The 56,254-nt window shown below is 69.6% G+C and carries 50 protein-coding genes, 1 pseudogene and 1 riboswitch (2 of these 52 running past the window's edge); of the genes and pseudogenes, 24 read left to right on the forward strand and 27 right to left on the reverse strand.

Features of this window, described 5'->3' with window-relative positions:
* The 8 genes from ACQ86G_RS10050 to ACQ86G_RS10085 form a co-directional block, all read right to left on the reverse strand.
* Positions 1-6 carry the 5' portion of a nucleotidyltransferase domain-containing protein gene (locus tag ACQ86G_RS10050; RefSeq protein WP_431260435.1) on the reverse strand. The gene continues 819 nt to the left of window position 1, outside the view, so only the first 6 of its 825 coding nucleotides appear in the window; its start codon is at positions 4-6; its stop codon lies off the left edge, out of view.
* Between the two features lie 78 nt (positions 7-84).
* Complete coding sequence (locus tag ACQ86G_RS10055; RefSeq protein ID WP_431260436.1) at positions 85-609, reverse strand: hypothetical protein; 525 nt, start codon at positions 607-609, stop codon at positions 85-87.
* A gap of 139 nt (positions 610-748) precedes the next feature.
* Complete coding sequence (locus tag ACQ86G_RS10060; protein WP_431260437.1) at positions 749-1,375, reverse strand: LysE family translocator; 627 nt, start codon at positions 1,373-1,375, stop codon at positions 749-751.
* A gap of 121 nt (positions 1,376-1,496) precedes the next feature.
* The gene (gene hslU / locus ACQ86G_RS10065; protein WP_431260438.1) at positions 1,497-2,846 is read right to left on the reverse strand and encodes an ATP-dependent protease ATPase subunit HslU; all 1,350 of its coding nucleotides are present in this window, start codon (positions 2,844-2,846) and stop codon (positions 1,497-1,499) included.
* A 19-nt stretch (positions 2,847-2,865) separates the two neighbouring features.
* Positions 2,866-3,402, reverse strand: coding sequence for an ATP-dependent protease subunit HslV (gene hslV, locus ACQ86G_RS10070; protein WP_331614707.1), 537 nt, complete (start codon positions 3,400-3,402; stop codon positions 2,866-2,868).
* 264 nt (positions 3,403-3,666) lie between these two features.
* The gene (locus tag ACQ86G_RS10075) at positions 3,667-5,421 is read right to left on the reverse strand and encodes a hypothetical protein (protein ID WP_431260439.1); all 1,755 of its coding nucleotides are present in this window, start codon (positions 5,419-5,421) and stop codon (positions 3,667-3,669) included.
* Between the two features lie 88 nt (positions 5,422-5,509).
* Positions 5,510-6,154 carry an RNA polymerase-binding protein DksA gene (gene dksA / locus ACQ86G_RS10080; protein ID WP_431260440.1) on the reverse strand — a complete coding sequence of 215 codons (645 nt, stop codon included), beginning with the start codon at positions 6,152-6,154 and terminating at the stop codon, positions 5,510-5,512.
* Positions 6,155-6,304: 150 nt separating this feature from the next.
* A complete protein-coding gene (locus ACQ86G_RS10085; RefSeq protein ID WP_431260441.1) occupies positions 6,305-7,438 on the reverse strand; it encodes a CobW family GTP-binding protein in 1,134 nt (377 codons plus the stop codon).
* Positions 7,439-7,560: 122 nt separating this feature from the next.
* Between ACQ86G_RS10085 and ACQ86G_RS10090 the strand changes: the two genes are divergently transcribed.
* From ACQ86G_RS10090 to ACQ86G_RS10120, 7 genes are all read left to right on the forward strand, one after another.
* Complete coding sequence (locus ACQ86G_RS10090; RefSeq protein ID WP_431260442.1) at positions 7,561-8,445, forward strand: HlyC/CorC family transporter; 885 nt, start codon at positions 7,561-7,563, stop codon at positions 8,443-8,445.
* Positions 8,445-9,995: an apolipoprotein N-acyltransferase gene (lnt, locus tag ACQ86G_RS10095; protein WP_431260443.1), complete on the forward strand. Its 1,551-nt coding sequence runs from the start codon at positions 8,445-8,447 to the stop codon at positions 9,993-9,995. Before ACQ86G_RS10090 ends, lnt begins: the two co-directional genes overlap by 1 nt.
* 113 nt (positions 9,996-10,108) lie before the next feature.
* Positions 10,109-11,086: a glycine--tRNA ligase subunit alpha gene (gene glyQ / locus ACQ86G_RS10100; protein ID WP_431260444.1), complete on the forward strand. Its 978-nt coding sequence runs from the start codon at positions 10,109-10,111 to the stop codon at positions 11,084-11,086.
* Between the two features lie 21 nt (positions 11,087-11,107).
* Positions 11,108-13,249 (forward strand): glycine--tRNA ligase subunit beta, encoded by a 2,142-nt coding sequence (glyS, locus tag ACQ86G_RS10105; protein ID WP_431260445.1) that lies wholly within the window; start codon positions 11,108-11,110, stop codon positions 13,247-13,249.
* A gap of 54 nt (positions 13,250-13,303) precedes the next feature.
* Complete coding sequence (gene gmhB, locus ACQ86G_RS10110; protein ID WP_431260446.1) at positions 13,304-13,954, forward strand: D-glycero-beta-D-manno-heptose 1,7-bisphosphate 7-phosphatase; 651 nt, start codon at positions 13,304-13,306, stop codon at positions 13,952-13,954.
* Positions 13,955-13,959: 5 nt separating this feature from the next.
* Entirely contained in the window at positions 13,960-14,835 is an 876-nt protein-coding gene (locus tag ACQ86G_RS10115; RefSeq protein WP_431260447.1) for a lysophospholipid acyltransferase family protein, read from the forward strand.
* A complete protein-coding gene (locus ACQ86G_RS10120) occupies positions 14,796-15,704 on the forward strand; it encodes a M48 family metallopeptidase (protein ID WP_431260448.1) in 909 nt (302 codons plus the stop codon). Before ACQ86G_RS10115 ends, ACQ86G_RS10120 begins: the two co-directional genes overlap by 40 nt.
* Positions 15,705-16,051: 347 nt before the next feature.
* Here ACQ86G_RS10120 and ACQ86G_RS10125 read toward each other — a convergent pair whose 3' ends face one another.
* Positions 16,052-17,119 (reverse strand): MBL fold metallo-hydrolase, encoded by a 1,068-nt coding sequence (locus tag ACQ86G_RS10125; protein WP_431260449.1) that lies wholly within the window; start codon positions 17,117-17,119, stop codon positions 16,052-16,054.
* A gap of 45 nt (positions 17,120-17,164) precedes the next feature.
* Between ACQ86G_RS10125 and ACQ86G_RS10130 the strand changes: the two genes are divergently transcribed.
* The 4 genes from ACQ86G_RS10130 to ACQ86G_RS10145 are packed head-to-tail and all read left to right on the forward strand — an operon-like array spanning position 17,165 to position 20,551.
* A complete protein-coding gene (locus ACQ86G_RS10130) occupies positions 17,165-17,635 on the forward strand; it encodes a MerR family transcriptional regulator (protein WP_431260450.1) in 471 nt (156 codons plus the stop codon).
* A gap of 44 nt (positions 17,636-17,679) precedes the next feature.
* On the forward strand, positions 17,680-18,069 hold the full coding sequence (gene speD, locus ACQ86G_RS10135; RefSeq protein ID WP_431260451.1) for an adenosylmethionine decarboxylase: 390 nt from the start codon (positions 17,680-17,682) through the stop codon (positions 18,067-18,069).
* 42 nt (positions 18,070-18,111) lie between these two features.
* On the forward strand, positions 18,112-19,434 hold the full coding sequence (locus ACQ86G_RS10140) for a YjgN family protein (RefSeq protein WP_431260452.1): 1,323 nt from the start codon (positions 18,112-18,114) through the stop codon (positions 19,432-19,434).
* A 16-nt stretch (positions 19,435-19,450) separates the two neighbouring features.
* Complete coding sequence (locus tag ACQ86G_RS10145; protein WP_431260453.1) at positions 19,451-20,551, forward strand: M48 family metallopeptidase; 1,101 nt, start codon at positions 19,451-19,453, stop codon at positions 20,549-20,551.
* A 169-nt stretch (positions 20,552-20,720) separates the two neighbouring features.
* On the opposite strand, the gene ACQ86G_RS10150 is transcribed toward ACQ86G_RS10145, so the two are convergent.
* Entirely contained in the window at positions 20,721-23,963 is a 3,243-nt protein-coding gene (locus ACQ86G_RS10150; protein WP_431260454.1) for a prolyl oligopeptidase family serine peptidase, read from the reverse strand.
* A 49-nt stretch (positions 23,964-24,012) separates the two neighbouring features.
* Complete coding sequence (locus ACQ86G_RS10155) at positions 24,013-24,717, reverse strand: alpha/beta hydrolase (RefSeq protein ID WP_431260455.1); 705 nt, start codon at positions 24,715-24,717, stop codon at positions 24,013-24,015.
* 184 nt (positions 24,718-24,901) lie between these two features.
* Between ACQ86G_RS10155 and ACQ86G_RS10160 the strand changes: the two genes are divergently transcribed.
* Entirely contained in the window at positions 24,902-25,267 is a 366-nt protein-coding gene (locus ACQ86G_RS10160) for a PspC domain-containing protein (protein ID WP_431260456.1), read from the forward strand.
* A gap of 143 nt (positions 25,268-25,410) precedes the next feature.
* Here the strand turns inward: ACQ86G_RS10160 and ACQ86G_RS10165 are convergent, their stop codons facing one another.
* Positions 25,411-26,061 carry a class I SAM-dependent methyltransferase gene (locus ACQ86G_RS10165; RefSeq protein ID WP_431260457.1) on the reverse strand — a complete coding sequence of 217 codons (651 nt, stop codon included), beginning with the start codon at positions 26,059-26,061 and terminating at the stop codon, positions 25,411-25,413.
* Between the two features lie 134 nt (positions 26,062-26,195).
* Between ACQ86G_RS10165 and ACQ86G_RS10170 the strand changes: the two genes are divergently transcribed.
* Entirely contained in the window at positions 26,196-26,744 is a 549-nt protein-coding gene (locus ACQ86G_RS10170) for a hypothetical protein (RefSeq protein WP_431260458.1), read from the forward strand.
* 77 nt (positions 26,745-26,821) lie between these two features.
* Positions 26,822-28,870, forward strand: a complete 2,049-nt coding sequence (locus ACQ86G_RS10175; protein WP_431260459.1) for an alkaline phosphatase — start codon at positions 26,822-26,824, stop codon at positions 28,868-28,870.
* 102 nt (positions 28,871-28,972) lie between these two features.
* Here ACQ86G_RS10175 and ACQ86G_RS10180 read toward each other — a convergent pair whose 3' ends face one another.
* The 5 genes from ACQ86G_RS10180 to thiC all read right to left on the reverse strand — a co-directional run bounded on the left by ACQ86G_RS10180 (position 28,973) and on the right by thiC (position 34,751).
* Positions 28,973-30,589 carry a bifunctional hydroxymethylpyrimidine kinase/phosphomethylpyrimidine kinase gene (locus ACQ86G_RS10180; protein WP_431260460.1) on the reverse strand — a complete coding sequence of 539 codons (1,617 nt, stop codon included), beginning with the start codon at positions 30,587-30,589 and terminating at the stop codon, positions 28,973-28,975.
* A 128-nt stretch (positions 30,590-30,717) separates the two neighbouring features.
* Positions 30,718-31,539 carry a thiazole synthase gene (locus ACQ86G_RS10185; protein ID WP_431260461.1) on the reverse strand — a complete coding sequence of 274 codons (822 nt, stop codon included), beginning with the start codon at positions 31,537-31,539 and terminating at the stop codon, positions 30,718-30,720.
* 1 nt (position 31,540) lies between these two features.
* Entirely contained in the window at positions 31,541-31,759 is a 219-nt protein-coding gene (gene thiS, locus ACQ86G_RS10190) for a sulfur carrier protein ThiS (protein ID WP_431260462.1), read from the reverse strand.
* Positions 31,756-32,832 (reverse strand): FAD-dependent oxidoreductase, encoded by a 1,077-nt coding sequence (locus tag ACQ86G_RS10195; RefSeq protein ID WP_431260463.1) that lies wholly within the window; start codon positions 32,830-32,832, stop codon positions 31,756-31,758. The genes thiS and ACQ86G_RS10195 overlap by 4 nt, the downstream gene beginning before the upstream one ends.
* A gap of 5 nt (positions 32,833-32,837) precedes the next feature.
* Positions 32,838-34,751 carry a phosphomethylpyrimidine synthase ThiC gene (thiC, locus tag ACQ86G_RS10200; protein ID WP_431260464.1) on the reverse strand — a complete coding sequence of 638 codons (1,914 nt, stop codon included), beginning with the start codon at positions 34,749-34,751 and terminating at the stop codon, positions 32,838-32,840.
* Positions 34,752-34,900: 149 nt separating this feature from the next.
* Positions 34,901-35,037, reverse strand: a riboswitch (TPP riboswitch).
* 247 nt (positions 35,038-35,284) lie between these two features.
* Here thiC and ACQ86G_RS10205 point away from each other — a divergent pair.
* The gene (locus ACQ86G_RS10205; protein ID WP_431260465.1) at positions 35,285-36,112 is read left to right on the forward strand and encodes an energy transducer TonB; all 828 of its coding nucleotides are present in this window, start codon (positions 35,285-35,287) and stop codon (positions 36,110-36,112) included.
* 25 nt (positions 36,113-36,137) lie between these two features.
* On the opposite strand, the gene ACQ86G_RS10210 is transcribed toward ACQ86G_RS10205, so the two are convergent.
* Entirely contained in the window at positions 36,138-37,079 is a 942-nt protein-coding gene (locus ACQ86G_RS10210; RefSeq protein WP_431260466.1) for a LysR family transcriptional regulator, read from the reverse strand.
* Between the two features lie 136 nt (positions 37,080-37,215).
* On the opposite strand from ACQ86G_RS10210, the gene ACQ86G_RS10215 reads away from it, so the two are divergent.
* A complete protein-coding gene (locus ACQ86G_RS10215; protein WP_431260467.1) occupies positions 37,216-37,842 on the forward strand; it encodes an FMN-dependent NADH-azoreductase in 627 nt (208 codons plus the stop codon).
* A gap of 167 nt (positions 37,843-38,009) precedes the next feature.
* Positions 38,010-38,882: a pirin family protein gene (locus ACQ86G_RS10220; RefSeq protein WP_431260468.1), complete on the forward strand. Its 873-nt coding sequence runs from the start codon at positions 38,010-38,012 to the stop codon at positions 38,880-38,882.
* A gap of 115 nt (positions 38,883-38,997) precedes the next feature.
* Here the strand turns inward: ACQ86G_RS10220 and ACQ86G_RS10225 are convergent, their stop codons facing one another.
* From ACQ86G_RS10225 to ACQ86G_RS10235, 3 genes and pseudogenes are all read right to left on the reverse strand, one after another.
* Positions 38,998-39,834, reverse strand: a complete 837-nt coding sequence (locus ACQ86G_RS10225; protein ID WP_431260469.1) for a pirin family protein — start codon at positions 39,832-39,834, stop codon at positions 38,998-39,000.
* Between the two features lie 121 nt (positions 39,835-39,955).
* On the reverse strand, positions 39,956-40,366 hold the full coding sequence (gene cueR / locus ACQ86G_RS10230; protein WP_431260470.1) for a Cu(I)-responsive transcriptional regulator: 411 nt from the start codon (positions 40,364-40,366) through the stop codon (positions 39,956-39,958).
* A pseudogene (locus ACQ86G_RS10235) lies at positions 40,363-42,533 on the reverse strand (heavy metal translocating P-type ATPase). The gene cueR and the pseudogene ACQ86G_RS10235 overlap by 4 nt, the downstream one beginning before the upstream one ends.
* A gap of 221 nt (positions 42,534-42,754) precedes the next feature.
* Between ACQ86G_RS10235 and ACQ86G_RS10240 the strand changes: the two are divergent.
* On the forward strand, positions 42,755-42,949 hold the full coding sequence (locus tag ACQ86G_RS10240) for a heavy-metal-associated domain-containing protein (protein WP_431260471.1): 195 nt from the start codon (positions 42,755-42,757) through the stop codon (positions 42,947-42,949).
* Between the two features lie 15 nt (positions 42,950-42,964).
* Here ACQ86G_RS10240 and ACQ86G_RS10245 read toward each other — a convergent pair whose 3' ends face one another.
* Both ACQ86G_RS10245 and ACQ86G_RS10250 read right to left on the reverse strand, forming a co-directional pair.
* Entirely contained in the window at positions 42,965-45,190 is a 2,226-nt protein-coding gene (locus ACQ86G_RS10245) for a molybdopterin cofactor-binding domain-containing protein (RefSeq protein WP_431260472.1), read from the reverse strand.
* A gap of 2 nt (positions 45,191-45,192) precedes the next feature.
* Entirely contained in the window at positions 45,193-45,663 is a 471-nt protein-coding gene (locus tag ACQ86G_RS10250) for a (2Fe-2S)-binding protein (protein WP_431260473.1), read from the reverse strand.
* Between the two features lie 573 nt (positions 45,664-46,236).
* On the opposite strand from ACQ86G_RS10250, the gene ACQ86G_RS10255 reads away from it, so the two are divergent.
* Together ACQ86G_RS10255 and ACQ86G_RS10260 are read left to right on the forward strand one after the other, a co-directional pair.
* Positions 46,237-48,423 (forward strand): TonB-dependent receptor plug domain-containing protein, encoded by a 2,187-nt coding sequence (locus ACQ86G_RS10255; RefSeq protein WP_431260474.1) that lies wholly within the window; start codon positions 46,237-46,239, stop codon positions 48,421-48,423.
* Positions 48,410-48,994: a TonB-dependent receptor domain-containing protein gene (locus ACQ86G_RS10260; RefSeq protein ID WP_431260475.1), complete on the forward strand. Its 585-nt coding sequence runs from the start codon at positions 48,410-48,412 to the stop codon at positions 48,992-48,994. Before ACQ86G_RS10255 ends, ACQ86G_RS10260 begins: the two co-directional genes overlap by 14 nt.
* A gap of 141 nt (positions 48,995-49,135) precedes the next feature.
* Here the strand turns inward: ACQ86G_RS10260 and ACQ86G_RS10265 are convergent, their stop codons facing one another.
* Positions 49,136-49,960 carry a LysR substrate-binding domain-containing protein gene (locus ACQ86G_RS10265; RefSeq protein ID WP_431260476.1) on the reverse strand — a complete coding sequence of 275 codons (825 nt, stop codon included), beginning with the start codon at positions 49,958-49,960 and terminating at the stop codon, positions 49,136-49,138.
* Positions 49,921-50,094, reverse strand: a complete 174-nt coding sequence (locus tag ACQ86G_RS10270; protein WP_431260477.1) for a helix-turn-helix domain-containing protein — start codon at positions 50,092-50,094, stop codon at positions 49,921-49,923. Before ACQ86G_RS10270 ends, ACQ86G_RS10265 begins: the two co-directional genes overlap by 40 nt.
* Before the next feature lie 193 nt (positions 50,095-50,287).
* Between ACQ86G_RS10270 and ACQ86G_RS10275 the strand changes: the two genes are divergently transcribed.
* Positions 50,288-51,454 carry an MFS transporter gene (locus ACQ86G_RS10275; protein ID WP_431261367.1) on the forward strand — a complete coding sequence of 389 codons (1,167 nt, stop codon included), beginning with the start codon at positions 50,288-50,290 and terminating at the stop codon, positions 51,452-51,454.
* 69 nt (positions 51,455-51,523) lie between these two features.
* On the opposite strand, the gene ACQ86G_RS10280 is transcribed toward ACQ86G_RS10275, so the two are convergent.
* Together ACQ86G_RS10280 and ACQ86G_RS10285 are read right to left on the reverse strand one after the other, a co-directional pair.
* Entirely contained in the window at positions 51,524-51,949 is a 426-nt protein-coding gene (locus ACQ86G_RS10280) for a type II toxin-antitoxin system RelE/ParE family toxin (protein WP_431260478.1), read from the reverse strand.
* A gap of 520 nt (positions 51,950-52,469) precedes the next feature.
* Positions 52,470-53,264, reverse strand: coding sequence for a TetR/AcrR family transcriptional regulator (locus ACQ86G_RS10285; protein ID WP_431260479.1), 795 nt, complete (start codon positions 53,262-53,264; stop codon positions 52,470-52,472).
* Between the two features lie 197 nt (positions 53,265-53,461).
* Between ACQ86G_RS10285 and ACQ86G_RS10290 the strand changes: the two genes are divergently transcribed.
* The 3 genes in view from ACQ86G_RS10290 to ACQ86G_RS10300 are tightly spaced (at most 27 nt apart) and all read left to right on the forward strand, a layout consistent with a single transcriptional unit that may run on beyond the window.
* Positions 53,462-55,069: a carboxyl transferase domain-containing protein gene (locus tag ACQ86G_RS10290; protein ID WP_431260480.1), complete on the forward strand. Its 1,608-nt coding sequence runs from the start codon at positions 53,462-53,464 to the stop codon at positions 55,067-55,069.
* Positions 55,070-55,096: 27 nt separating this feature from the next.
* Complete coding sequence (locus tag ACQ86G_RS10295) at positions 55,097-55,654, forward strand: GNAT family N-acetyltransferase (RefSeq protein ID WP_431260481.1); 558 nt, start codon at positions 55,097-55,099, stop codon at positions 55,652-55,654.
* Positions 55,651-56,254, forward strand: the 5' end (the start) of a protein-coding gene (locus tag ACQ86G_RS10300) for an alpha/beta hydrolase family protein (RefSeq protein WP_431260482.1). The gene runs 653 nt beyond the window's last position; 604 of the gene's 1,257 nt are visible here — the first part of the coding sequence; its start codon is at positions 55,651-55,653; the stop codon falls past the right edge of the window. Before ACQ86G_RS10295 ends, ACQ86G_RS10300 begins: the two co-directional genes overlap by 4 nt.

The raw sequence follows: 56,254 nt of genomic DNA on the forward strand, positions 1-56,254 counted from the left end.
GCTCATGGCGCCATTCTCAGCCCTTCGTGCGACGGCGATGCGCCGGCCGCGGCGCGTTCCTCCATCCGGGGTGGCCCGACCGGCTCAGCGCGCCGAGGTCTTCGCGGGACGCGGCGCCGGCGGCGGCACGGGGGCGCCGGACAGGCTGGTCTTCGCGCCGATCTCCTTCATGACCACATGCTCGTCGAAGAGTCGGAACGGACGCGTTGTGCAGTGGTCCCGGAGATCGGCCTGGCGGCCGTTGATGACGTCGACCGCGGCGTTGAACGCGTCACCCTTCTCGTTGGTGGCCAGCACGCGCTCGTCATGCGCCTTGGCCCTGGCGTTGAACTCGTTCACCGCCGTCTCATCGGTCTTGTCGACCTTCCGCATCTCGGCGCCGAGCGCCCTGGCTTCGGCGAGGAGCTGGGCCTGTTCCTGCCGGAAGGCCTCCTCCTTCGCCAAGTGGGCCTCCCTGTCGCGCTCCAGCGCATCGCGCTCCCGGAAGCAGGCGCGGATCTCGTCGCGCGACATCATCTTTGGCAGGGGCACGGGCTTCGCGGCCGTGCCGGCTGCCTCGGCGTGGGTCGGGGCGAGGGCGCCGACTGCGGAGACGGCGAGGGCGAGCAAGGTGGCGCGAGCGGCAGGCATGAGGCGGCTTCAGGGTCGGGAACAGGACGGGGCCGGAGGCTACCAGCCGGCGTCCTTGGCCGCTTCGGGATCTGCCCGGAAGGTGTGCGAACCGTGACGGCGGTGCGACGCGACGCCGTCAGCGCTGCTGCACCGCGACCTTGAGCCCGAGCGAGACGAAGATCGTCCCGATGATCTTGCCCTGCCAGCGGTTGAGCCACGCCACCCGCTTGAGCAGGCGACCCAGCGGCTTGATCGACAGCGCGACGGCCGTCGTGTAGAGGCTGCTCATGACGACGAAGATCGCGCCCAGGACGGCGAACTGCACGAAGCTCGAGCCCTTCTCGGGATGCACGAACTGCGGCATGAACGCCAGGAAGAACAGCGCCGTCTTGGGATTGAGGACCTCGGCCGGGATCGCTTCCAGATAGGCGCGCAACGGACTGATCGGCGCCAGGGTCGGCAGCGACGGGTCGGACGGCTTCGACAGGAAGGCCCGGACGCCGAGATAGACCAGGTAGGCCGCGCCGACGTACTTCACCACGTTGAACGCCAGCGCCGAGGTCATCAGCAAGGCGGAGAGTCCGACCGCGGCGAACAGCGTGTGGACGAAGTCGCCGGTGGCCACGCCGAGGCCGGTCATCACGCCCACTTTCCGGCCACCCTGCACGGTGCGGCTCAGGACCAGCAGCACGGCGGGTCCGGGGATCAGGAAGAGGCCGAGGACGATGACGACGAAGGTCGCCAGGGTGGTGACGTCGAACATGGAACTCCTTGAGGCCGCGGCACTGCGGATCGGCGGAGTCTACGGAATTCCCGCCGGTCCTGCAGTGCGCGGACTTCCACGTCCTGGCCCATGCCCTCGTCGCGCGACGAGGGGGTCTCCCTCAGAGGATGAACCGGCTCAGGTCCTCGTCCTGCGCCAGCGCGCCGAGCTTCTCGTCGACCTGCGCGCCGTTGATCGTCACCGTCTTGCCGGCATGCTTGTGCGCGTCGAAGCTGATGTCGTCCAGCAGCCGCTCCAGCACCGTCGCCAGCCGGCGCGCGCCGATGTTCTCGGTGCGCTCGTTGACCTCGTAGGCGATCTGCGCGAGCCGGCGGATGCCGTCGGCGCTGAGCTCCAGCGTCAGGCCTTCCGTCGCCAGCAGGGCCTGGTACTGCTTCACCAGGCTCGCATGGGTGCTCGACAGGATGGCCTCGAAGTCGCCCACCGACAGCGACTTCAGCTCCACCCGGATGGGGAAGCGACCCTGGAGCTCGGGGATCAGGTCGCTGGGCTTGCTCAGGTGGAAGGCGCCCGAGGCGATGAACAGGATGTGGTCGGTCTTCACCATCCCGTACTTCGTGTTCACCGTCGTGCCCTCGACCAGCGGTAGCAGGTCGCGCTGCACGCCCTGGCGCGACACGTCCGCGCCGCCGCTGTGCTCGTTGCGGGTCGCGACCTTGTCGATCTCGTCGATGAAGACGATGCCGTTGTCCTGCGCCAGCGCCAGCGCCGCCGTCTTGATCTCTTCCTCGTTGACCAGCTTGCCGGCCTCTTCCTCGACGAGCAGCTTGCGGGCCTCGGCGATCTTGACCTTGCGCGTGGTCTTCTTCTCCTGCCCCATCTGCGAGAACAGGCCCTTGAGCTGCTCGGCCATCTCCTCCATGCCCTGCGGCCCGAGGATCTCCATCGAGGGCTTGGCCTCGGTCAGCGCGATCTCGATCTCCTTGTCGTCCATCGAGCCTTCACGCAGGCGCTTGCGCATGACCTGGCGCGCGGTGTTGTCCGCACCGCCAGTCTCCGTCGCCGCCGGCGCGAAGCCGGTCGAAGAGCGTGCCGGCGGCACCAGCACGTCGAGGATGCGCTCCTCGGCCGCGTCCTCGGCCCGCGCGCGCTGGAAGCGCATCTGGCGCTCGCGCTCCTGCTTGACGGCGATGTCGACCAGATCGCGCACGATGCTGTCCACGTCCTTGCCGACGTAGCCGACCTCGGTGAACTTCGTCGCCTCGACCTTGATGAAGGGCGCATCGGCCAGCTTGGCCAGGCGGCGCGCGATCTCGGTCTTGCCGACGCCCGTCGGGCCGATCATCAGGATGTTCTTCGGCGTGATCTCGCCGCGCAGCTTCTCGTCGACCTGCTGGCGCCGCCAGCGGTTGCGCAACGCGATCGCGACGGCGCGTTTCGCGTCGGCCTGGCCGACGATGTGCCGGTCGAGCTCGGAGACGATTTCCTGCGGGGTCATGCTGCTGCTCATTCGTGTGCTCCGCGCCGGATCAGTCCAGCGTCTCGATCGTGTGGTTGCCGTTGGTGTAGATGCAGATCTCGCCGGCGATGACCAGCGACTGCTTGACGATGTCGGCCGCGCTCAGCTCGCTGTGGTTGAGCAGCGCCTTCGCCGCCGCTTGCGCGTAGGCGCCGCCGCTGCCGATGGCGACGATGCCCTGCTCGGGCTCCAGCACGTCGCCGTTGCCGGTGATGATCAGCGAGGCGGTGCGATCGGCCACCGCCAGCATCGCCTCCAGCCGGCGCAGCACGCGGTCGGTCCGCCAGTCCCGCGTCAGCTCGACGGCGGCGCGCACGAGGTTGCCCTCGTACTTCTCCAGCTTGGCCTCGAAGCGCTCGAACAGCGTGAAGGCATCCGCCGTCGCGCCGGCGAAGCCCGCCAGCACCTGGTTCTTGTGGAGCTTGCGCACCTTGCGGGCCGTCGACTTCACGACGATGGTGCCCAGGGTGACCTGGCCGTCGCCGCCGATCGCGACCTGGTTGCCGCGGCGCACGCTGACGATGGTGGTGCCGTGGTACGGCGGCAGCGGTGAGGAGTGGTCTTGAGACATGGGGGGATCCGACCTCTGGAACTCGTTGGACGTCTTGGGCGACGTCATGACACTCTCACGTGGGTTCCCTCGCGGGAATCACAAGGTGGGAGGACGGTGAGGAAAAGGCTGCGGCCTCGCGTGTGCGCATGCCGCTTGACGATGCCGATGATCGGACATCCGAATGAGGAACGGGGCCAGAGGCCCCGTCGTCGCGTCGGTTGAATCCGGAGGTCCGGACGGCCGGAACGGCCGTCGGACTCACACGTGTCGGATCTTGACCCGGGCGTGCTCGTTGATGCCCATCGCGCCGAAGAACAGCGCCACCAGGCGGTGCGCATCGCTGAACTGCACCGCGCGGTTCTCGCTGCGCCGGGCCAGGACCCAGTTCAGCAGGTCGCCCGCGGCCATGAAGTCCAGGCGGATCAGCTTCGGGCAGGCGATCGTCACCAGCGAGGCGCCGCCCAGCTGCTCGGTCATCAACGCCAGCGTCTCGCTGATGTCGCCGCTGAGCTGGCCGGACAGTTCCATCAGCGCCGCCGTGTTGACCGCGTCGGTCATCGTCGACTCGAGGAAGGCGATGCCGGTGTCCATCGCCGCCGGCTGGATGGACGACGGGGAACTCGTCGACAGCGCGTTGCCGCTGATGCGCACGTGGCACAGTGCCTTTTCCCAGCTCGGCGGCGAGACCTCGTAGGTCACGCAGTAGTCGATCGCGACCTCGTCGAACTGGTCCGGGCGGTTGGCCAGGCGCAGCGCCTCCAGGCGCAGCATCCAGAGGATGGGGTCGGCGTCGCGGCTGCCCACCGGGGCCTGCTCGCGCAGCACATTGAAGAAATGGTCGCCGGACAGCCAGCGCAGGTCCAGCGCCTGCTGCGCCCAGGCGCGGAACAGGTCGCGCAGCTTGGCGCAGGCCTCGATGTCGATCTGGCGCAGCGGCGCCCAATCGATCACCCATGGCATCGGCAGGTTCTCGCAGCGCGTGCGCATCTGCGTCACGGCCTCGACGTCCAGGTACTCCGGCGTGGTCCACGACACGCTGCTGGCGCGGCCGCGCGGCGCGCGCTCCGCCTGCACCGCCTCGGCCACCAGCTTGGGCAGCGAGAACCATTGCGGCGACGACAGCCCGAACTGCTGCGCGTAGTCGTTGGCCAGATGCTCGAACTTGCCCTGCTGGCCGGTCGCCCGGTACAGGTCGAACAGCACCAGCCAGGTCTCGGCGTGCTCGTGGCGCGCACCGCCCAGGCGGGTCAGGTCGATCAGGCTGCGTTCGCAGTGCTCGTAGTCGGCGTTGGCGAAGGCGATGACCGCCTCGTCCAGTTCGGCGTCGTGGACGACCTCGCTGACCTCGACCTGCGGATCCGCGACGTGGAAGCTCAGCGTCGGGATCTCCTTCTTCAGCTCGGGGATGGCCGCCGGCGCTCCGGCCGGGGAGGGCGGTGCGATGCCGCCGCCCATCGAGGCCGCGGCCGGCGCGGGCGACAGGTCCAGGCGTTCGATCTCGGCCGGCGCCGCATGGTCGGAGACGCGTGCGCCGACCTGGTCCGCCGGCTGCGTCGCCGCGAAGTTGACCGGCCGGGTGCTCGTGTCGAAGAAGCCGGGCGGGTGCTGGCTCTGGACCTGCGTCGGGACGAAGCCCTCGCCGACCATCTGTTGCTCGATCTGGTCGATCTTGGCCTTCACCGTGCCGTCGTCGCGTCGCACGCCCTGGATCTCGCTGATGCGGCCCAGCTCGTCGATGCCCGAGGTCGCGTGGCCGCCCAGGGCGGCCAGCTGTTCGGGGGTCAGGCCTTCACGGCGGATCTTGCGCAGCATGTCGAGCTCGCGCTTGCGCACGAAGTCGTTGCGGCGCTTGCGCTCCACCATCGCCCGCAGCTCGGCCTTGGCGGCGTCGGCCTCGGGGTCGTCCTGGCGCGAGTTGATCTCCGCCCAGTCGGTCGTCGGATTGGCGACGAAACGCGCCACCTTGCGGAAGAAGCTCTCGCCTTCTTTGGTGCCGTCTTTGGGGTCGGACATGCTCACGCGGACCTTGCTTTTCGCAGTAGTGGCGGTGGAACGGGCGGTACTGGGGCGGTACTTCCTGATGCTGGCGGATGCGGGCGACTCAGTCGCCGAACATCTTCTGCTTCAGCTCGCGGCGCTGCTGCGCCTCGAGCGACAGCGTCGCCGTCGGACGGGCGATCAGACGGCCCAGGCCGATCGGCTCGCCGGTCTCGTCGCAGTAGCCGTACTCGCCGCTGTCTAGGCGCGTCAGGGACTGCATGATCTTCTTCAGCAGCTTGCGCTCGCGGTCGCGGGTGCGCAGCTCCAGCGCATGCTCTTCCTCGATCGTGGCGCGGTCGGCCGGATCGGGGACGATGGAGGTGTCCTCGCGCAGGTGCTCGGTCGTCTCGCCGGCGTTCGACAGGATGTCTTCCTTGAGCTGCGTCAGCTTGGCGCGGAAGAACTCGACCTGCTTGTCGTTCATGTATTCGGTGTCGGGCATCGCGAGCACTTCGGCATCGGACAGTTCGGCACCGGCCTTGTTTTTCCAGGCGGAGGAGAGTTTGGGATCGGCTTTCACGGCAGGTCGGCTGTTCTGGTTCGTTGATGTCGGGGTCGAGGGCCGGACGGGGCTGTCCAGCAGTGAGACCGTGCTGTCGGGCGCGTCCGCGTCGGCGGACTTGCCCTCCGCGGCAGCCTTGGACGCCTTCGCAGAGGCTGCGGGCGCCTTGGTCGCTGCGGTCTTGGAGGCCGGGGTCTTGCTCACGTTCACTCTCCTAGCGGCTCTTTATACCTGCTCGACATGAGAAGCCGGGGCTTCCCGCCGTTGGCGCAGGGGCCTGGTTCGGGCGCGGCGGATTGTATCCACCTCCGCCGCCGCACCGGCGATGGCCTTGAACCATGGATCAGTGTGGCACTAAGCCAGGCACCCTTCCAGCCCCTGCATGAGGATGTCCTTCGGCAGATCGATGCCGATGAACACCATCTTGCTGATCTTCTTTTCTTCCGGCAGCCACTTGGGGCCCAGATCCGAGCCCATCAGCTGGTGCACGCCCTGGAAGATGACCTTCTTGTCGGTGCCGTTCATGTTCAGCACGCCCTTGTAACGCAGCATCTTCGGGCCGTACACCTGCACGATCGCGCCCAGGAAGTCCTCCAGCTTGGCCGGATTGAACGGCCGCTCCGAGCGGAAGACGAAGGACTTGACGTCGTCGTCGTGGTGATGGTGGTGCGGATGATCGCAGGCTTCGCCGGGGGCGTGGTCGTGGCCTTCATGGCCGTGGTCGTGCCCGTGATCATGGCCATGGTCGTGTCCGTGCGCATGGTCGTCCACGGCCAGGAACTCCGGATCGATCTCCAGCTTGGCGTTCAGGTTGAAGCCGCGCAGGTCGAAGACGTCCTTGATCGGCACCTCGCCGAAATGGACCTTGGACTGCGGCGCGCGCGGGTTCATGTGCTTGAGGCGGTGCGACAGCGCGTCGACCGAGGCGGCGTCGACCAGGTCGGTCTTGCTCAGGAAGATCTGGTCGGCGAAGCCCACCTGGCGGCGCGCTTCCTGGCGCGTGTCGAGCTGGTCGTTGGCGTGCTTGGCGTCGACCAGGGTCAGGATGGAGTCGAGCAGGAAGGTCTCCGCGATCTCGTCGTCCATGAAGAAGGTCTGCGCGACCGGGCCGGGGTCGGCCAAGCCGGTGGTCTCGATGACGACGCGCTCGAAATCGAGCTCGCCCTTGCGCCGTTTGGCGGCCAGGTCGGCCAGCGTGGTGCGCAGATCCTCGCGGATGGTGCAGCAGACGCAGCCGTTGCTCAGCTGGATGATCTGCTCCTGGGTCTCGCTGACGAGGATGTCGTTGTCGATGTTCTCCTCGCCGAACTCGTTCTCGATGACCGCGATCTTCTGGCCGTGCGCCTCGGTCAGCACGCGCTTGAGCAGCGTGGTCTTGCCCGAGCCCAGGAAGCCCGTGAGGATGGTGGCGGGGATCAGACCCGTGGCGGCAGTGGCGGCGGAGGCCTGCGCGGAGGTCGGTGCGGCGGTATCAGGGACGGACGACATGGTGAAGACCAATCTGTAAGGGAAGCCTGGGCCCGCTAACTGAGGGCGGATGACTGTGTTTCAAGCGAATGTCAATGTCAATCGGTTATTCTGGCGCCTCCTCAACGACGGCACACACCTCAGTGTCTGAACCCCAGCCTAGTCGGCCCGCCAAACACGGCGGGCGTGGCAACGACCCACGCGGTCTCATCGATCGCGTGCTCGAATTCCTGCACCCCGGCCCCGACTCGACCAGCGAACTGATCGAGAACTTCGCCGAAGCGGAGGAGCGCGATCTGATCGCGCCCGAATCGCGCCAGATGCTCGAGGGCGTCCTGCGGATGGCCGAACTCAGCGCCGGCGACGTGATGGTCGCCGCGCCGCGGATGGACCTGCTGGACATCCAGTGGGCCCCCGACGACCTGCTGGCCAACGTCATCGACACCGGTCACTCGCGCTTCCCGGTCTACGACGGCCAGCGCGACAACATCATCGGCATCCTGCTCGCCAAGGACCTGCTCAAGCTCCAGCGCGCGCCGGAACTGAACCTGCGCGCCCTGCTGCGCCCGGCAGTTTTCGTGCCCGAGAGCAAGGGCCTGAACGAGCTGCTGCGCGATTTCCGCTCCAACCGCAATCACCTGGCCATCGTCATCGACGAATTCGGCAACACGGCGGGCCTGATCACCATCGAGGACGTGCTCGAGGAGATCGTGGGCGAGATCGAGGATGAATTCGACGTCGGCGACGGCGACGCCGGCATCTACACGCTGGCCGACGGCAGCTACCGCGTCGCTGGCGACGCCGACGTGGCCGCGGTCAACGAGTCCTTCGGGCTGTCGCTGTCGGTGGCGGACTTCGACACCATCGGCGGCCTGGTCGCGCACGAGCACGGCCGCGTGCCGCGCCGTGGCGAGACCGTCGAGGTGGCGGGCCTGCGCTTCTCGGTGATGATCAACCGCGGCGGCGCCGTGCGCTGGTTCAAGGTGACCCGCGCGCCGGCCTCCGAGGCCGACGACCACAGCGGCTGATGCGCCGCGGCGTGTCGTTCGACGGGCCTGACCGGTCCGGCAGTCCGGGCCGGGCGGTCCGCCAGGGATGGCGGGCCGGGCTCGGCCACCCGGCGCTGGCGCTCGTCGCGGGCGTTCTCCAGACGGCTTCGTTCTCGCCCAGCCCCGCCTGGTGGCTGCAGCCGCTCGCGCTCGCCTGGCTGATCTGGGCCTGTGACGGCCTGCGGCCGCGACGCGCCGCACTGACCGGCGCGCTGTTCGGCGTCGGCTGGCTGGCCTCCGGACTATGGTGGCTCTACATCAGCATGCACGACTTCGGGCATCTGCCCGCAGTCGTGTCCGCGCTCGCGGTGCTGGCGCTGGCGCTGTTCCTGTCCCTTTACTACGCCGCCGGCATGGGGCTGGCCGCGCGCTGGTCCGCCAGCGCCGCGCCGTGGCGACGGGCGCTGGCCTTCGCCGGGCTGTGGCTGGCAGCGGAACTCGCCCGCGCCACCATCCTGACCGGCTTCCCCTGGATCGCCAGCGGCTACGCGCATGCGCAGGGCCCGCTGGCCGCGTTCGCGCCCTACGTCGGCGTCTACGGCATCACCGCGCTGGCGGCGCTCGTGGCGGCGGCGCTGGCGCTGCGGCGCTGGGCGATGCTCGCCGTGCTCGTCGCCGGCGTCGTTGCGGGGCAGTTCCTGCCGCAGGACTTCACCCGGTCCAGCGGCACCCTGACGATGTCGCTGGTGCAGCCCAACATCCCTCAGGACCAGAAGTTCGACCGCGAGCGCTTCGACCAGAACCTCGACCAGCTGATCGCGCTGATCCGCTCCGCGCGGGGTCAGGTCGTGATCACGCCGGAGTCGGTGCTGCCGGTGCCGCTGGCCTTCCTCGACGAGGACCACGTCGAGCGCCTGCGCCGCGATGCCGAGACCCGGCCGCTGCTGCTGGGCACCTTCCTGGGCAATTCGACCGACGGCTTCGTCAACTCGCTGGTGGGCATCGGCTTCGCGCAGCGCTACGACTACGGCAAGCGCCACCTGCTGCCCTTCGGCGAGTACATCCCGCCGGGCTTCCACTGGTTCGTCAAGGCGATGAACATCCCGCTCGACGATCAGGCCAGCGGCACGCACGAGGGCGCGCTGCCCTTCGCAGGCCAGCGGCTGCGGCCGCTGATCTGCTACGAGGATCTGTTCGGCGAGGACATCGCCGCCAGCGCGCTCGACGGCGGCGAGCCCGCCGCGACGGTGTTCGTCAACGTCAGCAACCTGGCGTGGTTCGGACCGCGCATGGTGCAGGACCAGCACCTGCAGTTCTCGCAGATGCGGGCGCTGGAGTTCCAGCGGCCGATCGTGCGCGCGACCAACACCGGCGCGACCGCGCATGTCGACCACCGCGGTCGGGTGCGCGAGCGGCTGCCGGCGGAGCAGGCCGGCGTGCTGGAAGTGAGCGTCGACGGCCGCAGCGGCGTCACGCCGTACGCGCGCTGGCTGGCGATGCTCGGCCTGTGGCCCTTGTGGGTGTTGGCCGCGCTCGGCGTGCTGCCGGTGCTGGCGCCTCGCCGTCCGGCCCGCTCGCTTCCGGGCTGAAGCGCTTCGGCTGAACGGGCGCGACCTCGCGACGCGACACCTGTGCGCGGCCCGGGGCGCACATAGAATCGGTCGGTTTTCCCCAACGCGCCCGCCGACGGCCCGACGTCCCTATGCTGACTTTCCAGCAACTGATCCTCCGCCTGCAGGAGTACTGGTCCCAGCAGGGCTGTGCCCTGCTGCAGCCCTACGACATGGAAGTCGGCGCGGGCACCAGCCACACCGCGACCTTCCTGCGCGCGCTCGGTCCCGAGCCCTGGAAGGCCGCCTACGTCCAGCCCAGCCGCCGCCCCAAGGACGGCCGCTACGGCGAGAACCCGAACCGCCTGCAGCACTATTACCAGTTCCAGGTCGTGCTCAAGCCAGCGCCGGCCAACATCCTGGAGCTGTACCTCGGCTCGCTGGAGGCGCTGGGCTTCGACCTGAAGAAGAACGACGTCCGCTTCGTCGAGGACGACTGGGAGAACCCCACGCTCGGCTGCTGGGGCCTGGGCTGGGAGGTCTGGCTCAACGGCATGGAGGTGACGCAGTTCACCTACTTCCAGCAGGTCGGCGGCATCGACTGCAAGCCGATCACCGGCGAGATCACCTACGGCCTCGAGCGGCTGGCGATGTACCTGCAGGGCAAGGAATCGGTGTACGACCTGGTCTACACCGACGGCCTGACCTACGGCGACGTGTTCCATCAGAACGAGGTCGAGCAGTCGACCTACAACTTCGAGCACAGCGACGTCGACTTCCTGCTGAACGCCTTCGGTGCCTACGAGCGCAAGTCCAAGGACCTGATGGACGCGCACTTGGCGCTGCCCGCGTACGAGCAGCTGCTCAAGGCCGGCCACACCTTCAACCTGCTGGATGCGCGCGGCGCGATCAGCGTGACCGAGCGCGCCGCCTACATCGGCCGCATCCGCAACCTCGCGCGCGCCGTGGCGCAGAGCTATCTGGACAGCCGCGCGCGGCTCGGCTTCCCCATGGCGCCCAAGGACTGGGCGGACGAGGTGATCGCGCAGATCGAGAAGAAGAGCGCCGAGGCGGCCGCCAAGTCTGAAAAGGCTGCCGACAAGGCTTCGGACAAGAAGACCGCCGCCTGAGACGACGAGGAACACCCCAGCATGACCACGAAGAACCTGCTCGTCGAACTGTTTGTCGAGGAACTCCCGCCCAAGGCGTTGAAGAAGCTGGGCGAGGCGTTCTCGTCCGTCCTGGCCGACTCGCTGAAGGCGCAGGGCCTCGCGGACGCCAGTGCCGCGGTGACCGCCTTCGCCACGCCGCGCCGCCTGGCCGTGCACCTGACCGGTGTCGGCGCCAAGGCTGCGGACCGCGCCGTGCAGCAGAAGCTGATGCCGGTCGCCGTCGCGCTGGACGCGTCGGGCAATGCGACCCCCGCGCTGCTCAAGAAACTGGCCTCGGTCGGCGCCGACGCGTCGGTCGTCCCCAGTCTCAAGCGCGCGCCGGACGGCAAGGCCGAGGCGCTGTTCCTGGACACCGTCGTCGCCGGCGTCACGCTGAAGGACGGCCTGCAGAAGGCGCTGGACGAAGCGCTGGCCAAGCTGCCGATCCCCAAGGTCATGACCTATCAGCTGGCCGACGGCTGGAGCGACGTCAAGTTCGTCCGCCCGGCCCACGGCCTGATCGCGCTGCATGGCGATGAGCTGGTCGAAGTCGCCGCGCTGGGCCTGAGCTCCGGCCGCACGACGCGCGGCCATCGCTTCGAGACGACCGTCGCCTCGATCGAGATCAGGAACGCCGACACCTATGAGCAGCAGCTGCGCGAGGAAGGCCGCGTGATCGCGTCCTTCGAGCAGCGCCGCAACGACATCGTGCGCCAGCTGCAGGCACAGGCCGAGCCGCTCGGCCTGACGCCGATCGACGCGCCCGAGCTGCTGGACGAGGTGACCGCGCTGGTCGAGCTGCCCAACGTGCTCTCGTGCCAGTTCGAGCCCGAGTTCCTGGCCGTGCCGCAGGAGTGCCTCATCCTGACGATGAAGGCCAACCAGAAGTACTTCCCGCTGCTGGACGGCCACGGCAAGCTGACGCACCGCTTCCTGGTCGTCAGCAACGTGCATCCGGACGACGCCTCCAAGGTCGTCGAGGGCAACGAGCGCGTCGTGCGCCCGCGCCTGGCCGATGCGAAGTTCTTCTTCGACCAGGACCGCAAGAAGACGCTGGCCTCCCGCGTCGAGGGCCTGGGCAAGGTGGTGTACCACGGCAAGCTCGGCAGCCAGGGCGACCGCGCCGAACGCGTCCGCGCGATCGCGCACGCCATCGTCAACCAGCTGCGCATGGCCCAGCACCCGTACACGGCGGAAGCCAAGGACGAGTTCGACATGCTCGACAGCAAGGTCAAGGAAGCCGCGCTGCTGGCCAAGACCGACCTGCTGACCGACATGGTCGGCGAGTTCCCCGAGCTGCAGGGCATCATGGGCGGCTACTACGCCCGCCATGAAGGCCTGCGCGACGGCGTCGCCAAGGCCATCGAGGACCACTACAAGCCGCGCTTCGCCGGCGATGCGCTGCCGCGCAACCACACCGGCACCGTCGTCGCGCTGGCCGACAAGCTGGAGACGCTGGTCGGCCTGTTCGGCATCGGCCAGTTGCCCACCGGCGACAAGGACCCGTTCGCGTTGCGCCGCCATGCGCTGGGCGTGATCCGCATCCTGGTCGAGAACCACATGCACCTGTCGCTGCCGGAACTGATCGAGGGCGCGCTGCCCGCGTTCGGCGAGCTGATCCAGGACCCGAGCGAGCCGCTGCTCAGCTTCTTCGCCGACCGCCTGGCGGTCAGCCTGCGCGACCAGGGCTACAGCGCCCAGGAAGTCGACGCCGTGCTGGCGCTGAACCCGGCCCGCCTGGGTGACGTGCCCAAGCGCCTGGGCGCGGTGCGCGCCTTCGCGGCGCTGCCGGAATCGGCCTCGCTGGCCGCGGCCAACAAGCGCGTGGGCAACATCCTCAAGAAGGTCGAGGGCGAACTGCCGACCGAAGTGAAGCCCGCGCTGCTGACCGAGGCCGCCGAGAAGGCCCTGGCCGACGCGCTGGCCGGCGTGAAGCCGCAGGCCGACGCGCTGTTCGAGCAGCACGACTACGCCGGTTCGCTGAAGGCGCTGGCCGCGCTGAAGGCGCCGGTCGACGCGTTCTTCGACGACGTGATGGTCAACGCCGAGGACCCCGCGCTGCGCGCCAATCGCCAGGCGCTGCTCAAGCAGCTGCACGAGGCGATGAACCGCGTGGCCGACCTGTCGCGCCTGGCCGTCTGAGCGTCGGCTGATCGTTCCCCGTCGTCGTTCAAGCGCAGTCCACTGGAGATCACTATGCCTAACCGGTCCGACCATCCGCACGGCATGAAGCTGGTGATCCTGGGCCGCGACGGCACGATCAACCGCTACCGCGACGACCACGTGAAGTCGCCCGAGGAACTCGAGCCGCTGCCCGGCGCGCTCGAGGCCGTCGCGCGGCTCAACCACGCCGGCTGGCACACCGTCATGGCCACGAACCAGCCCGGCATCGGCCGCGGGCTGATCGACATGGCCTCGCTGAACGCCGTCCACCTGCGGCTCAACCAGCTGCTGGCGGAGAAGGGCGGCCGGCTCGACGCCGCCTTCTTCTGCCCGCACGCGCCGGAAGACAACTGCAACTGCCGCAAGCCGCTGCCGGGTCTGATCGAACAGATCGGCGAACGCTTCGGCGTGGACCTCAAGAACGTGCACATGGTCGGTGCCAGCGTGCGCGACCTGCAGACCGCGCACAACGCCGGCTGCATGCCGCACCTGGTGCGCGGCGACCGGCTCGCCGGCGTCGACGAGGCGCAGCTGCAGGAGCAGATCGCGCTCGTGCCCGGCTCGCGCGTGCACCAGGACCTGACGGCCTTCGCCGAAACCCTCATCCACGCGGAACGCCGCGCCCGCGCCGAAGCGCGAGGCGAATCCGCCGAACCCGATACCGCCCCTGGAGAACTGGGCTGATGCCGATGCTCATCACTGTGCTGCGTTCCATCGTTTTCGTCCTCTACCTGATCGTCACCGTCATCCCCTGGGGCAGCGCGGTGGTGCTCTGCTCGCTGTTCCTGAACAGCACCCAGCTCTACTGGATGTGCGCCACCTGGCTGCGCGTCGCGATCTGGGGCGCCAAGCTCATCTGCGGCGTGCACTGGCGCGTGCGCGGCATGGAGCACCTGCCCACCGATCCGAAGCAGTCGGTCATCCTGCTGTCCAAGCACCAGTCGACCTGGGAGACCTTCGCCTACCCGATGCTGATGCCGCGGCCGCTGGCCTACGTGTTCAAGCGCGAGCTGATCTACATCCCGTTCTTCGGCTGGTCGATGGCGCGTCTGGACATGATCCACATCGACCGCAGCAAGCGCAGCGAGGCCTGGAACAAGGTGGCCGCGCAGGGCAAGCGGATCGCGGCGCTGGGCAACTGGATCATCATGTTCCCGGAAGGCACGCGCGTGGCGCGCGGCAAGGCCGGCGACTACAAGACCGGCGGCTCGCGTCTGGCGGTCGAGACCGGCGTGCCGGTGGTGCCGATCGCGATGAACTCCGCGACCTGCTGGCCGCGCAAGAGCTTCCTGTTGAAACCTGGCACGATCGACGTGTCCATCGGCCCGATGATCCCCAGCACCGGTCGCGCGCCGGCCGAGCTGATGAAGGAAGTGCAGGCCTGGATCGAGGCCGAGATGCGGGTGCTCGACCCCGCGGCCTACCCGGCCGTCGCGTCGGGCGAGGTGTCCCAGGTCCCGCCCGCGCCGCCGGCTCCCCCGCGCCGCCGCCCGCGCCGGCCGCCGCCTGATTACACTCGCAGCCCATGCTGCCTTCCAAGCTGCGGGGACTGGGCGCACTGCTGAACAACTTCACGCAGTTGTCGCTGTTCGACACCGAGCCCCAGCCCGCGCCCCCGAGTCCTGTTCCGGATCCTGCCGTCGCTCCGACGCCGCGCCCGCGCGTCGAAGCCGGCGCGACCGCGCGTCAGGTCTTGCTGCAGGGGCAGTCCATCCCGTATGAACTGAAACGTGCGCGGCGCCGCAGCATCGGCTTCACCGTGAGCGAGGACGGCCTGCGCGTGTCGGCGCCGAAGTGGGTGCCGCTGGGCGACATCGACAAGGCGCTGCAGCAGAAGGGCGAGTGGATCCTGCGCAAGCTCGTCGAGCAGCGCGAGCGCGCGCGGCGCACGCAGGCGGCGCGTGTCCACTGGGGCGACGGCTGCAGCCTGCCTTACCTGGGCGAACCGCTGATCGTCGTGCTGGATCCGTCGCTGACGGGGGCCCGGCTCGACGAAGGACAGTCCGATCCGCAACCGACGCTGGCCACCGTGCCGCGCCGCATGCTCTACCTGGGCCTGCCGCAGGACGCGACGCCCGACCAGATCCGCGACACGGTCCAGGCCTGGCTGCAGCGACAGGCGCGACAGCGCTTCGAACAGCGCTGCCGGCACTTCGCGGGGCCGCTCGGCGTCACGATGACGGGGCTGAGACTGTCCTCCGCGCAGACGCGGTGGGGCAGCGCGAGCGCGGACGGCATGATCCGGCTGAACTGGCGGCTGATCCACTTCTCGCCGGCGCTCATCGACTACGTCGTCGCGCATGAACTCGCGCATCTCAAGGAGATGAACCACAGTCCGCGTTTCTGGGCGGTGGTGAGGTCCGTCTTCCCCGATTACGAACTCGCGCGCGATCGCCTCAAGCAGGCGGTGTTGCCGCTGATGGATGAGGCTTAGGGCCTGGGGACTGCCAGCGAGAGCGGTGAGCCAAAACGGCGTGGTACCGCTACGTTTCAGAGTGTTCCCCCTTCAGGGGGCTTGTAGCTGATTTGAGTGGCGTTGCACACTGAGGTTTGCTGTCATCACTCGCATCTGAGTCAGAACTTCCTCCCGCGTTCCGCTCCCGGCGGCGCTTTGGGTTCCCCAGCCACCCGGCTGCGCCAGGACAACCCGCGCTCAGAGCCGACAAGCTGATGCAAAAAAGGCGCAGCGCCGCCGTCCCGTGACCGGGGCGGCGGCGACTGTCTTTCTGGGGTCAGGTGATGTGCCTGCTCGCGCCGGGATGGCGCTGCGATCTCAAGCCCTCAAGCCGAGAAGCGGTGGATCCCGTCGTCGTCCAGCGTGCGTCGCAGCAGTCCACCCAGCCACAGGCGGTTCAGATGCGCCACCGCCTCGCCCATCGCGAAGGTCGTCTGGTGCAGGTCCAGGGGCCGGCGGAACATCATCGGCAGCAGCTCGGCCGCGTGGCAGGGCTTCGCGGTGCAGGCCTCGAGCACTTCCGCCAGACGTTCCCGATGGTGCTCCTGCAACTGGTCGATGCGCGCATGCAGACCGCGGAACGGCTTGCCATGCGCGGGCAGCACCAGCGTGTCGGCGGGCAGCGCGGTCAGCCGCGCGATCGAGTCCAGGTAGAGCTGCAGCGGATCGGCTTCAGGCTCCACGTCGAGCACCGAGATGTTGGTCGAGATCCTCGGCAGCATCATGTCGCCGGAGATCATCACGCCTTGCCCGTCCGCCTGCGTTTCGCTGAACAGGCTGATGTGCTCGGGCGCATGGCCGTAGCCGACGAGGCAGCGCCAGTCGTGATCGCCGATGCGCACCGTCATGCCGTCCATGAGGCGGCGGAACGCCGCCGGGATCGCGGGCACCATGCTCGGGTAGTAGCTGGCGCGGCCGCGGATCTTGTCGAGCGCTGCGGGGTCGCTCAGGCCATGGCTGCCGAAGAACGCCGCCGCCGCTTCGCCGCCCAGGCCGACCGTCGACGCGGAGGCCACCCTCGCCAGCTGGTAGTCGGTCGCGCTGATCCACAGCCGGCATTGCCACTTCTCGGTCAGCCAGTGCCCCAGCCCCAGGTGGTCGGGATGGAAATGGGTGACGATCACGCGCAGCACCGGCAGACCGTCCAGGCGCTCGGCGAAGACGCGTTCCCAGTTCGCCTTCGTCGTGTCGTTGTGGATGCCGCAGTCGACGATGGTCCAGCCCTCGCGGCCGTCCTGGACGTCCCGCAGCAGCCAGAGGTTGATGTGGTCCAGCGCGAAGGGCAGTCCCATCCGCACCCAGCGCACGCCGGGCAGCAGGTCCAGTGCCTCGCCGGGGCCTGGCAGCGTGTCGCCCAGGGGGTAGGAGAGTTCCGATTCGCGAGGGTTGGCCATGGCTTTAGACTTACGTTTACGTCAACGTCATTTGCCAGTGTAGCCATGAGCCCCTCTTCCCGCCCGACCCCGGCCGATGACCTGCCCGAGGACGCGCTGCCCGAGGCCGGCGACGACGCGGGGCCGCTGTTCACGATCACCGAGCTGGCGGCGGAGTTCGACATCACCCCGCGCGCGATCCGCTTCTACGAGGACATGGGTCTGCTGACGCCGGCTCGCGCCGGTCGCAACCGCGTCTACACGCAGCGCGACCGCACGCGGCTGAAGCTGACGCTGCGCGGCAAGCGGCTGGGCCTGTCGCTGCAGGAGATCAAGCAGCTGGTCGACATGTACGACAACCAGTCGGACACGGTGCCGCAGGCGCGAGCGTTCCTCGGCGTCCTTGAGCAGCACCGCCGCCAGCTCCAGCAGCAGTTGAACGACATCGAGATCACGCTCGAAGAGATCACCTTGCACGAGGAGCGTTGCCACGCGCTCCTCTCCGAGGCCGGCGCCGAACAACATCCGTCCGCCTGACCCGGTCCCAAGCCGCCGAAGTACTGCCTCTACACTGCCCGCCGATGAACGGCCTGCATCTCACCGCCGACCTGGCCGGCTGCGCCAATGACGCCCTGCTGACGGACGGGTCAGGTCTTGCCCGTGCGGTCCGTGCCGCCGCCGAAGCGGCGGGCCTGTCCGTCGTCGGCGAACACTGGCACCGCTTCCCGGATGCGCCGGATGGCCAGCCGGGCGGCATCACCGGCATGCTGCTGCTGGCCGAATCGCACGTGGCGCTGCACACCTGGCCGGAGATCGCGTCCGTGACGCTGGACGTCTACGTCTGCAACTACGAGGGCGACAACTCGGACAAGGCGCGTGCGCTGATGGCGGCGCTGGCGGCGCTGTTCGAACCGGCTGACGCCCGGCATCACGCGCTCGTCCGGGGACAGCTGGGCGCCGGGGCGCTTTAGTAGACTCTCGCCCGGGCCGCAAGAGCCCAGGAGTCCGAGGGATTGATCGAGAGCAACACCGAGCTGACGCGGGTGCCGAAGGCGCCGTCGCCTGCGCCTGCGCGCGGGCCCGCATCGGTGCGCGCGGCGGCGGCGGCGCGGCCGGCCGGCGCCATGGTCGCCTCCTCGCCCGCTCCCGCACCCTCTCCGGCCTTGCCTGCCGGGTCCACGGCCGGATCGCCGGCGGCGACTCCCGCGCGTGACACGCCCGTCACCAGGCGGCATGCGTGGCGCCTCGAGTTCACCGGCACTGGCGCCGACTACTTCCGCATCTGGATCGTCAACACGCTGCTGACCCTCGCGACACTGGGCGTCTATTCCGCCTGGGCGAAGCGCCGCAAGGCGCGCTGGTTCGCGCGGCACACGCTGCTGGCCGGCGAGCCGTTCGACTTCCATGGCGACCCGCGTCGCATCCTCGTCGGCCGCGTGCTGGCGCTCGCGCTGCTGCTCGCCTGCGTGCACGCGTTCGACTGGTCCCTCGCCGCCGGCGTGGCCGCGCTCGCGGCGCTCTACGTGCTCGGACCGATGCTGTTCGCAGGCGCCCAGCGCTTCAAGCTGGGCAACCTCAGCTGGCGCGGCCTGCGCTTCGGCTTCCAGCCGGTGGCCGTGCCGACCTATGCCTCCTGCCTGCCGCTGCTCGTGGCGTGGACGCTGGTCGCGTTCGTCGTCAGCCTGGGCCCGGACCTGGGACCGTGGGTGAGCGGTCTGATCGGCCTCACGGCCGCGCTGCTGCTTCCGATCGCCCATGGGCGACTCCGGCAGTTCCAGCATCGGCATGCGCGCTACGGCGCGCTCGCCTTCCATTTCCATCTGCCGGTGGAGGCCTTCTACGGCCTCTACCTGCGGGTGGGCGGCGCGCTGATCGTCGCCGGCGCGGTGACGGCACTGATCGGGGCCGGCGTGTCGCTGGGCTGGAAGCTCGCCGGGGGCGCGCCGCCCGAGGGTCTGCGTACCGCGCTGCCGCTGGTGGCGGTGGCCGTGGCCTGGGCCTGTGCCTGGCCGATCTACATCGCGCGGCAGCAGCAGGTGGTCTGGAACAACACCCGGCTGGCGGGTGGCATCGAGTTCGCGTCCGACGTCTCCGTGGTGGCGCTCCTCAAGACCGTGCTCGGCCAGGGATTGCTGACCGTGCTGACGCTGGGTCTGTACTGGCCGTTCCTGGCCGTGCGCATCGCCAAGCTGCGCATCGAGGGCCTGAGCGTGATGACGGACGCGCCGATCGGCGGCATCGTCGTGCAGGCGCCGCCGCGGCGTGGCCCCGGGCCCGCCCGCGGTCCGGCCGTCGACGGCGCTGGCGACACCTTCGGCCTGGATGTCGGGTGGTGAGCCCGCGGGACGTCGCATGAGGCCGAAGATCCATACCGCCACCGCCCGCTGGTTCGACGGCGTCGACAACCGGCCGCAGGACGTGCGTGTCCGTCTGAGCGGCAACCACTTCGAGTTCATGCCGTGGCCGCCCCGGCCGCAATCCTCGTCGTCGATGCCGTCGGAAGCCGAGCTGGCCGCGTCGCGACCGTCGATGCCCGGCCTGCGCCGCTACGCGCGCAAGGCGCTGCAGGTCGGCGAATGGTGGCGCGACCGTCCGACGCCGGTCGGCCTGCCCGACGGGGGCACGGTCTGGCTTCCGGCGGACAGTGCGATGGGACGGGTGCTAGGCGGGCAATCGCTGCTCTCGCAGATCATCGGCAGCTGGAGCCTGGCCATGTGCGCCCTGGTGGCGTTGGTGGCGCTGGTGGTGTGGTTCGACCGGCAGGGCGTCGGCCTGCTGGCGCGTGCCACGCTGCCGCTGATTCCCAAGCAGCTCGACGCGGCCGTCGGCCTGCAGGTGGAAGAGCGGCTCGCGGCGACCTGGCTGAGGCCGTCGCAGCTGCCGATGGAACGCCGGCAGGCGATCCGCGCCCGCTTCGCCGATGTTGCGGGCCGCGTGTTCCCGGGCATGAGGTTCGACGTGCGCTTTGCGCGCCAGGGCGACCACAAGGGCTCGCAGGCGATGGCGCTGCCCAACGGCACGATCTTCGTCTTCGACGGTCTCGCGGAATTGCTGAGCGACGACGAACTGGTCGCCGTGCTGGGTCATGAGGCCGGACACGTGAAGCACCGCCATGCGATGCGACAGCTGGTGCAGGGCGCGGGACTGCTGTCGGTCACGGGCCTGGTGATGGGAGACTTCCCGTCGGTGGCGGGGACCCTGCTGGCCTCGACGCAGACGATGCGCTACACCGCGGACGCGGAGGGCGACGCCGATGCCGAGGCGCAACGCCTGATCCTGCGCGAACATCTGCCCAATGAGACCCTGGTCGGGGCCTGGGTCAAGGTGCTGGGGGAGATGCGGCGCGAAGGGCGCATCGACAGCCTGAGCGGCCTGCTCGCGACGCATCCGTCGATCGGGGAGCGCATCGAGAGCGCCCGGCGCGCGGCCCAGGAGGCGGAGCCTTTGCGCTGAGGCTCCGAGACGTTGAGACGTTGAGGCGTTGAGCGGGACCGCCCACCTGCCACCTTCAGGGCGCGGACCCTCCCAGGGCATGGGGCCTCGCGTCCGCGAACCCCACGCCCTGTGCGTGTCCCGGTGACCGTCGTTCTTGCGACGGCTTGGGGCTCGTTGTGGACGACGATTACCTGGCGTTGGTGGTGGTCGTCGATTCCTGGCCCTTGGCGACGGCGGTCTCGGGCGTCGGCGTCGCCGGCTTGAACTGTCCCATCACGTCGCGCTTGCCGCGTTCCAGGTAGGGCACCGGCTGGTCCATCCAGGTCGGGCGCGGGCTGCCGAGCAGGTAGTGATCGAAGAACTCGGCCATGTGCACGGTGTAGTGCTTCATGTTGTCGCGCTCGCGCAGGCCGTGCTTCTCGCCGTTGTAGTTGAACCAGTAGGCCTCCTTGCCGAGGCGGCGCAACGCGGTGAAGAACTCGATGCCCTGGTACCAGGGCACGGCATCGTCCTCGTCGTTGTGGATCGTCAGGTAGGGCGTGGTGACCTTGTCGACACGGAAGATCGGCGAGTTCTCCAGGTACAGGTCCGGACGCTCCCACGGCGTGGCGCCGATGCGGCTCTGGCCGTGCTCGTACTGGAACGCGCGGCTGATGCCCGCGCCCCAGCGGATGCCGCCGTAGCCGCTGACCATGTTGGCCATCGACGCCCCGGCCTCCGCCGCGCGGAACTGATGGGTGTGCGTGATCAGGTAGTTGATCTGGTACGCGCCCCAGCTGTGTCCCTGGATGCCGACCCGCTTCGGGTCGACGTAGCCCTTGGCGATCTGCTGGCGGATCGCCGGCAGCACCGTGTTCATCGCGCTCTTGCCCGGCTGGCCGGTCGTGTAGACGATGTCCGGCCGCAGCACCAGGTAGCCGTTGCTGACGTAGCGGGAGACGTTGATGTTCTGCGACGGCGCCGGCGGGATGTAGCGGTACCGGTTGTCGGTCATCTTCTCGTAGATGTAGACCATCATCGGGTACTGCTTCTTCGGGTCGAAGCCGGGCGGCTTGGCCAGCAGCGCGCGCAGCTTCCTGCCGTCGGCGGCGGTGTACTCGATCAGCTCCTGCGTGCCCCACGCATAACGCGACTGCTGCGGGTTGGCGTCGCTGATCTGCTGCGGCCGCTGGAACGCGAGCGTCGAGGTCCACAGGTCCGGGAACTGGGTGAAGGTCTGCTGCGTGAAGGCGATGCGGTCCGCGTCCTTGGCCTTGATCAGGCCGCCGATCATGCGGTCGTCCTGGATCAGCGCCTTGGGTACGCCGCCGGTCCCGTCGACGCGGTAGTAGCCGCTGGCGCGCGTGACGTCGTGCGTGCCGGCCAGCGTGAGCGCGTCGGCGGGCAGCGGCTTCTTGTCGGCGTCCTCGGGATCGAGCGGGACGACGCGCAGCTGCAGCTGCTGCTGGCGACCCCAGCCCTGCGTGAGGTTGCGGGCCTGGCCGGTGGCCGGTTGCACGGCCCAGAGGTCGAACTTGTCGTAGACGACGACGCTGTCGTCGTCGGCGGTCCAGCCGGCGCTGCCGTAAGGCGAGGGCAGGTCGGGCACATCGCGGTCATCGTTGTCGAAGCGCGACTTGATCTTGCCGGTCAGGTCGATGGCGGCGGCGGTGTCGGTGCGCCAGGCCATCCAGCGGGCGGCCGGCGCGTCGAAGCCCAGCACGTAGCGGCCGGCGGGCGACAGCGTCGGCGCGTGGCGCAGCTTGCGCGCGAGCGGCTTGGCCGCGCCGGTGTTCAGGTCGACGGCGTAGGCGTCCATGTACGCGCCTTCCCACGACATCAGCTGGCGGTACGGCAGCTCGCTCAGGCCGAGCGCGACGGTGGCGTTCTCGTTGACCTGGATCGTGGGCAGGTCCTTCGTCGCGAGTTGCACGAAGCGCGCCGCGTCGACGTCGTTGCCCAGGTGAACGACCGCGCGGTAGCTGCGCGCGCGTTCGCGTTCGGCCTTGGCCTTCTGCGCCGACTGCAGCTCCGGATCCTTCCAGTGCCAGAGGTCGACCTTCATCGGCTCGGGCGCGTCCTTCGGTTCGGGCGCGGGGAGTTCGGCGGTGCCGAGGAACAGGCGCTGCCCGTCCTTGCTGAAGGCGAGCGCGGCGTGCTCGCTCGGCGTCCAGCCGGCGGGCATGCCGGCGGTTTCGCCGCTGACCAGCACCGAAGCGCGCTCCTGGCCGGCCTTCCACAGGAAGAGCTTGAACGGGGTCGGATCGGGCTTGTCGGCCTTCTCGTCCTTCTTCTCTTCCTTCCTGTCGTCGGCTTTCTTCGCCTTCTCCGCCTTCTCGACGGCCCTGGTCTCGGCGACGTGGTCGCGGCTGCTGACGAAGGCCAGGCGGCGGCCGGCCTCGTCGAAGCGCAGCTGCTTGTAGCTGCCGGCGCCGGACATCACCGCGCGGGCCTGTGTCGGCGCGGCCGGGTCGATGACGTAGACGCCTTCGCGGGCGGTCTCGTCGGCGACGGACTTCGCGTCGGCCGCGACCGCGGGCGGGGCGTCCGCGACGGCGGAAGCGCCGGACGCACCGGAAGCGGAGGAAGAAGCCGGGGCGGGCGTCGACGGAGTCGCCGGCGCGGCCGGCTTGGCCGCGTCCTTCTTCGCCGGCTCCTTGACGGAGACCACGTAGGCCAGCAGCGTGCCGGCATTGTTCCAGGCGAAGTCCGACGCATCCTTGAAGGTGTTGCGCTGCTTCGTCTCGGCGTCGATCAGGAGCAGATCGTTGCCGGGCGCCTTCTTCGCGGAGGGACCACCGCCTTCGGGCGGCGCCTCCTGATCGGAGGGACTGTCGGCATCGACGAGATCGCTGTCGGCATCGGCCTTCGCGGTCGACCCCTTCGTGTCCTTGGCGTCCTTCTTGACCGCCGCCTCCAGCAGCAGTGCCAGATGCTGGCCGCCGTCCCTGCCCCAGCCGAAGCGCTTCACGCGCTCGACGGACTCGACCTTGCCGGTCGACAGATCCATCCATGCGGCGCCGGCCTTGGGCGCGTCGTCGCCCTTCTTCTTGTCCTTCTTGGCCTTGTCGAGGTCGACCCGCGTCGGCTGCACGGCGAAGGCGACGAAGCGTCCGTCGGCGCTGAACTGCGGCGAGGTGCCGCGCGGCGCGCGGTATTCGCGGCCGTCGGCGATGCGGCGGACGACCAGCTCGCCATCGGCCTCCTGTGCGACGAGCGCATACGCGATCCACTGGCCGTCGCGGCTCAGCTGGGTGTGCTGGATGCTGCGCCAGGTGGCGTAGATGTCATGCGTGATCGGCAGCTTGACGGCGGCGGGCTGACCGACGGCGGCCGCCGCGGTGGCGACGGGCGTGGCCGACTGCGGCGGCGTGGCCGCGGTCAGCGGCGCGAGCGGCAGCAGGGCGAGCGACAGCGCGGGCAGCGAGGACAGGAAAGACCGGTGGGACATGGGACGCTGGAGGAGGTAGGAGGAAGGGGGCGAGGAGGCCGTGAGCGGATCAGTCGCCGGTGGCGTCTGCGGCGCCCGCGGCGGTCAGCGTCTTCACGAGCCAGCCCTGCAGGGCCTGGATCTCGTCCATGCTGACCTCGTGGGCCATCGGGTATTCGTGCCACTCGACGTCGTAGTCGAGCCGGCGCAGCTCGGCCAGCGACGCCTGAGCGCGGGCGGGCACGACGACGCCGTCATGGCTGCCGTGCGCCAGGAAGATCGGCGTGTCCGCGTTGGCGGCGTTCTTCTCGGCCTCGGTCGTGTCCAGCACGGGCAGGTAGCCGGACAGGCCCACCAGCCCCGCCAGCCGCTTCGGATACCGCAGTCCGGTCATCAGCGTCATCGCGCAACCCTGCGAGAAGCCCATCAGCACGACGCGCTCCGGCGGGATGCCGAATTCGCGGTGCTCGCGGGCGATCAGGTCCTCGATCAGGCGCTGCGACACGCGCAGACCGTCGGCGTCCTCACGCTGGCTCAGATCGCCGTGGCGGATGTCGTACCAGGCGCGCATGCGCATGCCGCCGTTGATGGTCACGGGGATCTCGGGCGCGCTCGGCAGCACGACGCGCAGGCCGCCCAGTGCCAGCACCGGCGACAGGTCCAGGGCCTGGACCACGGGGACGAAGTCGTTGCCGTCGGCGCCCAGGCCGTGCAGCACCAGCAGGCTGAAACGGGGTGCCTGGGGGGTCTGCAGTTCGATGGTTTCGAGGTTCATGGACGGGAATGCTAGTCCGCCCCGCGTCGCCGGTCCTGGGTGGAAACGCCCTGTCGCGGCTCAACCGCTCCGCATCGCGCCCAGATGCAGCCGGTCGCACGCGGCTCGCACCGGCCGGGGCGGATCCGTAGTCTTCACGCCATCGCATCAACCGATGCACGACTCTCCGGGAAAGGAGCCCCCCATGTCCGACAGCGAAGAACTGAACCGCCTGGCCGATCTGCATCAACGCGGCATCCTCAGCGACGAGGAGTTCGCCAAGGCCAAGGAGCGGGTGCTGAACGCCAGCAACCGGTCGTCGAGCTCGACCTCCTATGCGTATGCCACGCCGCACGGCAACGGCAGCGGCGCCCCGGTGGTGAACGCGATCAACACCTTCCGCCGCAGCCGCGACGACCGCTGGATCGGCGGCGTGTGCGGCGGACTCGCCCGGCTCAGCGGCCTGGCCGCCTGGTTCTGGCGGATCGTGTTCGTGGCGCTCACGACCTGCGCCGGCGGCGGGGTGCTGCTGTATTTGCTGTTGTGGATCTTCGTGCCGCTGGAGGACTGAGGAAGGACGCCTGCCTGCCGAGGTCGGTGCGCTGGCCGCCGAGGCATGAGGCCCCAGCGGCAAGCGCTGAAACCTCACGCCTCACCGTCCCTGACCAGCCCCCTCCTGCAACGGTTTTGCTACCGAGGACTGCGGCAGGCCTTCTATGCCGAGCCCGTCAACACATACGCGGAGGCGAGCCAACGGCGCTCGACCTCCGCGTTCTTCATCCGGGATTCGAGTAGACGCCACGGGCACTCGAGTCCGTCCATGCGCACGATCGAATGCATCGCCGCACCGAGCACGAACAGGTTGCTCATCGGCATCCACGGCGGCGCCCACGCGAGTCCCGCGGCCACGATGCGCGCACCGGGCTTCAGCGCCGCAAGGGCGCGCGCGAGGCCTTCGTCGCTCTGCAGCACATCGTGCGTGAAGAAGAAGATCGCCGCGTCCGCGCGGCGCGCGCCAAGCACGGACGCGTAGTCCGCGTCCTCCGCGGCGGCGCCCAGGAAGTCGATCGGTGCGGGGAGATGCTCCACCCGCGCGCGCTGCTTGGCCTGGCGCATCATCGTCTCGCAGGGCTCGACGGCGACGATCCTTCCGGTGCGTCCGACGGCAGCGCTGAGACCGGGCAGGCTCAGACCCGTGCCCGCACCGATGTCGAGCACGGTCTGCCCCGGCTGCAGGTCGAGCAAGGCGATCGCCTCGCGCCGCAGTGGCGCCACCGGCATCAACTCGTAGTCGTAGACCGGCGCACGACGCGCATAGAGCGCGTTCGACGCCTGCCGGCCGGGACTGGGGTCTGGCGTGTTCATGGACTCCCTTGTGTTGCCGGGCCAGCTTCTCGTGGCGCGGAGGCCGGTGTCAAGCAAGAAAAACGGTGCGTCACGGAACCGTCATGCGGGGCCGAAAGAATCGCGTCCCTATGTGCGTCCAACTCACCACAGGTATGCGGCTTGCCCGCCGTGCCGCCCGCTCGATCGCCGTGCTCTGCGCCGCCGTCGCCCTTCCCCTGGTCGCGTCTGTCGCGTACGCCGAGTCCGCGCCGATCGCGGCGGCGTCCGATGTGGCGTCCGACCTGAAGTTCTCGCAGTTCTTCAAGTCGCCGATCGGTCCGGCAGGGCTGGAACTGTCCGATGTGCTGCGCGCCGCCGACGGCCGCCCGGTGCGGCTCGTGGGCTACATGGTCGCGCAGGAGCAGGCCAAGCCCGGTCGCTTCTGGCTCACGCCGCGCCCGGTGCGCATGAGCGAGCACGCCGACGGCGAGGCCGACGACCTGCCGGCCGCCGCCGTGACCGTGCTGCTCGATCCGTCGCAGCAGGAACGTCTGGTCGCGCATCGCGACGGTCTGGTGGCGCTCACCGGCACGCTGTCCATCGGCCGCGTCGAGGACGAGTCCGGCCGCGTCTCCTGGATCCGTCTGCAACTGCCGGCCGGCGCGCTCGAAGCGCAGTCGGCCGCCGCCGCTCAACCCGACACGCACGGGCATCGGCACTGACCTTCGCCGATCGCTCCTGATCTGCCCTTGACCGCAGCTCGCGCGGTTCCCGATTTCCCCGACTCGAGTCCTTCACGATGAAACACCTGCCTTCCCTGCTCGCCGGCGCCTGCGCGCTGCTGGCGTTGAGCGCTGCCCAGGCCGCCCCGACCGTCACCCGCCTGACGCCGCCGAGCGAGCGCTTCTCCACCGGCCAGCCGGAGCCCGTGATCGCGCGCTTCCTGCCCGGTCAGCGCTTCGACCTGCAGGCGACGATCAAGCCGGATGCCGGCCAGCGCATCACGGCCGCGCGCTTCGTGATCGACGGCAAGCCGGTCGACGCGACGGTCGCGCTGCGCGATTGCGCCACCGGCTGCGTGAAGGGCGTGAGCGCCGAGACCGCGATCGCCACGATCCGCGCGGTGAGCCTGGAGAAGGCCGGCCGCCACGAGTTCAGCGTCGAGGCCACGCAGTCCGACGGCCAGAAGGTCGCCGCCACCGGCAACTTCGACGTGGTGCCGTTCACCGTGGCGATGGGCCCGAAGGTCAAGAACATCATCATCCTGCTGGGCGATGGCATGGGTGCGGCGCAACGCACCGCGGCCCGCATCGTCAAGGGCGGCTACGCGCAGGGCAAGGTCATCAACCCGCTGGCGATGGACACCTTCCCGGCGACGGGCATGGTGAAGACGGCGTCGTTGAACTCGGTGGTGACGGACTCGTCGCCGGGCATGACGTCCTATGTCTCGGGCAACAAGAACAACAACAATGAAGAAGGCGTGTTCCCCGACGACACGATCGAGCCCTTCGACAACCCGCGCATCGAATACCTGTCCGAGTACCTGCACCGCACGCAGGGCAAGGCGTTGGGCATCGTGACGACGGCGGACGTGTTCGACGCGACGCCGGCCGGCAACGCGGTGCACACGAGCAACCGCGGCGCAGGCACCGGCATCGTCGACCAGTTCTTCGACGACCGTTCCCGCACCGGCCTGACGGTGCTGCTGGGCGGCGGCCGCAAGTGGTTCCTGCCAGCGGGCACGGCGGGCTCGGAGCGCGCCGACGGCAACGACTACGCGTTCTCTTCGACCGATCCGCACACGTCCGAGATCGTCAAGCGCTGGGGCGCCGCGCCGGGCGCGAAGGACAAGGGCCGCGACCTGATCCAGGAATTCCAGGGTGCCGGTTACCGCTACGCGCCGACGAAGACGGAACTCGACGCCGCCACGGCGGGCGCGGGCGCTGACAAGCTGCTGGGCCTGTTCGCGTTCTCCAACATGAACGTGGCGCTGGACAAGATCGATGGCCGCCGCGGTGCGAAGAAGGGCCTGGCGGGCGGCAGCGTCGTCGACGACTACGGCTTCCCCGACCAGCCGATGCTCGACGAGATGGCCAAGGCCGCGATCGCGACGCTGAAGAAGCAGTCCAAGGGCTTCGTGCTGATGATCGAGGGGGCCTCGATCGACAAGCAGGCGCACAACATGGACAGCGAGCGCTGGATGCTGGACACGATCGAGTTCGACCGTGCCGTGCAGGTGGCGCAGGACTTCGCGCGCGAGAACGGCGACACGCTGGTCATCGTGACGGCGGACCACGAGTGCTCGGGCGCGGCGCTGATCGGCGGTTCGATGCTGACGGACCAGGCGCTGCTGGACGCGGCGACGAAGAAGGGCGCGGCCAACCTGCGCGACAAGGTCGTCGGCGTGTACGAGAAGGCGGGCTTCCCGCGTTACCGCATCGCCGCGGACGGTTATCCGGAAGCGACCGACATCGACTACCGCCTGCTGGTGGGATACGGCGCGAACGCGGACCGCTACGAAGACTGGCGCACGAACGCGACGCCGTTGCGTGATTCGCAGCAGCCGCTGGCGAAGTCGGAGCCGCTGAAGTGGTACCCGGCCAACGCCGCCGAGCGCGACGATGCGACGGGTGAATTCCTGGTCACGGGCCAGGTGCCCGGCGAGCAGGCGGTGCACACGGCGACGGACATCCCGCTGTCGGCCTTCGGTCCGGGCGCGCTGGCGTTCACCGGTGTCATCGACAACACGGACGTGTTCTTCAAGCTCGCGCAGGCGGCGGTGAAGGGCGCGACCGCGCCGGCGGATGCGACCGGTGCGAAGCGGCCGGCGAAGGTCGCGAAGAAGTAAACGTCATCGCTTCGCAATCTGGAAAACTGCCCTTTGTGGCCTTCGGAAGCCCAGTCGTATCGACTGGGCTTCCATCGTTTGAACGAGCGGATGGAGAGGTGCTCACCTCAACCTTCCATTCGCCACCATCTCCTCCGCCGCCCGCACCAGGCACATCGCCGAAGCGCCTGCGGCCATGCCGGCGCGCCACTGGCGCTCCTCCAGCACGCCGCCGATGCCGACCACCGGCACGCCGGCCATGCGCGCCCACCAGCGCAACTGCGCCAGGCCTTGCGGCAGCCACGGCATGTCCTTGGTCGTCGTCGGCCACAGCGGGCCGCAGGCGATGTAGTCGGGCGCCGCGCCGCGTGCGCGGGCGAGTTCCCACAGGCTGTGGCTCGACAGTCCCAGTCGCACGCCGTGTCGCGAGCGACGTTGCTGCAGGTCGTCGCGGTCCCCGGCATTCAGACCCGCCCAGTCCTCCTGGCCGAGGTGCAGTGCGCGCGCGCCTTCGTCGAGCGCCAGTCGCCAGTGGTCGTTGATCCACAAGGTCGCCGAGCGCCCCGCCATGTCGCGCACCGCGTCGCGGATCGCCGAGCGCAGCGCGTCGTCGTCGGTCGACGGGCTGCGCTTGATGCGCAGTTGCAGATGGGTGAAGTGGCCGCTGAGCGCCAACGCCGTCACGCGCTCCGGCCGGTCCGTGATCGCGTACAGGCCGGTGGCGAAGGGCGCCGCGCGGCGTGACGCCGGCCACAGCACTTCGCGCCAGCGCGTCAGCGTGGCGCGGTCGGGCGAGGTCTCGTCATCGAAGCCCATCACCGGCATCGCGCGAGGATCGTCGATGAAGTGTCGATCGGGCCGGAGCGGCCCGGCGCCGGCGCCCGCCGCGTGGCCATCGCGCAGCGCGCACCAGGTGAGCATCTTCGCGAGGATCACCGCGTCCGGCACCGCGAAGCCGCGCGCGAGCGCCGCGGCCGCCGCGGTGGCAAAGGTGCAGCCGCTGCCGTGGTGATTCGGCGTTCCGCCGTTGCGGCCGGAAAGACGCGGCAAGGCGATCCATCCGGTCGCCAGCGGACTGTCCAGCCAATCCATCGAGAGCCCGTCCACCTGCGCCGTGTCGTCGCCGCCGGTGATGCAGACGGCGCGCGCACCCATGCCGCGCAGCATCGCGGCCAGCTCCGGCACCGGCAGCTGGCCCGAGGCCACGCCGAGCAGCCGTTCCGCCTCGCGCCGATTCGGGGTGATCAGCACGGCGCGCGGGATCAGTTGATGGCGGTAGGCGCCGAGCAGCGCGTCGTCGCAGAACGCCGCGCCGCCCGCGCTCGCGCCGAGCACGGGATCGACGACCAGCGGCGTGTCGCCGATCTGCGCCAGCAGCGCGTCGACCGTCCCGGCGCTCGCGAGCAGCCCGGTCTTGACGACACGCGGGGGCAGGTCTTGTCTCAGCGCGCCCAGTTGTGCTCGCACCTGGCTCACGGGCAATGGGAACACCGCCTTGACGCCCACCGAATGTTGCGCCGTCACCGCCGCGACGACGGCGCAGAGATGCACGCCCATCTCGGCGGCCGCACGCGTGTCGGCGCTCAAGCCCGCGCCCCCGCCACTGTCGGTGCCCGCGACGCTCCAGAGGATCGGCGGCGTCGGATCGTCGGTCCACGGCGTGAGCGTCAGCAGGTCGGGATCGATGGCTGATGCCCAGGACGAAGGCAAAGTCGGATGCGGCACGAGCGGCGATGGCATGGTCACCGTGACGTGATCGCGCCGGTCTGGACCTTCGATGCGATCAGTACGATCAGCGCGATCAGTTCGTTCAGATCGATCGACCTGCCCCGCTCGATCGGCGTGTTCGCCGTAGTCGTTCTCTTGATTCATGCGTCCCCCAGGAGGAAGGCGTGGCCGCTCACCGGCGTGCTCGCGACCGCGAAGGCCTGCGGCGCCATCAGGCCTGCGCGGAAGGCGCGCCGACCCGCGCGCACGGCGTCGCCGAATGCGCCAGCCATCGCCACCGGATCGCCGGCCTGCGCCACCGCGCTGTTCAGCAGTACGGCGTCGAAGCCCAGCTCCATCGCCCGCGCCGCCTGCGACGGCGCGCCCAGGCCCGCGTCGATCACCAGCACCGTGTCGGGCAGGCGCTCGCGCAGCGTGCGCAGCCCGTGCAGGTTCAGCAGGCCCTGGCCGGAGCCGATCGGCGCACCCCACGGCATCAGCAGCGGGCAGCCGGCGTCCAGCAGCCGCCGGCCGAGGATCAGGTCCTCGGTGCAGTACGGGAAGACGACGAAGCCTTCGCGCGTGAGCTCCGTCGCCGCCGCGACCAGCTCGAACGGATCGGGCTGCAGCGTGTGGTCGTCGCCGATGACCTCGAGCTTGATCCACGCGGTGTCGTAGAGCTCGCGCGCCATGTGGGCGAGCTGCACCGCCTCGCGCGCGCTGCGGCAGCCGGCGGTGTTGGGCAGCAGGCGGGCGCCCTGCTCGCGTCCGACGGCGAGTGCCTGCGACAGCGCACCGTTGTCGCCCGCCTGCAGCGTGCGCTTGAGGCCGACCGTCAGCACCTGCGAGCGGGAGGCGCGGATCGCGTCGCACAGCGTGACGGGGCTGGGATACCCGGCGGTACCGAGGAAGAATCGGCTGTCGAGCGCGATGCCGTCGATCAACAGCGGATCGGCAGGGCGATGCGGGGTAGAGGACGGCATATCAGCCTCCGACGATCGGTTGGAAGAAGAGCACGACGTCGCCGTCGTTGAGCGCCGTGCCGGCGCGCGCGTCGCGCGGCACGAAGCGGCCGTTCAGCGCGGTGGCCACGGCGGCTGCCTCGCGGCGTTCGAGTTCGAGCAGCTGCGCCAGCGTTGCGCCCGCGGGCATCGCCACGGCGCGGTCGTCGAGCCGCACGGTGATCAAGGGGAGGGCGGTCATTGAGCAATCTCCAGGAGAGGGGCAGCGAGTCCGGCCGCGTCGAGCAGCCGCTCGACCAGTGCCGGCGCCAGCAGCCAGCCATGGCGGTACAGGCCGTTGAGCCGCAGCAGGCCGGGCTCGTGGTGGGTGAAGGGCAGGTTGTCCGGCAGCGCCGGCCGGAGATGCCGATCGAGCCGAACGATGCGTGCCTCCGACAGCGCCGGCAGCACGCTCTGCGCCGCCGCCATCAGCTCGACGGCGGAGCGCAGCGAGACGGGGCTGCGGTCCTCGCTCTCGATCTCGCTGGCGCCGACGACCAGTTCCTCGTCGGTACGCGGCACGAGATAGACGCGATGCCGCGGATGCAGCAGCCGGACCGGACGACGCAGGCCGTGCTGCGGCAGCGACAGCGTGACGATCTCGCCGCGCACGCCACGCAGCGGCAGCGGCGGCCTTGCGCCGAGCCCCCGCGCGTCGATCGCCCAATCGCCGCGCCAGCGCCCGCCGTCGACGAAGTGCAGCTCGCCGGGCAACACCTGGTCGACAGGACGCGACCAGTGCCAGTGCGCCGCTGCTGCCTCCGCGCCCGCGAGCAGTGCGGCCATCGCCGGTACCGGCGCGATCAGGCCTTCGCGGGGCAGCAGCCAGCCGCGCAGACCCGGCGCCAGCATCGGCTCCAGCGCGCGCAGCGTGTCCGCATCGAGCGGTTCCGCGCCCGGCATGCGCATCAGCGCGCGCTGGGCCGCGCCGAGGTCCGCGCGATGCGACAGCAGCAGGCTGCCGTCGATGCGCAGCGGCACCGGCGGCGGGCTCGGCGTCCCGTCCGACGCGCGCCGCGACAGCGCCTCGACGATGCCCGGCCACAACGCCAGCGATCGCCAGCCCAGCGCGGCGATCTCCGCGCCGCCCTGTTCCTGCTCGGCGAGCGGGCTCAGCATGCCGGCCGCGCTGAACGCGGCCGCGCCCTGCGCGTCGAACACGGGCTCGGGACCGGGCGACGCGTCGAAGACCTCGACGGCATGGCCCGCCCGCGCGAGCGTCCACGCGAGCAGCCGCCCGGCGAGCCCCGCCCCGGCGATGGCGATCGTGGCCATCGCGTTCAGGCCTGGCGGATCGGGATGTAGAGCTCGCCGCCGCCGGCCAGGAACTCGGCGCTCTTCTCGCGCATGCCGGCTTCGGCCGCGATCCCCTCGCCGCTGCCGCCTTCGCCGTTCGCCGCCAGCTGCGCGCTGTACTCCCGCACGTCCTGCGTGATCTTCATCGAGCAGAACTTCGGCCCGCACATCGAGCAGAAGTGCGCCACCTTCGCGCTGTCCTTGGGCAAGGTCTCGTCGTGGAACTCGCGCGCGGTCTCCGGGTCGAGCCCGAGGTTGAACTGGTCCTCCCAGCGGAACTCGAAGCGCGCCTTGGACAACGCGTCGTCGCGCGCCCGTGCCGCCGGATGGCCCTTGGCGATGTCGGCCGCGTGCGCGGCGATCTTGTAGGCCATCAGGCCCTGCTTGACGTCGTCCCGGTCGGGCAGGCCCAGGTGTTCCTTGGGCGTCACATAGCACAGCATCGCGCAGCCGAACCAGCCGATCATCGCGGCGCCGATGCCGCTGGTGATGTGGTCGTAGCCCGGCGCGATGTCCGTCGTCAACGGGCCCAACGTGTAGAACGGCGCCTCGTCGCAGTGCTTGAGCTGCTCGGTCATGTTGGCCTGGATCATGTGCATCGGCACGTGCCCCGGGCCTTCGATCATGGTCTGCACGTCGTGCTTCCACGCGATCTTCGTCAGCTCGCCCAGCGTGCGCAGCTCGGCGAACTGGGCCTCGTCGTTGGCGTCAGCCAGCGAGCCCGGCCGCAGCCCGTCGCCCAGCGAGAAGCTGACGTCGTACGCCTTCATGATCTCGCAGATCTCCTCGAAGTGCGTGTACAGGAAGTTCTCGCGGTGATGCGCGATGCACCACTTCGCCAGGATCGACCCCCCGCGCGAGACGATGCCGGTGCGGCGCTTGACCGTCATCGGCACGAAAGGCAGCCGCACGCCGGCGTGGATGGTGAAGTAGTCGACGCCCTGTTCGGCCTGCTCCACCAGCGTGTCCCGGAACAGCGCCCAGGTCAGGTCCTCGGCCACGCCGCCGACCTTCTCCAGCGCCTGGTAGATCGGCACGGTGCCGATGGGCACGGGGCTGTTGCGCAGGATCCAGTCGCGCGTGGTGTGGATGTTGCGGCCGGTGGAGAGGTCCATCACCGTGTCCGCGCCCCAGCGCGTCGCCCACACCAGCTTCTCGACCTCTTCCTCGATGCCCGAGCTCACCGCCGAGTTGCCGATGTTGGCGTTGACCTTGACCAGGAAGTTGCGGCCGATGGCCATCGGCTCGACTTCCGGGTGGTTGATGTTGGCCGGGATGATGGCGCGGCCGCGGGCGATCTCGTCGCGGACGAACTCGGGCGTGATGATCCCGGGGATCTGCGCGCCCAGGCCCTGGCCGCGCAGGCGCTGCTCGCGCTCGGTATCGGACAGGTACTCGTGCATCCAGGCGCGGCGGCCGTTCTCGCGGATCGCCACGTACTCCATCTCGGCGGTGACGATGCCGCGGCGGGCGTAGTGCATCTGCGTCACGTTGGCGCCGGATTTCGCGCGGCGCGGCGGACGCGTGAGCGCGGCGCTCTGCGCGCGCAGCGCGTCCTGCTGCGCGGTCTCGCGCAGGCCGTCGTCGAAGAGCTGGATCGGCCGGCCGGCGTACGGCTCGGTGTCGCCGCGCGACTCGACCCAGGCGGCGCGCGTGGCCGGCAGGCCGCGGCGCACGTCGGTCGCGACGGCGGGATCGGTGTACGGGCCGGAGGTGTCGTAGACCGCCAGGCGTTCGCCGTTGGTCAGCGCGATCTCGCGCAGCGGCACGCGCAGCTGCGGATGCAGCACGCCGTGTTCATGCGTCTTGGTCGAGGCGGGCAGCGGGGCGCGGCTGGCGGCGAGGCGGTCGTGGAAAGTCGCGCTGTCATGGCCGGCTGGAGGGGTCAGGTCGTTCATCGAGGTCTCCGGTTGGGCGCCGGAGGCTGAATCGACGGGAACGGACAGGCGTTCGGAACAGACCCCTTCCTGGGCGGAGCGCACGGGGCGGTGCGGGACCGCGTGGCATCGGTGCGGGCCGGGGAGGCACGCGCATTCGCCGAGGTGCGCCTGGAAGGGCGGGCTCTTCTTACGCCGGTACGAACCGGATCAAGTTCAGCGGGTCCACGGCTTCATCGCCATGTCTCAGCCCGTGTCGACGATGCGCGTGGCGCGGCGTCGACCCAGGGCTCCCCGGAGCAGGCGCGCAGTATAGGCCGCGCAACACCCGGGCCGGGCGGGGACGTGAATTCCTCGACGCAACCCCGATGTCAAGGGACATCCGGGGTACTGTTACATCCTGATTCCGGGGAAACACCGAGGGGCCGTCACCACGGTGACTTCTTACACTGCGGCGCTCAGGCCGGGGCGCGAAAGAACCACAGCAACAGCAGTAGACAAGACCGGCGTTGTCTCCAAAAGAGAGCAACCAGCGCAATCGAGAGGGTGGAGTGATGAGCAGCCGTAGTCTCCCGAGCGTCCGACACCAGGGCCGGATGTGGTGCCAGGTCTTGAGCCTGGGCCTGGGTCTGGTCGCGATGGGCGCGCAGGCGCAGACCGCGCAACCCGTGGCGCCGGCCACGTCGGCCGTGCCGGCCGCCGCCGCCGCGGTGGCGCCGATGAGCGATGTCGACCGCGCCAAGCGCGATGCCGACAAGGTGTTCCAGTGGATCAAGTTCCACGCGGAGAAGGGCGAGAAGAAGCCCGCGCATGAGGCCAAGGCCGAGGCGCCCAGGCCGGTGGCCAGGCCCGTGGCCGTGACCGCGCCGGCCCCCGCCACCGTGGCGCGCCGGCAGGACGCCGATCCCGCCCGCAATGCGCAGGACGCCGCGCCGGTGCCAGTGGTCGCGTCGGCATCGCCCGCGCCCGCGGCGATCGGCCAGTCGGCCGCGCAGACGATCGCGCCGCCGACGTCCGTGCCGCCGCCGATGTCGGAAGCGCCGTCGCCGCAGGTGGTGTCGATGTCGGCGCCGTCATCGGCCGTGTCCGCCGGCAAGGTCCCGGATCCCGAGCCCGAGGCCGACGAGCCCGTGCCGCTGAAACTGCTGCACAAGGTCGATCCCGAGTACCCACGCGCGCTGCTCTCGCAGCAGCGCTCGGGATCGGTGCTGGTGCAGTTCACGGTCCGTCCTGACGGCGCGGTCGACGCGGCGCAGGCGGTGCGTTCGCCGGACCGCAAGCTCAGCGTGGCCGCGGTCACGGCGGTCAAGCAATGGCGCTTCGGACCGATCCCGGCCCCGCGCCAGGTCAGCGTGGAGATCGGCTTCCAGGCCGCAGAATGACCGGTGACGGGCGGGGGCGTCGCCCTCACATCCCGTACATCGCCGCCTGATCGAACGGCCCCAGCGCCGCGGCCATCGCGTCCAGGAACAGCCGCGTGCGCAGCGGCATCAGGCGGCGCTGCGGGAACACCGCCCAGCAGGTCGACGGCTCCGCGCACCAGGCGGGCAGCACGCGCAGCAGTTCGCCGCGGTCGACGAAGTCCTGCGCGTACTGGTTGCCGACCCAGGTGATGCCCAGGCCCGCGCGGGCCATCTGCAACAGCATGTCCGGCGCGTTCACCAGCGTGCGGCTGTCCGGCACGCCGACCCATTCGACGCGCTCGTCCGCCTGGGCGTCGACATTGCCGAACAGGCGCCAGGGCAGCGGTTCTCCCGCGCGGCTCAGGATCATCAGACCGTGCATGCTCAGCAGCCCTTCGGGCAGCTGCGGCTCGCCATGCCGCTCCAGGTACTGGGGTGAGGCGTAGAGGCCGCTGCTGAACATCGCCAGGCGCCTCGCCGCGAGTTGGCTGTCCGGCGGCAACTGGCCCATGCGCACCGCGATGTCGAAGCCTTCGGCGATCAGGTCCACGCGCCGCGGCGAGAGATCCAGCTCCAGCTGCACCTCCGGGTAGTCGCCGACGAAGCGGCTCAGCATCGGCGTCAGCATCTGGTTGGCGAAGTCCGCCGGCATCGACACGCGCAGCCGGCCGGTCGGCCGCTGCTGCCGGTGCAGCGCCAGCGCCAGCGCGCCATCCACCTCGCCCGCGAGCACCCGCGCGTGTTCGAGCACGCCCTGGCCGAACTCGGTCAGCGTCAGCCGCCGCGTGCTGCGCTGGAGGAGCTTCTCGCCGAGGCGCTCCTCCAACGCGGCGATCCGCCGCGACACCGTCGACTTCGGCAGCTGCAGCCGCTCCGCCGCACGGCTGAAACTGCCGCTTTCGATGACGCGGGCAAAGACAAGCAGGTCGTCGGCATCGAGGCTCATGGGAGATCGGATTGTTCTTTTGGTGGAACAATCTTATCCAATATGGGGTATTCCGGTGCTTGGATGCGATCAATACAGTTCATCCCATCCCCTCACACCCCGGCTGATCCAGCCGAAACGCCCGGAGAAACGCACCATGAACATCCTCCAGATCAACTCCAGCGCCCGCCGTCTGCATGAAGGTCAAGGCTCGGTCTCGACCCTGCTGGCCAATGAAGTCGTCGCCCAACTGGTCGCCCGCAACGCCGGCGCCACGACGGTCGTCCACGATCTGGCGGTGCGTCCGCTGCCCGCGATGGACGAGGCCACCCTCGGCGCGCTGTTCACGCCGGCCGACGCCCGCACCCAGGCGCAAGCCGACCGCGTGGCGTTCAACGACCAGCTCATCGCCGAACTGAAGGCGGCCGACGTCATCGTGCTGACCGCGCCGATGATCAACTTCGGCGTGACCTCGCAGCTGAAGAACTGGATCGACTCGGTGGCCCGCGCCGGCGCGACGTTCAAGTACGGCGCCAACGGCCCCGAAGGTCTGGTGACCGGCAAGCAGGTCATCGTCGTCAGCACGCGCGGCGGCGTGTACCGTGGCCAGCCGGCCGACAACATCGTTCCCTACCTGCAGCTGACGCTGGGCTTCCTCGGCATGACCGACGTGAAGTTCGTGCTGGCCGAAGGCCTCAACATGGGCGAGGAAGCCGCGGCCAAGGGCCTGGCCACCGCCCGCGAGGAAATCGCCGCGCTGTTCGGCGAAACGCAACCGGCCTGATCGCCGGTCGGCGCAGCCGGCCGGATCGACCGCGCGCGCCCTCCACGGGGCATGGGGGCTCCCTCCTGGACCCCCAAGCCCCATGCCGGGCCGGCAGCATCCGCTGACGGCCGGCACAGAGATCGATCGACATCCCGACATCCCGACATTTCGGAAAGGAATCCATCATGACCGCCGCCACCCCTGTCACCTCTCTTCGGACGCCCCGCCAGGTCGAGCGCCTGGTGCAGGGCAGGGCCACCAGCGACGGCGCCGGCGTCAAGCTGACGCGCGTGCTGACGCAGGACCTGCAGCGGCGTCTGGATCCCTTCCTGATGCTGGATGCGTTCGGCACGGACAACGCCGACGACTACATCGCCGGCTTCCCCGACCATCCGCACCGCGGCTTCGAGACCGTGACCTACATGCTCGAGGGACAGATGCGCCATCGCGACTCGGCGGGCCATGAAGGCCTGCTCGGTCCCGGCGGCGTGCAGTGGATGACCGCCGGCCGCGGCGTGATCCATTCGGAACTGCCCGAGCAGCAGGAGGGCCGCATGGAAGGCTTCCAGCTGTGGCTGAACCTGCCCGGCCGCGACAAGATGCGCGACCCCTGGTACCGCGACATCACCAGCGCCGAGATCCCGGAGCTGAGCTTGCCGGGGGCGACCGTGCGCGTGATCGCGGGCGAGAGCCACGGGGTGGTCGGCGCGGTGCAGCGCGATGCCACGCAGCCGATCTATCTCGACGTGCATCTGGCGCCCGGCGCGACCTTCGAGCAGGCGCTGCCGTCGACGCACAACGCCTTCCTGTACGTGTACCGGGGCGCGCTGCGCTTCGACACCGGCTGCCTGGTGCCGAGCGGCCGCATGGCGATCCTCGCCAACACGGCCGGCGCGGACGGCGTGCGCCTGACCGCATCGGACGACGGCGCCCGCGCGATCCTGATCGCCGGGCAGCCGCTGGGCGAGCCGATCGCCCAGTACGGCCCCTTCGTGATGAACACGGAGGGCGAGTTGCTGCAGGCGGTGCGCGACTTCCAGGCCGGCAAGTTCGCCTGAGCCGCAGGCACGCTCTGAGCGCCTCGTGACGGAGGCCCCCTGGTGAGGCCAGGGGCGCCGGCGACGCCCGGTGCCGTGACCAGTGCCGCGTCTAGTGCGGCGTCTAGTGCGGCGTCTAGTGCGGCGTCTTGAGCGGCGGCACGACGGGCGCCAGCAGGCGTGGGCCGTCGAAGCCGTGGACCGCGCCGAAGCGGCCGCCGTCCTCGCGGCCGTTCCACTCCTCGGCGTAGACCTGCATCTCCTCGCGCGTGCGGCCGACGAAGTTCCAGAACAGCAGCACCGGCTCGCCGAACGGCGGGCCGCCCAGCAGCAGCGCGCGGCTCCTGCCGCCGCCCGACAGCAGCTTCAGCGATTGCGCGCCCGGCGCGATGTAGAGCAGTTCGCCGGGCTTGCTGGCGCCGGTGGATTCGCCGTCGAGCGCCACCGACAACTCACCCTCCAGCACCATCAGCCCGTACTCCTGATCGGGGTGCAGCGGGATCGTCGCCTCGGCGGCGCGCGTGGCGCTCAGGTCCACGCCCAGCAGCGGCGTGTGGCTGGGCACCGGCGAGCGGTGGCCGCCGAACTCGCCGACCAGCAGCATCGTGTCGAAGCCGCCGGTGGCGAACGACGGCAGGTCGGGGAAGTGCTCGAAGGCCGGTTCCCGATGGCGGACCGCGTCGGGCAACGCGATCCACAGCTGCGCCAGCTGCAGGCGGTCGGACTGCGACTCCTCCGTGTGGCTGATGCCCTTGCCCGCGGTCATCAGGTTCACCTGGCCGGGACGCAGCATCTGCTTGGAGCCCAGGCTGTCGCGATGCAGCACCTCCCCTTCGATCATCCAGCTGAAGGTCTGCAGGCCGGTGTGCGGATGCGGGCCCACGCGCATGGCGTTGTCCGGCGTCAGGTCGGCGGGGCCGGCATGGTCCAGGAAGCACCAGGCGCCGATCATGCGGCGCTTCGGCGTCGGCACCGCGCGCCGGATCGTCAGGCCGCCGACGTTGCCGAGGTGGGCGCTGATGCGCTCCCAGCGGGCCGGGACAGGAGAGTCGGGGCTGCCGGACGCGGCACCGGATTCGGAATCGTGGGGGCGGTCATGGGGTGGCTCCTTGTGCGAGGTCGTCGAGGATGGGGCAATCGGGGCGGTCGTCGCCGTGGCAGCAGTGTGCGAGCTCGGCCAGCGCGCGTCGCATGGCCTGCATCTCGGCCATGCGGCGGTCGAGGTCGGCGATGTGGGTCTCCGCGATGCGCTTGACCTGGCCGCTGGCGCGGCGGCGGTTCTGCCAGAGCTTGACCAGCTCGGCGATCTCCGCCATCGAGAAGCCCAGGTCGCGCGCGCGGCGGATGAAGCGCAGCGTGTGCACCTCCTTCTCGCCGTAGAGCCGGTAGCCCGACTCCGTGCGGGCGACCGGCGGCAGCAGGCCCAGCGACTCGTAGTGGCGCAGCATCTTCGGCGACACGCCGGAGCGTTCGGCCGCCTGGCCGATGGTCAGCGGGGAGGTCATCGCGCGGCTCCTTTCCAGCGCTTGAGCAGCAGCGCGTTGCCCAGCACCGAGACGCTGGACAGCGCCATCGCGGCACCGGCGATCACCGGGCTCAGCAGCCCGAACGCCGCGAGCGGCACGCCCAGCAGGTTGTAGATGAAGGCCCAGAACAGGTTCTGGCGGATCTTCGCGACGGTGGCGCGCGACAGCGCGATCGCCTCGGCGACCAGCCGCGGATCGCCGCGCATCAGCGTGATGCCGGCCGCTTCCATCGCCACGTCCGTGCCGCCGCCCATCGCCAGGCCGACGTCCGCGGCGGCCAGTGCCGGCGCGTCGTTGATGCCGTCGCCGACCATCGCCACGTGCGTGCCGTCGGCGCGCAGCCCGGCGACGATGCGGGCCTTGTCCTCGGGCAGCAGTTCGGCGCGGACCTCGTCCAGTCCCAGGGCGTCCCCCGCGGCCTTCGCGGCCGCGGTGTTGTCGCCGCTGAGCATCAGCGTGCGCAGGCCCAATGCCTTCAGATCGGCGATGGCCGCGGCGGACGTGACCTTGACCCGGTCGCCGAACGCCAGCATCGCCAGCAGCACCGGTGCGCCGGGACCGTCGGCAGCCGCCAGCCACGACAGCGTGCGACCCTGCGCGAGTGCCGCCTGGGCCTGCGCCTCGAGCGGCGACAGGTCCACCCCGAGTTCCGTCATCCAGCGCCCGCTGCCCAGCATCAACGCGCGGGCCTGGACGCGACCGTCGATGCCACGTCCCGCGACCGCGCGCACCGACGCGGCCGGCGCCGTCGTCAGCGCGCGCTCGAACGCGGCGTCGCGCACCGCGCGGGCCAGCGGATGTTCGCTGCCCATCTGCAGTGCCGCCGCGAGGCCGAGCGCATCGGCCTCACCGATGCCGGGCGCCGCGACGAAGTCCGTCAGCCGCGGCTTGCCTTCGGTCAACGTGCCGGTCTTGTCGAACACGACCAGCTCGACGCGACGCGCCTGCTCCAGCGCTTGGGCGTCCTTGATCAGCAGGCCGCGCCGCGCGGCGACGCCGGTGCCGACCATGATCGCCGCCGGCGTCGCCAGACCCAGCGCGCAGGGGCAGGCGATCACCAGCACGGCGACCGCGTGGATCAGCGCGCGTTCCCAGTCGCCGGTGGACAAGCCCCACGCCAGCAGCGTCACCGTCGCGATGACCAGCACCGCTGGCACGAACACCGCGCTCACCTGGTCGACCAGCCGCTGGATCGGCGCCTTGTGCGCCTGCGCGGACTCGACCAGACGGACGATGCGCGACAGCGTCGACTCCGCGCCCAGCGCCGTCACCTCGACCAGCAGCAGGCCGTCGCCGTTGACCGCCCCGCCGACGACACGATCGCCTTCCGCCTTGTCCACCGGCAGGCCCTCGCCGCTGATCAGCGACTCGTCGACGGCGCTGCGGCCTTCGCGGATGCGGCCGTCGGCGGGAATGCGCTCGCCCGGCCGCACGACCATCAAATCCTTCAGGCGCAATTGCGCGAGCGGGACCTCGACTTCCATCCCGGGTTCCGCCGCACCTCGCCGCACGCGGGCGTGTTCCGGGCGCAGCTGCTTGAGCGCGGCGATCGCGCTGAGCGTCTGGCGCTTCGCGCGCCCCTCCAGCCACTTGCCCAGCAGCACCAGCGTGATGACGGCGGCCGCCGATTCGAAGTACAGCGCCGCGCTCATCGGCCCCTGCCGCACCAACTCGTAGACGCTGAGGCCGTAGGCCGCGCTGGTGCCCAGCGCGACGAGCAGGTCCATGTTGCCGCTGCGGTCCTTCAGCGCGGCCCAGCCGGCGCGATAGAAGCGTGCGCCGAGCCAGAACTGCACGGGGGTCGCCAGCGCCAGCTGCCACCAGCCGGACAGCATCCCGTGCGCGCCCCAGGCCATCGCGAGCATCGGTGCGATCAGCGGCAGCGGCAGCGTCAGCAGCGCGGCGGTGAGCACGGGCCAGCCGGTCGCGGCCCAGGGCGGTGGGGGAGGGGCGTGTCGTCTTCGGCGACGATCTCGTGGGCCTCGTAGCCGGCCTTCGTGATCGCGGCAACGAGGACATCGGCGGCGATCCCGGCCTGCGTGCGCACGGTGGCGCTTTCCGTGGCGAGGTTGACTTCGGCGCCTTCCACGCCGGGCACCTTGCGCAGTGCGCGCTCGACGCGATTGACGCAGCTGGCGCAGGTCATGCCGGACACGGCGAGCTGGCGCTCGCCGGAGGCGGCGCCGTCGGCACTGGAAGTCCCGACGTTGGCGATGGAGGGGGCGGTGGCGGTATTCATGGCGTCAGTCTCCAGCTTGCCATGATGGGAAGGTCAAGGCCATGCCCCGGATCCCGCAGACGCGCTTGACCTTCCCACGGCGGCAAGGTTTAGGCTTCAGCCTGTTGATGGACCCGAAGGACTCTGACATGCATGAATTCAAGCTCCCCGACATGAGCTGCGGCCACTGTCGCGCGGCGGTGACCGAGGCGGTCAAGGAGGTCGACGAACACGCTGCGGTGAGCGTCGACCTGGCGCAGAAGACGGTGACGGTGGAGAGCGGCCTGAGTCGCGAGCGGCTCGCGGGCGTGCTCAGCGAGGCCGGGTACCCGCCGGCCTCGTGAGCGGGAAGCGGTTGCTCAGGCCTGCTTGAGCGTGTCGCTGTCGAACGGCAGCTGGCGCAGCCGCTTGCCGGTGGCGGCGAAGATCGCGTTGGCCACCGCCGGCGCGATCGGTGGCGTGCCGGGTTCCCCGATGCCGCCGGGGGCCTCGTTGCTCTGCACGATATGCACGTCGACCTTGGGCATCTCGTTCAGGCGCAGCACCGGGTAGTCGTGGAAGTTGCTCTGCTCGACCTTCCCGTCCTTGAACGTGATGCGTCCGTACAGCGCTGCCGACAGCCCGTAGACCACCGCGCCTTCGATCTGCCGAGCGATCGTCTGCGGGTTGACGGTCTGCCCGCAGTCGACCGCCGCGGTCACGCGATGGACCTGGATGCCGCCGTCCTTGGCCACGGACACCTCGGCCACTTCGGCGACCCAGGTGCCGAAGCTTTCCGCCACCGCGATGCCGCGATGCCGGCCCTTGGGCAGCGGCCGGCTCCATCCGGCTTTCTCGGCGGCCAGCAGCAGGACGCCCCGGGCGCGCGGGTGCTTCTCGAGGAGCGCCAGCCGGTACTTCAGCGGATCGGTCTTGGCGGCATGCGCGAGCTCGTCGATGAAACTCTCGATGAAGAACGCGTTCTGCGAATGCCCCACCGAGCGCCAGAACCAGACCTGCGGTCCCGGCTCGGCGCGGCCGTAGGCGATGCGCTGGTGCGGGATCTCGTAGGGGTGGTCGGCGAGGCCTTCGACGGCCATCGAATCGACGCCGTTCTCGGGGATCTTCATGAAGCCCGATGCGGCCATGATGGACGGGCTGGCGACGTCGGCGCGCAGCATCAGCGGCTGGCCCTTGTCGTCGAGCCCCGCCTCGAAGCGCACCCGCGACGTCGGCCGGTAGTAGCCGGCGGCCATGTCGTCCTCACGCGCGTAGACCAGCTTGACCGGGCTGCCGCTGAGCTTGGACAGGAGCGTGGCGTCGATGGTGAAGTCCGGCGCGAAGCGGCGGCCGAAGCCGCCGCCCAGCAGCATCGTGTTGACCTTCACCTTGGCCGGCGTGACCTGCGCGACCTGCGACAGGATGCCCTGCGCCGGTCCCTGGCTCTGCGTGCCGGCCCAGATGGTGACCTCGTCGCCCTTGACCCAGGCCAGGCAGTTCAGCGGCTCCATCGCGGCATGTGCGAGGTAGGGCACGTCGTACTGCGCGGAGAGCTTGCGCGCGGCGTTGGCGCTGCCGTCCTTGACGTTGCCCACGTCGCGCGCGATCGCGGTGGCGTTCTGCAGGCCCTCGTCGAGCGCGCCCGAGACCTTGTCCGACGACAGGTCCGCATGCGCGCCCAGGTCCCACTCGATGCCGAGCGCGTCGCGGCCTTGCTTGGCGGCCCAGTAGCCGTCCGCCAGCACGGCCACGCCCGACGGGATCGCGATGACCTTGCGCACGCCCTTCACCGCCTTGGCCTTGCCCTCGTCGAAGGCCTTGGGCCTGGCACCGGCGATCGGCGCGCGCGCCATCACGGCGACCAGCAGGCCGTCCACGTGGGCGTCGATGCCGAACTTGGCCGTGCCATTGATCTTGGCCGCGCTGTCCAGCCGGCGCGTCGGCTTGCCCATGATGCGGAAGTCCTTGCGATCCTTCAGCGCGGGCTTGTCCGGCACCGGCTGCTTCGCGGCTGCCTCGACCAGCGAGCCGTAGCTCGCCTTGCGGCCGTTCGGGCCGATCACCTGGCCGCGCTCGGTGCGCAACGACGAGGCGTCGACCTGCCACTGCTGCGCCGCCGCGGCGACCAGCATCTGGCGCGCCGCGGCGCCGGCCTGGCGCACCGGGGTCCAGTGCGCGCGCACCGTCGTGCTGCCGCCGGTGGCCTGCATGCCGAACATCGGGTTGTTGTAGGCCGCGTCCGCCGGCGCCTGCTCGACGGAGACCAGCGCCCAGTCGGCGTCCAGCTCCTCGGCCACCATCATCGGGATGGCGGTCAGCACGCCCTGGCCCATCTCGGCCGAGCCGCAGACGACGGTGACCTTGTTGTCCGGGGTGATGCGAAGCCAGGCGTTCGGGGCGAAGGTGTTGGTGGCGACGGCTCCCTCCGGGGTCTGCGCCAGCGCCGCACGGCCGGCGGCCAGCGGCAGTGCGAAGGACACGGTCAGTGCCACGCCGCCCTTGAGCAGCGAGCGGCGGCTGGAAGAAGCGGGAGAAGCCGCACGAGCACCGGCAGCGGTCGGCGAAGCCGCCGTGGGTGTCCCGTCCTGGTCGAAGAGGATGTCCATGATCAGCCTCCCTTCGCCAGCGTGGCCGAGGCGTCGTGGATCGCCGCCCGGATCTGGTTGTAGGTGCCGCAGCGGCACACGTTGCCGCTCATCGCGCCGTCGATGTCGGCGTCGGTCGGCTTCTTCTTGCCGGCCAGCAGCGCGCAGGCGCTCATGATCTGGCCGCTCTGGCAGTAGCCGCATTGCGGCACGTCGATCTTGAGCCAGGCGTGCTGCACCGCGCGGCCGGCGGGCGTGGCGCCCACGCCTTCGATCGTGGTGATCTTCTTGCCGGCGGCCGCTTCCAGCGGCGTCTGGCACGAGCGGACGGGCTGGCCGTCCAGGTGCACGGTGCAGGCGCCGCACAGCGCCATGCCGCAGCCGAACTTGGTGCCGGTCAGCTGCAGGTCTTCGCGCAGCGCCCACAGCAGGGGCATCTGCGGATCGGCATCGAGCGTCACCGCCTTGCCGTTCACGGTCATGGAAATGGACATCGGGGGTTCCTCCTGGGGACGCCTGGGCGGATCCGCCGCGCCCGATCCTTCTGAAAGGGGTCGGGTCTTGTGGCGGGGGTGCGCAAGCGTATCCCTTTCGAACTTCCCGCGTGCGGAGGCCACGCCATGCCCCAGCAGCTCGGCCAACCCGAAAGGGTTAACTCGTAAAGGGGAGTGATCCAGGCGGGGCTGATTCTCGTTCGCCTCTCCCGGCGGCCTCTCGGGGTATCAAAATGTACGGAGGTCGCCCAAACCCCCTGTCTTTTGACATCCGAGATGCCAAGGTCATGGGAATGACCCGCCATATCCGTGTGGTTTGCGCCTGCATTTAAGGGGGTTTGTGGGGATAGGGTTCCCCCTGGTTTGGCGTGTGACTTCCGGGTTTCTTCTTATAGGTCTGTCGCATCTTTGCAGCGCGATGTAGCAAATGTTTAAGTCAGTGAACCACACGTTTGCGCTACTGAAAAAATCGGCCCACGCAACGCAGCGGACACATCGACGTTCGAGCGCTCTGCAACGTTCGGGAAGAAGCGCCAATACCCGGCGCGACCCCATTCTCAGAAGAGGACCGTAATGTCTCGTCAACTTACCCAAAAGGCGCTGGTGCTCACCAGCATCGCGATCGCCAGCTCGCTGGCTTGCGGCATCGCCGTCGCGCAGGAGTCCAAGCAATTGGAGCGCGTGGAGGTCACTGGCTCGAACATCAAGCGCATCGATGCCGAAACGGTGTCGCCGGTGCAGATCATCTCGCGTGACCAGATCGAGCGGACCGGCCAACCGACCGTCGCCGATGTGCTGCGCAACCTGCCGTCCAACACGGGCAGCCTGGGCGAGAGCTTCAGCAACAGCTTCGCGCCGGGCGCCGCCGGCTTCTCGCTGCGCGGTCTCGGACAGAAGACGACGCTGGTCCTGCTGAACGGCCGCCGCGTCGCGGGCTACGGCTTCGCGCAGAACCTGCAGGACACCTTCGTCGACCTGAACTCCATCCCCTCCGCGGCGGTCGAGCGCATCGACATCCTGAAGGACGGCGCCTCGGCGATCTACGGCTCGGACGCCATCGCCGGCGTGGTCAACATCATCCTGCGCAAGGACTACCGGGGCTTCGACATCGCGGCCTCGAAGGGCTTCTACGAAGGCAAGGGCGACTACCGCGTGACGGCCGCCGGCGGCTTCGGCGACCTGGCCAGCGACGGCTTCAATGTCTTCGGCACGGTCGACTACTACAAGCGCGACGAGCTGCTGCAGAAGGACGTGGAATTCACCGAATCGCGTGACTTCCGCAAGTACGCGGGTGGCCGCAACTTCCAGAGCCTGACGGCCGGCGGCACCTGGCGTCAGCTGAACGCCACCAACGGAAACACCAGCAACTTCAAGGCGATCAGCGACTGCAAGGGCACGGTCATGACCGGCCCGCAAGCGCTGGCCGCCGGCCTGATCGATCCGAACACCCAGGCCGCGTTCGCCGCCGCGGGCAACACCTTCTGCACGCTGGACCAGAACGGTCAGCTGTCGGCACTGCCGGGCACCGAGCGCATCGGCTTCCTGGGCCGTGGCACGAAGGTGTTCTCGCAGGACGTGACCGGTTACGTCGAACTGGGCCTGAGCCGCTCCGACACCGAGCAGACCTTCTCCGCCCCGTCGTTCGTCACGACGGCCCTGAAGCGCCTCAACGCCGGCTCGCTGCAACCGTTCGCCTACAACGTGACCTTCCCGACCGGCGTGGCCGGGAACCCGTTCGCCAGCAACGCGCGCTACAACGGCTCGTTGAACGACATCGGCACGCGTGACGGCAAGATCCGCTCGGACGCTACCCGCGTCCTGGCCGGCGTCAGCTACACGCTGGGCACCTGGGACCTGGACAGCGGTGCCGGCTTCTCGCGCACCGAGACCACCCAGAACAACCTGAACCGTCTGTCGCTGCCGGGCGTGGCCGCGGCCTTCGGCGTCGGCACCGGCTTGCAGCCCCCGATCCCGGTGTCCACCGGCTCGACCTACAACCTGGACAAGTGGACGTCCAACAGCCAGGCGGTGCGTGACAGCCTCCGCGCCAACTTCGACCGCAAGTCGACGTCGGAGATGAGCTTCCTCGACACCAAGGCCAACACCACGCTGGGTGCGATGCCGGGCGGCGACATCGGCCTGGCCCTGGGCGCCGAGTTCCGCGAAGAGAAGCTGAAGGACACGCCGGCGCAGATCGCGGCGGACGGCAACGTCATGGGCCAGGGCATCACGGCCACGGACGGCAGCCGTCACAACTACTCGTTCTTCTCCGAAGTGTCGATGCCCTTCACCAAGAAGCTCGAGGTGCAGGCCGCGGTCCGCTTCGACAAGTACAGCGACTACGGCAAGTCGACGACGCCCAAGGTGGGCGCCAAGTACAAGGCCTTGGACGGCCTGCTGTTCCGCGCCAACTGGGGCAAGGGCTTCCGCGCGCCGACGCTGCCGGAAATCTCGCCGTCGGCCGCTTCGTTCTTCCAGTTCGTGATCGATCCGCAGGACGGCGCCCAGCGTCAGGTCTCGGGCGTGTTCGCGGGCAACCCGAACCTGAAGGCCGAAACCTCGACCAGCAGCACCTTCGGTGTCGTGTTCGAGCCGACGAAGAACTTCAACATCGGCGTCGATCTGTACAAGATCAACTGGCGCAACGTGGTGGCGTCCCGCAGCCTGCAGGACATCCTCAACGAATCCTGCCCGAATCCCCCCGGCCGGGAACACCGATGCGAGCCTGAACTGCCCGGCGAACGCCGTGATCATCCGTGACGGCACCTCGACCAACTCGGTGGTCACGATCCTGTCGAACTACGAGAACCTGGCTCAGCGCAAGACCAGCGGTATCGACATCGACGGCACGCTGCGCGTTCCGACCAGCATCGGCAAGTTCACCTTCCGCGGCAACGTGATCTACGTCAACTCCTTCAAGGAAGACGGCGTGGAAGTGGTGGGCACGAACGGTGGCTCGAACACGATCCCCCGTATCCGCGCCGGTTTCACGACCGACTACGACTACGGTCCGTGGTCGATCACCGCGGGTGCGAACTACACCCACCACGTTCGTCAGGATCTGCTGCCGACCTCGTACCAGACCCTCTACGACCCGACCGGTCAGTTCCAGAACGGCATCTATCCGAAGCGGGTGCGTTCGAACACCACGTTCGACCTGTTCGGCCGCTACGCCATCACGAAGCAACTGACCGCCAGCGTGTCGGTCCTGAACGTGTTTAACCGCATGCCCCCGTACGATCCGGGCTTCAGCAGCACCTCGCTGTATGACTTCAGCCTGTATGACACCCGTGGCCGCCAGTTCCGCGCCACGCTGAAGTACTCGATGTAATCGGAGCGCCGCACAGGCGCATCGGCGGGATCCTCCGCCGACCCCGCAAGCCCGCAGGACGACAGTCCTGCGGGCTTTTTCGTTGTCGGCCCGGCCCGGCTTGGCGTCGTAGGCGCCTCAGGGCCTGAGTGCCCCGTTGCCTCAGCGTCGTCGCCTGGGGCGTGCCGGCAAGGGCGCACGCACGCGGGCCTGGTCCTTGGAGTGCTCGAAGCGCGCGGCCAGCGCATCGATGAACAGCCGCGTGCGCGCGGGCAGCAGGCGGCGCGACGGAAACACGAGCTGCAGCGGCCCGACCTCGCCGGCCCAGTCGGGCAGGACCTCGACGAGGCGGCCGTCGTCGAGCTCGTCGACCACGTCCCAGACCGCGCGGCGCACCAGGCCGAGGCCCGCGAGCGCCCAGTCGTGGGCCTGCTCGCCGTTGTCCGTGACGAGCCGGCCTTGCACGGTGACCGTGCGCGGTGACGCCGAGACCGACGGATCGGCGGGCATGAACAGCCAGTCCGATTGGCGTGTGGCGATGCGCTCCTGCAGGATGCAGTCGTGGTCGACGAGGTCCTCGAGCGAGCGCGGCGTGCCCCGGCGGCGCAGGTAGTCCGGCGTCGCGCAGAGCACGCGCCGGTTGGGTCCGAGCCGTCGTGCGACCAGGCGCGAGTCCGCCGGACCGCCGATGCGCACCGCGCAGTCGAAGCCTTCCTCGATCAGGTCGACGAGCGCGTCGGACAGCGAGACCTGCACGGTCACGTCGGGGTGCGCGCGCATGAACTCGGCCGCGAGCGGGCCGACGCAGCGGCGGCCCAGCGCGACGGTCGAGGTGACGCGCAGCAGCCCGCGCGCCTGCTGGCGGCCCTGCGTGAGTTCGGCCTCGGCGTCGTCGATGTCGGCGAGGATGGTCTGGCAGCGTTCGAGGTAGATCGCGCCCTCGTCGGTCAGCGCCAGGCGCCGCGAGCTGCGCTGCAGCAGCCGCACGCCGAGCCGCGCCTCCAGCCGCGCCAGCCGCTTGCTGCCGACGGCGGGGAGAAGCCCAGCTCCCGCCCCGCGGCGGACAGGCTGCCCGTCGCGACGGCGCGCACGAACAGGCGCATGTCGTCGAGTTCATTCATTCCGGATCTCCGTTGGCCGCCGCATCATGCGGGCGCCATCTATTCCATTCTGGAACAGATGCTTATCCCTTTCGACGGATTCCCATCCGGGACGCGACAGATCACAGTGCGGACCATTGAATCAACGCTGGAGTCGCTCGTGACCTCCCTCTATTCCGCACTCGACGACGCCGGCGATGCCGGCGCCAAACCGGTGGCCGCGCGCGGTTTCCCCTTGCCGATCCTGGCGCTGGCGCTGGCGGCTTTTGCCATCGGCACGACCGAGTTCGTGATCATGGGTCTGCTGCCGGCGATGGCGCAGGACTTGTCGGTGAGCCTCCCGCGCGCGGGTCTGCTGGTGACGGGGTATGCGCTGGGCGTGGCGCTGGGTGCGCCGCCGCTGGCGGCGCTCAGCGCGGGCTGGCCGCGCAAGCGGGCGCTGCTGGTGCTGATCGCCCTGTTCATTGCGGGCAACGTGCTATCGGCGGTCGGTGGCGGCTACTGGACGGTGATGGCGGGGCGCATCGTCGCGGCGCTGGCGCACGGATCCTTCTTCGGGATCGGCGCGGTGCTGGCGAGCGAACTGGTCGCGCCCGATCGCAAGGCCGGCGCGATCGCGCTGCTGTTCACCGGCCTCACGTTGGCCAACGTGCTGGGCGTGCCCTTGGGCAACCTGATCGGCCAGGAATGGGGTTGGCGCGCGAGCTTCGGCGCGGTGGCCGGCTTGGGCATCGTCGCAGCGATCGCGCTGGTGGCGCTGTTGCCGAAGGCGAAGGACGCCGATGCCGGTGCTCAGGCGGGCAACGACTGGTCGGTCTTGAAGCGCCCGCAGGTATTGATCGCGCTGGCGCTGACGGCGGTGGGCTTCGGCGGCATCTTCACCGCGTTCACCTTCATCGCGCCGATGCTGTCGGAGGTCACCGGCCTGACGCCGGGCTGGATCACGGGCGTGCTGTTCCTGTTCGGCCTGGGGCTGACGATCGGCAACACGGTGGGCGGCAAGCTGGCGGACTGGCGGCTGATGCCGTCGCTGATGGGCGTGCTGGTCGCACTGGCGATCGTGCAGGGGCTGCTGGCGGTGGTGCTCGACTGGCAATGGCCGACGATCGTGACCGTCTTCGTCTGGGGCATGGCCGCCTTCGCGACGGTGCCCGGATTGCAGATGCGGATGATGCAGCAGGCGCCCGATGCGCCGGCGCTGGTGTCGACGCTCAACATCGCGGCGTTCAACCTGGGCAACGCGGGCGGCGCGTGGCTGGGCGGGTGGATGCTGACGCACGGGGCGTCGTTGCGCTCGCTGCCGGTGGCGGGGGTAGGGCTTGCGGTGGTCGGGCTCGGCCTCGCTGTGCTCAGCGTGGTGATCGAGCGGCGGGCTCGCTGACTTCAGCGATGGCCGCAACGAGGAAGGGCGACCGCATGCGGTCGCCCTTCTTTGAGTGGTATCAGATCTTCATCGTGTTAGCGAAGGCGGATTCGGCCAATCGCGACGTGCATGGACAACGTCGAGCACTTTGATCGTTGCTTGCTTCACCTGATACATCACGAAAAAGTTGGGGCGAACGACGATCTCCCGCACGCCAGCCATGCGCTTGGACTCTCGATAGAGCTCAGGAAAAGAAGCCGCCATCGAGAGCTTCGAATGGATGTCGTCGTTGAGTTCGTCCGCTGCGGTTTCGTTGTCGCAGCGGATGCGCCACAGGATCTCTGCCAGGAGTTCCTCCGCCGATTCTTCCCACTCAACATTTTTGGGGCGGGCATGTGGGCCCCCGTTCCGCGGATCATCTGGCGCATTTCGTCGTGGACTTGTCGGAAGTCCTTGCCCGGACGTTCGTTGCGCATCGCCTTCAGCAGGCGTTCGCGATAGGCGGCATTCCACGCCTCATCTTCCGGTAGGCCATCGTTGAAGGCGGTAGGCGGCGGAGCCGCCGGCGATCGGGCGTAGGGTCCAGTGTTGGTTCGGGTGACTTCAAGGTCCACGATGTTCAGTGCCATGAGGCGTCTCGCAAGGGTTTCGAGGGTCCGGAACACGCGCGGCGCACCACCTGCGGTGGTCAGGCGATAGCGCATGCCTTGCCGCTCGATCCAGAGATGCCAATGGCGTCCATGGAGAAGGGCTTCGGCGCGCAGCTTTTCGCCTGCTCTGGCCCAGGCGTGTAGCGTGGGCTCGTCGAGCGGGAGCGTCGGTGATCCGGTGTTGTCCATGGCGGGCGGCGTTGAATGGAGACTGACGGACTGTCAGTGGCAGAGCATAGGCCTCGGCAGTTCGATCGATGCAGCGGCCGCTCGCGTCATGGAAGTACCCATCGTTGCCCAACCGGGTTCGATGCGCCATGACCTCAACTGCTGAACTTTTGACCTTCCCAGGTGTTGCGCGCCGTGGCGCGCAGCGTTGAGGGTCAGGCCTTGCCGTCGATGGCGTCGATGCCACCGTCCAGCGCCTGCGCCACGCGGGCCTTCAGGCGGCGCAGCGCCTTGAGCTCCTGGTCCGGCGCCTGCAGCGCCGGCCACAGCAGCGCGACCAGATCGCGCGCCGCCGCGTCCACCTGGATCTGCCGGCCGGCGATGATCACTTCCCACAGCATGTGCTCCATCGGCCCGAACACCAGCGAGCGCAGCAGCCGCAGCGGGATGTCCTGCCGGACCTCGCCCTGCGTTTGGCCGCGCGCCAGCAGGTCCATCAGCGGCGCGGTGTAGCGTCGCTGCAGGTCGACGAAGGCGGCACCGAAGTCCTGCCCCTCGCCGCGCGCCACCGGTGCCTCGCGCTTGCGGCCTTCCGACAGGACCAGTTCGCACAGCCCCGTGCCCTGGATCAGGAACAGCCGCAGGTGGGTGTGGACCACGAATTCCAGCTGGTCCCGGATCGGCCGCTCGCGCGGCAGGCCCGATTCGATCGCCTCGATGATCTCGTCGTACCAGTCGCCGATCACCCGCATGCAGAGCTCGCGCTTGCCGCGGAAGTAGGTGAAGACCGTCGCCTCGGAGATCCCCAGCCGCTGCGCGATCTCGGTCGTCGTCGCGCGCTCGTAGCCACGCTCGGCGAACACCGCGCGGCTGGCACGCAGGATGTCCTTCACCCGCTGCTCGGCCTTCGCGCCCACCGGCGAGCGACGCTGCGCGGGCAGGGCGGCCGCAGAGGGTGCGTCGAGTCGTGCCTCCACTCGGGCGTCTGGGCGGGCGTCTTCTCGGGACATCGGTGCGGGGCTCATGAGGGGCGCATTCTCCGGGTTTATTGAGCCGGGCTCAAGTCAACCGGTTGCCGGCTTGGAATCGGGCCTCATCTGGCTTATGCTTCGCGCCTTGCGCCGGTCCGGCGATCCCGGAACGGCGCCTTCAGCCAGCGCTCCCGCACCGAATTGAGCGCGGCTCATAAGACCGGAGACCCAGAACCATGCCCCTGCTGCCCACCAAGCTCAACGCCCGCTCGGCCGACTTCAAGGCCAACGCGGACGCGATGCGCGGCCTGATCGACGACCTCAACGCCCGGCTGGCGAAGATCGCCGAGGGCGGCGGCGAGGCCGCGCGCGCCAAGCACGTCGGGCGCGGCAAGCTGTTGCCGCGGGACCGCGTGGAGATGCTGCTGGACCCGGGCACGCCTTTCCTGGAGCTGGCCCCGCTCGCGGGCCTGGACATGTATGACAACGCCGCCCCGGGCGGCGGCGTGATCGCGGGCATCGGGCGGGTGTCCGGCGTCGAGTGCGTGATCGTCTGCAACGACGCGACCGTCAAGGGCGGCACCTACTACCCGATCACCGTCAAGAAGCACCTGCGCGCGCAGGAGATCGCCGACCAGAACCGCCTGCCCTGCATCTACCTGGTGGACAGCGGCGGCGCCAACCTGCCCAACCAGGACGAGGTCTTCCCGGACCGCGACCACTTCGGCCGCATCTTCTTCAACCAGGCGAATCTCTCCGCCAAGGGCATCCCGCAGATCGCCGTGGTGATGGGCTCCTGCACCGCCGGTGGCGCCTACGTGCCGGCGATGAGCGACGAGACCGTCATCGTCAAGAACCAGGGCACGATCTTCCTGGGCGGCCCGCCGCTGGTGAAGGCCGCCACCGGCGAGGTCGTCACGGCCGAGGACCTGGGCGGCGGCGACGTGCACACGCGCCTGTCCGGCGTGGCCGACCACCTGGCCGAGAACGACACCCACGCGCTGGCGATCGCGCGCCAGTCCGTCGCGCGGCTGAACTGGCGCAAGCAGGGCGAGCTGCTGACGCAGCCGCCGCAGGCGCCGGCCTACGACCCCGCCGAGCTGCACGGCGTGATCCCCACCGACACGCGCAAGCCTTTCGACGTGCGCGAGGTCATCGCCCGCATCGTCGACGGCAGCGCGTTCGACGAATTCAAGGCCCGCTACGGCAACACGCTGGTCTGCGGTTTCGCGCACATCGAGGGCATGCCCGTCGGCATCGTCGCCAACAACGGCATCCTCTTCGCCGAGAGCGCCAACAAGGGCGCCCACTTCATCGAGCTGTGCTGCCAGCGCAAGATCCCGCTGGTGTTCCTGCAGAACATCACCGGCTTCATGGTGGGCCGCAAGTACGAGAACGAAGGCATCGCCCGCGCCGGCGCCAAGATGGTGACGGCGGTCGCCTGCGCGCAGGTGCCCAAGTTCACCGTGATCATCGGCGGCAGCTTCGGCGCCGGGAACTACGGCATGTGCGGCCGGGCCTACTCGCCGCGTTTCCTGTGGATGTGGCCGAACGCCCGCATCTCGGTGATGGGCGGCGAGCAGGCCGCGTCGGTGCTGGCCACGGTCAAGCGCGACGGCATCGAGGGCAAGGGCGGCCAGTGGTCCGCGGACGAGGAGGAAGCCTTCAAGGCGCCGATCCGCCAGCAGTACGAGGACCAGGGCCATCCGTACTACGCCAGCGCCCGGCTGTGGGACGACGGCGTCATCGACCCGGCCGACACGCGCCGCGTGCTGGCGCTGGGCCTGTCCGCCGCGCTGAATGCCGAAATCCCCGAGACGAAGTTCGGCGTGTTCCGGATGTAAGGTGCCGACCTTCGCTCCTCCCGCGCCATGACCGCTCCGACGATGACCGACCTGACCCTGCGCCCGCTTGGCGCCGATGATTCCATCGAGGCCCTGACCGCGCTGCTGCACGCGTCCTACGCGTCGCTGGCGGCGCAGGGCTGGAACTTCACCGCCGTCGACCAGAGCGTCCAGACGACGCGCGAGCGCGTGGAGAGCGGGCAGGCCTTCGTCGCCCTGACCGCGACCGGCGAGCTCGTGGGCACGGTCACCGTCGCGCCGCCGAAGCGGCCCGACGGCCGCTACCTCGGCGACCCGGTGCCCGAGTGCTACACGCAGGCCGATACGGCCATCCTGGCCCAGCTCGCCGTGCATCCGTCGTGCCGCGGGCAGGGCGTCGGCGAGCGGCTGATGGACATCGCCGAAGCGTGGGCGCTCGCACAGGGCTATGCGCACGTGGCGCTCGACACGGCGGTGCCTGCCGAAGCGCTGCGCCGCCGCTACGAGCGCCGCGGCTACGCGTTGATCGGCGACGTGCAGTGGGCCGGCAAGACCTACCGCAGCGTGCTGATGCGCAAGGCCTTGGGCGCGGAGGTGCGCGCATGAGCCGCTTGACCCGATCGAGCCGCTTGACCGGTTCCACCCATGCGACCCGTCGGCACTTCCGCATCGCCGCGCTCTGCCTGGGCGTTGCCCTGAGCCTCGCCGGCTTCGCCGCGAAGGCGGAAGACACGACCACCGGCGACGCGCAGCCCGCGGCGCCCGTCCGGCTGGCCAATGACATCCGCGAGGCGGTGATCCGCGTGCCGGTGTCGGTCGAGAACCACCTCGGTCGCAAGCTGGACGCGGACCTCATCGTGACCACCTTCCGTCCGCCGGGCCCGGGGCCGTTCCCGCTCGTCGTCATCAGCCACGGGCGTCCGCCGCAGGAAGCGAAGCGCGCGGCCATGCCGCGCCAGCGGCTCGAGGCCGCGGCCCGCTACTTCGTCCGCAAGGGCTTCGCGGTGGCGGTGCCCACGCGCATCGGCTACGGCGAGCTCGCGGCCGTCGGCGATCCCGAGGCCAGCGTCAAATGCGACGCGCCGCGCTACGCGTCGGCCGCGGAGGCCGCGGCCGCCGAGCTGTCGGCGGTCGTGCGCCACCTGCAATCCACCGCCGACATCGACGCGAAACGCATCGTGCTGATCGGCCAGTCGCTGGGCGGTT

Origin of the sequence: Roseateles chitinivorans, assembly GCF_050632145.1 — a bacterium.
Lineage (GTDB): Bacteria > Pseudomonadota > Gammaproteobacteria > Burkholderiales > Burkholderiaceae_C > Roseateles > Roseateles chitinivorans_B.

Excerpts from the sequence above, each read along its gene's own strand:
- ACQ86G_RS10120 (WP_431260448.1), top strand. The coding sequence starts at position 14,796 with ATGCTGCCTTCCAAGCTGCGGGGACTGGGCGCACTGCTGAACAACTTC.
- lnt (WP_431260443.1), top strand. The coding sequence starts at position 8,445 with ATGCGCCGCGGCGTGTCGTTCGACGGGCCTGACCGGTCCGGCAGTCCG.
- ACQ86G_RS10150 (WP_431260454.1), bottom strand. The coding sequence starts at position 23,963 with ATGTCCCACCGGTCTTTCCTGTCCTCGCTGCCCGCGCTGTCGCTCGCC.
- speD (WP_431260451.1), top strand. The coding sequence starts at position 17,680 with ATGAACGGCCTGCATCTCACCGCCGACCTGGCCGGCTGCGCCAATGAC.
- cueR (WP_431260470.1), bottom strand. The coding sequence starts at position 40,366 with ATGACCTCCCCGCTGACCATCGGCCAGGCGGCCGAACGCTCCGGCGTG.
- ACQ86G_RS10145 (WP_431260453.1), top strand. The coding sequence starts at position 19,451 with ATGAGGCCGAAGATCCATACCGCCACCGCCCGCTGGTTCGACGGCGTC.
- ACQ86G_RS10210 (WP_431260466.1), bottom strand. The coding sequence starts at position 37,079 with ATGAGCCTCGATGCCGACGACCTGCTTGTCTTTGCCCGCGTCATCGAA.
- ACQ86G_RS10170 (WP_431260458.1), top strand. The coding sequence starts at position 26,196 with ATGCGGCTTGCCCGCCGTGCCGCCCGCTCGATCGCCGTGCTCTGCGCC.
- hslU (WP_431260438.1), bottom strand. The coding sequence starts at position 2,846 with ATGAGCAGCAGCATGACCCCGCAGGAAATCGTCTCCGAGCTCGACCGG.
- ACQ86G_RS10125 (WP_431260449.1), bottom strand. The coding sequence starts at position 17,119 with ATGGCCAACCCTCGCGAATCGGAACTCTCCTACCCCCTGGGCGACACG.
- ACQ86G_RS10250 (WP_431260473.1), bottom strand. The coding sequence starts at position 45,663 with ATGTCCATTTCCATGACCGTGAACGGCAAGGCGGTGACGCTCGATGCC.
- ACQ86G_RS10285 (WP_431260479.1), bottom strand. The coding sequence starts at position 53,264 with ATGTCCCGAGAAGACGCCCGCCCAGACGCCCGAGTGGAGGCACGACTC.
- ACQ86G_RS10245 (WP_431260472.1), bottom strand. The coding sequence starts at position 45,190 with ATGGACATCCTCTTCGACCAGGACGGGACACCCACGGCGGCTTCGCCG.
- ACQ86G_RS10240 (WP_431260471.1), top strand. The coding sequence starts at position 42,755 with ATGCATGAATTCAAGCTCCCCGACATGAGCTGCGGCCACTGTCGCGCG.
- ACQ86G_RS10295 (WP_431260481.1), top strand. The coding sequence starts at position 55,097 with ATGACCGCTCCGACGATGACCGACCTGACCCTGCGCCCGCTTGGCGCC.
- ACQ86G_RS10185 (WP_431260461.1), bottom strand. The coding sequence starts at position 31,539 with ATGCCGTCCTCTACCCCGCATCGCCCTGCCGATCCGCTGTTGATCGAC.
- thiC (WP_431260464.1), bottom strand. The coding sequence starts at position 34,751 with ATGAACGACCTGACCCCTCCAGCCGGCCATGACAGCGCGACTTTCCAC.
- ACQ86G_RS10220 (WP_431260468.1), top strand. The coding sequence starts at position 38,010 with ATGACCGCCGCCACCCCTGTCACCTCTCTTCGGACGCCCCGCCAGGTC.
- ACQ86G_RS10290 (WP_431260480.1), top strand. The coding sequence starts at position 53,462 with ATGCCCCTGCTGCCCACCAAGCTCAACGCCCGCTCGGCCGACTTCAAG.
- ACQ86G_RS10255 (WP_431260474.1), top strand. The coding sequence starts at position 46,237 with ATGTCTCGTCAACTTACCCAAAAGGCGCTGGTGCTCACCAGCATCGCG.
- ACQ86G_RS10160 (WP_431260456.1), top strand. The coding sequence starts at position 24,902 with ATGTCCGACAGCGAAGAACTGAACCGCCTGGCCGATCTGCATCAACGC.
- ACQ86G_RS10205 (WP_431260465.1), top strand. The coding sequence starts at position 35,285 with ATGAGCAGCCGTAGTCTCCCGAGCGTCCGACACCAGGGCCGGATGTGG.
- ACQ86G_RS10165 (WP_431260457.1), bottom strand. The coding sequence starts at position 26,061 with ATGAACACGCCAGACCCCAGTCCCGGCCGGCAGGCGTCGAACGCGCTC.
- ACQ86G_RS10085 (WP_431260441.1), bottom strand. The coding sequence starts at position 7,438 with ATGTCGTCCGTCCCTGATACCGCCGCACCGACCTCCGCGCAGGCCTCC.
- gmhB (WP_431260446.1), top strand. The coding sequence starts at position 13,304 with ATGCCTAACCGGTCCGACCATCCGCACGGCATGAAGCTGGTGATCCTG.
- ACQ86G_RS10180 (WP_431260460.1), bottom strand. The coding sequence starts at position 30,589 with ATGCCATCGCCGCTCGTGCCGCATCCGACTTTGCCTTCGTCCTGGGCA.
- ACQ86G_RS10175 (WP_431260459.1), top strand. The coding sequence starts at position 26,822 with ATGAAACACCTGCCTTCCCTGCTCGCCGGCGCCTGCGCGCTGCTGGCG.
- glyS (WP_431260445.1), top strand. The coding sequence starts at position 11,108 with ATGACCACGAAGAACCTGCTCGTCGAACTGTTTGTCGAGGAACTCCCG.
- ACQ86G_RS10130 (WP_431260450.1), top strand. The coding sequence starts at position 17,165 with ATGAGCCCCTCTTCCCGCCCGACCCCGGCCGATGACCTGCCCGAGGAC.
- ACQ86G_RS10270 (WP_431260477.1), bottom strand. The coding sequence starts at position 50,094 with ATGAATGAACTCGACGACATGCGCCTGTTCGTGCGCGCCGTCGCGACG.
- ACQ86G_RS10155 (WP_431260455.1), bottom strand. The coding sequence starts at position 24,717 with ATGAACCTCGAAACCATCGAACTGCAGACCCCCCAGGCACCCCGTTTC.
- glyQ (WP_431260444.1), top strand. The coding sequence starts at position 10,109 with ATGCTGACTTTCCAGCAACTGATCCTCCGCCTGCAGGAGTACTGGTCC.
- ACQ86G_RS10215 (WP_431260467.1), top strand. The coding sequence starts at position 37,216 with ATGAACATCCTCCAGATCAACTCCAGCGCCCGCCGTCTGCATGAAGGT.
- ACQ86G_RS10115 (WP_431260447.1), top strand. The coding sequence starts at position 13,960 with ATGCTCATCACTGTGCTGCGTTCCATCGTTTTCGTCCTCTACCTGATC.
- ACQ86G_RS10060 (WP_431260437.1), bottom strand. The coding sequence starts at position 1,375 with ATGTTCGACGTCACCACCCTGGCGACCTTCGTCGTCATCGTCCTCGGC.
- thiS (WP_431260462.1), bottom strand. The coding sequence starts at position 31,759 with ATGACCGCCCTCCCCTTGATCACCGTGCGGCTCGACGACCGCGCCGTG.
- ACQ86G_RS10075 (WP_431260439.1), bottom strand. The coding sequence starts at position 5,421 with ATGTCCGACCCCAAAGACGGCACCAAAGAAGGCGAGAGCTTCTTCCGC.
- ACQ86G_RS10195 (WP_431260463.1), bottom strand. The coding sequence starts at position 32,832 with ATGGCCACGATCGCCATCGCCGGGGCGGGGCTCGCCGGGCGGCTGCTC.